Here is a 57,671-nt window from a genome sequence, read left to right on the forward strand (position 1 = left end):
GTTTTATCACCTGGACTCAGGAAACCATGGAATATGAGATCAATACATTATTAGCTGGTTATGGTGACCAATTTGCAATTAATTTCTCTTGAGGACTTATGATCAAAATTTGCAACAATTAATAGAGGGGACAAATGATTTGTTACTGGCTCTTAATATTTAGGATAAGTAAATATATTAAAACAAAATCAATGCGATCATGTTTATCTGTTAGGCGTTATGCTAAATAGTTTATGACGGAATGGCAGGCATAAATCTAATAGATCACACGATGGCCATAGCCACTTAAAATTTCTTTTACTTTCTCCATTGTCTCTTTTGATGGGGGCTTAATACCTTCCAGTTTATATTCCTCCCCCATAGTAATCCATTTATGTTTACCGAGTTCGTGATAAGGTAATAGCTCTATTTTTTCAATATTTTTCATGTCCTTGGTAAATTCACCAAGTAAATGAACTGATTGATCGTCATCCGACCAACCGGGAACAACAACATAACGAACCCAGGTTTTTTGATTGCGTTTTGCCAGATAACGGGCAAATTCGAGAGTCCGATGATTGGACACGCCAATTAATTTTTGGTGAATATCATCATTAAGCTGTTTTAAATCCAGCATAACCAAATCAGTTGCATCCAATAGTTCATCGATCACCGGATCATAACGGCGAACAAAACCATTCGTATCGAGACAGGTATGAATGCCTTCTTCATGGCAAGCCCTGAACCAGTCACGAACAAATTCGGCCTGAAGAATTGCTTCACCACCGGAAGCCGTGACTCCACCACCGGAAGCATTCATAAAGTGGCGATAGGTTGTTGCTTCTTTTATTAATTCTTCGACTGTTACCGTTTTTCCGCCGTGGGTATCCCAGGTATCGCGGTTATGGCAATAGAGGCAGCGCATAAGGCAACCTTGGAAAAACGCGATAAAGCGGATACCAGGACCATCTACGGTTCCGCAAGATTCAAAAGAGTGGATACGGCCAAGTACGGACATGAAAGGATTTCTCCAAAACTAGCAAGTTAATAAAGGCTCCAAGGATTAAGGAGCCTTTATTGTATGTTTTTTCAATAGAAATAATGACATTTTACGTTGATACGATTCTTATTGACTCTATTTCAAGTAATGACACTCTATTTTAATAATTACATGGTTTGAGTAAATGTACGGGTGATAACGTCCCGTTGCTGTTCTTTAGTCAAAGAATTAAACCGCACAGCATAACCAGATACGCGAATAGTCAATTGTGGGTATTTCTCAGGATTTTCCATGGCATCCAACAGCATTTCGCGGTTCATCACGTTAATGTTCAGATGCTGACCTCCCTCAATATCTGCTTCGTGATGGAAATAACCGTCCATCAGGCCGGCCAGATTTGCTTTACGCACTTCATCATCTTTACCCAGTGCATTAGGTACAATAGAAAATGTGTATGAAATACCATCTTTGGCATAGGCAAACGGCAGTTTAGCGACCGAAGTCAATGAAGCAACTGCACCTTTTTGATCACGTCCGTGCATTGGGTTAGCACCTGGTCCGAATGGTGCGCCAGCACGACGTCCATCAGGTGTATTACCGGTTTTCTTACCATAAACCACGTTTGAAGTAATGGTCAGTACCGATTGGGTTGGAACTGCATTGCGATATGTTTGCAGTTTCTGGATTTTCTTCATGAAGCGTTCAACCAGATCACAAGCGATATCATCGACACGTGGATCGTTGTTACCGAATTGGGGGTATTCACCTTCAATGTTGAAATCAATTGCCAAGCCATCTTCATCACGGATTGGGGAAACTTTCGCGTATTTAATGGCAGACAATGAGTCAGCGGCAACGGATAGACCTGCAATACCACATGCCATAGTACGGTACACATCACGATCGTGCAGTGCCATTAATGAAGCTTCATAGCTGTATTTGTCATGCATATAGTGGATGATATTCAGGGCCGTGACATACTGTTTTGCCAGCCAATCCATGAAGTGATCCATTCGCTCCATAACTTTATCATAATCCAGCACAGCGTCCTTCATTGGCTCTTCTTTCGGGCCAACCTGCATTTTCATTTTTTCATCCACACCACCGTTGATGGCATACAACATGGTTTTTGCAAGGTTTGCACGGGCACCGAAGAACTGCATTTGTTTACCAACAATCATTGGGCTGACGCAGCATGCGATAGCGTAATCATCGCTGTTGAAGTCGGGGCGCATCAGGTCATCATTTTCATATTGCAGGGATGAGGTATCGATAGAGACTTTTGCGGCAAACTTTTTAAAGTTAATAGGCAGTTTTTCAGACCATAGGATGGTCATGTTAGGTTCTGGAGATGGTCCCATGGTATATAGCGTATGCAGGAAACGGAAACTGTTTTTGGTTACAAGGGTGCGTCCATCTAAACCCATACCAGCCAGTGATTCGGTTGCCCAAATTGGGTCGCCAGAAAACAGCTCATCATACTCTGGAGTACGCAGGAAACGCACCATGCGCAGTTTCATGACCAAATGGTCGATCAGCTCTTGAGCTTGTTGTTCAGTTAATTTACCTACCTGAATATCACGTTCGATGTAGATATCCAGAAAGGTTGAAACACGGCCAAAGGACATTGCAGCCCCGTTTTGCGATTTAACGGCTGCCAGATAGGCAAAATAAGTCCATTGTACGGCTTCTTTGGCATTGGTAGCAGGATTGGAAATATCATAGCCATGTTTAGCGGCCATCTCTTTGATTTGACCAAGAGCACGATGCTGTTCGACGAGCTCTTCGCGCAGACGAATGGTCGCTTCTAAATCTTCACCATTTTCCAATTTTTCCTGTAGGGAAGTGAATTGGGCAAATTTTTCATCACGCAGGAAGTCGATACCGTACAACGCAACGCGACGGTAATCACCGATAATGCGACCACGGCCATAGGCGTCAGGCAAGCCAGTCAGTACACCAGATTTACGGCATTTCAGGATATCGGGGGTGTAAACATCAAATACACCCTGATTATGTGTCTTACGATATTCAGTGAAAATTTGTTTCAGTTTTGGATCCAGATCGCGATGGTAAGCTTTACAGGAACCTTCAACCATTTTAATGCCACCAAATGGAATAATGGCACGTTTCAGAGGTGCTTCGGTTTGCAGGCCAACGATTTGTTCCAGATCTTTTTCAATATAACCCGCATCATGAGAGGTAATTGTAGACGCAATGTCAGTATCAAAATCTATCGGTGCATGGGTACGGTTTTCGATTTTGATACCTTCCATGACTTTTTCCCACAAAATATTTGTTGCTTCTGTGGCGCCCGCGAGGAATGATTCATCACCTTCATACGGGGTATAGTTTTTCTGGATGAAATCACGGACGTTGACTTCATTTTGCCAGCTACCCTCGTTAAAGCCTTGCCATGCTATGGAGAATTTTTCGTTTAACTCGGACATGATACTTCTACCTTTTAACAGTGGAACTTTTAAGAAATCTGATGCAGAGGCGAATTAATGATTTTTGCCGCCACGTAAATAAATCAACCAATAAGCCAACCCAACTAATACCGCACCACCAATGATGTTACCTATCGTGACAGGGATCAGGTTATCGGTAATAAAGCTTGAAACATTAAGCTGAGGAAATTGTTCAGGGGTTGTTCCTACTTTTAGCCAAAATTCATCGGGTGCAAAGTTTTTGATAATGATCCCAAACGGAATTAAAAACATGTTAGCGATACTGTGTTCAAAACCGCTGGCGACAAACATGCCAATTGGCAGGATCAGTGCGAATAATTTATCGATCAGACTGCGTCCGGCATAGCTCATCCAGACAGCAAGACATACCATCAGATTAGCTAAAATACCCAGGCATACCGCTTCGATAAAAGAATGGTGCATTTTATGATCTGCTGTCTGTAATACATTCAGTCCCCAAATCCCATTGGCGACGGCATATTGGCCGGAGTACCAAACCAAGGCCACGAAAAACAGGGCACCCATCAGATTACCGATATACACGTTAATCCAGTTTTTGATCATTTGAGACCAGGTAATACGCCCCGTCGCTTTTGAAATGATTGTCAACACCGTGGAAGTGAAGAGATCGACGCCACATATAACCACCAGCATCAAGCCAAGGGAAAAACAGATCCCGCCAGTTAATTTAGCCAATCCATAAGGAATGGAAGAGGTTCCTGTTGTTGCCGTAATATAAAAAACAAAAGCAATGGAAATAAATACACCTGCCATGATTGCCGATAAATAAGTCACTGTAGGATGTTTATTGACTTTATATACACCAATGTCATCAGCGAGTTGTGCCATTACAGCAGGTGAAAATAAATTGAAAGGGCTGTCAGTTTTCATCCTAACACTCTCTTTATCCTTAATTAATCATAGCACGCATTGATAGTAACAAACGGGGATTGACCTGAATTTGATATGGATCATATTAGACCGAAAGTTTAATGAGGTATGGCAGTCTAAATGTGGTGATGTGAGATTAATGATATGATTTATAAAGAAAAATATTTTTTAAAAATTATAAAAAATTTTTATATAAGCAATTTTGGCCTTTTAATTCTTAAAAGTAAAACAACAGGTTAAATTGTCATTTATTTGTTATTGAAAAATAAATTTAATTTAACCTGTGATTTGCTTTTTACGATGAATAAACGTTAATGCAACAGTTTATTTATTGATCCAAAACTCACGCTTAGCTTTTTGCAGTTTCTCATAAGCATTTAATAATGCTTGATGGGCAGGCAGTGCTTTTAATTCTGAATCAATAGGCCATAGACCACAGAAGCAGTTTTCTCCGGCAATGGCTGAGGAAGCAGCATCAACCGTGTCTTGGCCGTACATTTTTACAAATGCCGGATAATATTGCTCTGGTTGGCGATCTTCTTCTTGGGTTAACAATAGCAGCGTGTGCAGGCAACGATAATAGTTAGCTCGTTCAGCGGTGAAAACAGAAGCATTAAAATCCTGTGTCCATTCAACCCAAATCAGTGCTTGTTCCAAATCCTTGCCGGCTAGTGCCAGCATGGATTTCAATTCACCGATACGCAGGTTACTCCAGCCGTTATCTTTACCTGCCGCAATTCCTAACAACTCACGGACACGAGTGAAGTCATCCAAACCTTCATCATCCAATTGTTCAAGGAAAGCCAGGTATTCTTCTGGCTGCCATTGACTCTCCGGCAATGCCAGAATGGTGTCACGCAGATGCGTTCCCATGGTGTTATTGGCAATGTGCAAATCTTCGACCGGATAAATATCTGACATGCCGGGAACCAGAATGCGGCAAGCGTAAACGCCAAGATGCTCATAATCAGCAACATAAACTTCAGCATCCAGTTTATTGAAAATCCCCATTAGGGTGGTGAACTCTTCTTCTGTGGTCCCGCTGAAATTCCAGTCAACAAACTCATAATCAGCATCCTGCTTGAATAGATCCCAACTGATTGCACCACTTGAATCAATGAAATGTGTTTCCAGGTTGGTATGCTCAGAAACTTCTTCATCATCAAAACTTGGTGGAGTAAAAACGTCCAGATCTTTCAGACTACGGCCTTGCAGCAGCTCTGTGACTGTACGCTCCAGTGCAACACCAAAATCAGGATGAGCACCAAAAGAAGCAAAGCAAGTACCATTATTAGGATTGAACAGGACGACACAAATGACCGGAAATTGCCCACCCAGTGAAGCGTCGTAACAATAGATCGGGAAGCCTTCTTCCTGCAATTTATTGACTGACTCAACGACGCTTGGATAGCGGTTCATAATATCTTGTGGAATTTCCGGCAAGCTAATGCATTCTGCGATAATGCGATTTTTCACATAGCGCTCGAATACTTCAGATAATCCCTGAACACGCGCTTCGTTCATGGTGTTGCCGGCTGACATGCCGTTTGAAACATACAGATTTCCGATAATATTCATCGGAATATAAATCGTTTGATTATCTGACTGACGAGTAAATGGCAGGGCGCAGATCCCCCGCTCTTCATGACCAGATTGCAGATCCACTAACTGGCTGGCACAGAGCGCGTTATCTGGATTGTAAAAACGATGCAGACGTTCGTCTAAGATCCCTTCTGGCAGAGAGTCATCTTCTGGTAACGGGAACCATTTTTCATTTGGGTAATGAACAAACTCACTATTAGCAACGGTATCACCCAGATAAAAATCAGCAAAGAAATAGTTTGTCGATAGACGCTCAAAATATTCCCCCAACGCAGAGGCCAATGCCGCTTTCTTACTGGCCCCCTTGCCATTGGTAAAGCACAGTGGGCAGTCGCGATCGCGGATATGTACTGACCAAACATTCGGAACAGGATTCAGCCATGAGGCTTCTTCAATATTAAAACCAAGGGACTTCAGTTTGTGCTGAAAGCGGTTAATGGAGTCCTCTAACGCGGCGTCTTTGCCTGGGATATAGGTTTGCGTCATCGTGATTCACTTCAATTTATGTTAAAGGCACATATCATACGGCGTTTTTTTTGTCCGCTCTATCAGTTCGCAAAAATTATTGTTAATTAGAGTTTATTTATTCTTGGTTTACATAATAAAATAGCTTTTTTACAAGAGGTTGAATAATGAAAAAGACTAAAATAACAGCAATAGCCGGTTTTCTGGCTTTAGTTAGCGGTTCTGCTTTCGCTTTGCCAAATATTACTGTTTTGGCAACAGGGGGCACAATTGCTGGGGGTGGTGAATCGGCAACTCAATCTAGCTATACCGCAGGTAAAGTAGGTATTGATTCGCTACTGAATGCTGTACCCGCAATTAAAAACCTGGCTGATTTGAAAGGCGAGCAGGTTGTTAGCATTGGTTCTCAGGATATGAATGACCAGGTATGGCTGACTCTGGCGAAAAAAATCAATGCAGATTGTGACAAAACCGATGGTTTCGTCATCACTCATGGCACTGATACTATGGAAGAAACGGCTTATTTCCTGGATCTGACTACGCAATGCCAGAAGCCTATCGTGATGGTTGGTGCGATGCGTCCATCTACTGCGTTGGGTGCTGATGGCCCATTGAATCTGTACAATGCGGTTGTGGTTGCTGCTGATAAAAACTCAGCAAACCGTGGTGTGCTGCTGGCGATGAATGACTCCGTGATTCATGGTCGCGATATCAGTAAACTGAGCACAACTGAAGTTCAGGCGTTTCAGGCTGTGAATGCGGGTGCACAGGGCTTCGTTCACGATGGTAAAGTGCACTACTATTCTGCGGCACCAGTAAAAGCGAACAAAGCCGCTTTTGATGTGAGCAAGCTGGATAAATTACCAAAAGTAGGTATCGTTTATAACTACTCCAACGCTTCTGATCTGCCAGCAAAAGCATTCGTTGAAAACGGTTATCAGGGCATTGTCAGTGCAGGTGTCGGTAACGGTAACATCTATAAATCCATTTTTGACACACTGACTAAAGCAGCTAAAGATGGCGTTGTTGTGGTTCGCTCCAGCCGTATTCCTTTTGGTTATACAACTCAGAATGCGGAAGTTAACGACAGCAAATATGGCTTTGTGGCTTCAGAGCGTTTGAACCCACAGAAAGCGCGTGTGCTTCTGCAATTGGCTTTGACGCAATCTTCTGATGCAGAAAAAATTCAGGGAATGTTTAATAAATATTAATTTCCGATTGAAGTATAAAAAGGCGCGTTTGATGCGCCTTTTTATATTTAATTTCTCCGAAAAAAGGGGAATTATAGACCAACATCTACGGATTGAATACGTGACCGGTTTTTTTATTGTTTCGAGAAAAGGGTATATTTGAAAATCTTGGTTGATTTTGTCAAGGATTGATTTAAATAAGTAGTGTGGTTTTGATGCAATAAGTTGTTTTTTTTAATTTTATGATTTAAATATTTTCGCTAAGGGGGTGTTTTATTATTCATGTTCTAAGTTTGTTTTATTTTTAGTATTAAGTAAGGACGATATTATCCAGGTTTTATTTTTTGGTTTTTTGTTATTTGGATTATAGTTTATTGCGTTATTTGTAATAAGGTGATCTATCAGGTGGTTATGCTGTAGTTGACAATTGTAGTTTACGATAAATGTTTAATAATTATTGCAGCGGCAAGGCGGGAGTGATAAAACCAAAGCGTCCGATTTTATTGTATCCATTAATAGGGTGAAGTTAATGAGTCAGGTATATAATTTCAGCGCTGGCCCTGCTATGTTGCCAGCAGAGGTATTACGACGTGCAGAGCAGGAACTTTGCAACTGGCACGGTTTGGGAACATCAGTGATGGAAATCAGCCACCGCAGCAAAGAATTTATGGCTGTGGCGGCCGAAGCAGAAAAAGATCTCCGAGATTTATTAACAATACCTGGGAATTACAAGGTGCTGTTTTGTCACGGCGGAGCGCGTGGGCAATTTTCGGCGTTACCACAGAATTTATTAGGTGGCAAAACGACCGCAGATTATATCGTGAGTGGCTATTGGTCTGAATGTGCCGCGAAAGAAGCAGCAAAATATTGCACGCCAAATGTTATTGATATCAGGGCAGAAAAAGACGGCATTAAAAGTGTGAAGCCAATGAGTGAATGGAACTTGAGCAGTGATGCGGCCTATGTCCATTATTGTCCTAATGAAACCATTGAAGGCATTGCCATTTTTGAAGAGCCTGATTTCGGTGATGATAAAATTGTCATTGCCGATTATTCCTCAACCATTCTTTCTGCCTCCATTGATGTTAGTCGTTATGGTGTCATTTATGCAGGGGCACAAAAAAATATTGGGCCTGCTGGGATTACCGTCATTATCATCCGTGAAGATCTTTTGGGTAAAGCACATCAACATACACCATCTATTCTGGATTATACTGTGCAGGTGCAATACGACTCCATGTATAACACCCCACCGACATTTGCATGGTATCTGTCTGGCATGGTATTCAAATGGTTGAAAGGGCAGGGAGGACTACAAGAAATCAGTAAACGTAATCATGCTAAAGCTGAACTTCTCTATCATGCCGTTGATAGCAGTCAGTTGTATATCAACCGTGTTGCCCCTCAAAACCGCTCTATCATGAATGTCCCCTTCCAACTGGCAAACCCAGCATTAGATAGTCAGTTTTTGGAAGAAGCTTATGCACACGGGTTACATGCATTGAAAGGGCATAAAGTTGCGGGTGGCGCTCGTGCTTCTATCTATAACGCCATGCCTTATGAAGGAGTAAAAGCCTTGGTTGAGTTTATGGCTGATTTTGAACGCCGCAACGCATAACTTTTTACATAGGGAGGGGTAAAATCCTCCCTATCTCAAAATCCTCGATTTATCCTGACAACTAAAATCATATCTGGAGATCCTTCTCTATTATGCAATCCCTGATGTTACAACCTATTTCCCATATTAATGGAACAATTAATTTGCCTGGCTCTAAAAGCGTTTCTAACCGTGCTTTGTTACTTGCTGCTTGTGCTAAGGGGACAACACGGTTAACCAATTTATTGGATAGCGATGATATCCGTTACATGCTGAATGCGCTGACTTCACTGGGTATTTCCTGTCGTTTATCTGCCGATCGTACTGTTTGTGAAGTTGATGGCATCGGAGGATGCATTACGGGTAAAAATGGATTTGAATTGTTCCTGGGGAATGCAGGTACAGCGATGAGACCATTAGCTGCAGTGCTGTGCTTAGGTGACAACAGCTTGGTATTGACCGGTGAACCTCGTATGAAAGAGCGTCCGATTGGTCACTTGGTTGATGCATTGCGTCAAGGAGGAGCAGAAATTGATTATCTTGAACAGGAAAATTATCCACCTTTACATATCAAAGGGGGATTTTTAGGCGGAAAAGTTACCGTTGATGGTAGTGTTTCCAGCCAGTTCCTGACCGCTTTGTTGATGGCTGCTCCATTGGCAAAAAACGACACGGAAATTCGTATACAAGGTGATTTGGTTTCTAAACCTTATATTGATATTACATTGGCACTGATGAAAAGTTTTGGTGTCACGGTAGACAATGAACAATACCAGGTTTTTCACATTCAAGGCCAACAGCAATATTTGTCTCCGGGGCAGTATCTGGTCGAAGGCGATGCTTCATCGGCATCTTATTTTTTGGCAGCGGCGGCAATTAAAGGTGGCACCGTTCGTGTCACGGGCATTGGCAGAAATAGTCTGCAAGGAGATACCAAATTTGCCAATGTGTTGGAACAGATGGGGGCAACTATTCGTTGGGGGGATGATTTTGTTGAATGTGAACGCGGTACATTGACAGGCATTGATATGGATATGAATGCCATACCTGATGCGGCAATGACAATTGCAACCACTGCATTGTTTGCACAGGGAGAAACTGTTATTCGCAATATCTACAATTGGCGAGTAAAAGAAACTGATCGGCTAAATGCAATGGCAACTGAATTAAGGAAAATAGGTGCCGAAGTGGAAGAGGGTGATGATTATATTCGAATTTCTCCGCCAGAAAAGCTCAATCATGCTGAAATTGAAACCTATAATGATCACCGAATTGCGATGTGTTTCTCATTGGTGGCTCTGTCGGAGACTCCTGTCACCATCCTTGATCCAGGCTGTACCGCAAAGACATTCCCAGATTATTTCAACCAGCTTGAAAAGCTCAGTCAGTACGCTAAATAGATGGAGAAGCAAAAGTAGGTAGGGATAGAAATAAATGGGCCTTGCCTGTTTCTCTCATTTGCTGAGCGCGTATAATAAGACAGGTTTTTATTGCTTGCTAATTAAGCAATTTTTTGCATTCGGTAAATGACCTGTCTGTTATACGAATGTTATGCGAAAAGGAGGATAATGATGGCGGCGATAGCTCCAGTAATAACCGTTGATGGGCCAAGTGGTGCTGGCAAGGGAACACTATGTCAGGCATTGGCGGAAGCGTTAGATTGGCAATTGCTTGATTCAGGTGCCATTTATCGTGTATTGGCACTGGCTGCCATCCATCATCAGGTGGATATCCAGTCTGAAGACGCACTGGTTCCTCTGGCAGCAAACCTGGATGTTCGTTTTGTGCCTGCAAGTGGCAAACTCCGGGTTATTCTGGAAGGCGAAGATGTCAGCAACGAAATTCGTACTGAAACCGTTGGAAATACAGCTTCACAGGCGGCGACGTTCCCACGTGTCCGTGAAGCACTCTTACGTCGGCAGAGAGCTTTCCGCATTGCCCCTGGGCTGATAGCCGATGGCCGTGATATGGGAACAGTCGTATTTCCCGACGCGCCAGTGAAAATATTTCTTGATGCAAGTGCGGAAGAACGCGCCCGCAGACGTATGTTGCAGTTGCAGGAGAGGGGTTTTAGTGTTAACTTTGAAAATCTTTTGTCCGAGATACAAGAGCGGGACTTCCGTGATCGCAATCGGGCCGTTGCGCCTTTAGTGCCTGCACAAGATGCATTGATCTTGGATTCGACCAGCATGTCTATCGAAGAAGTGATTGATAAAGCACTGGCTTATGTGAGAAATGCGCTGGAAATACCCGCATAATCGTTCATTTTCTCAAATACACTCTTGCAGTAGTGTATCGAGAAGATGTATATAGAATTCTGGTGTATTGGTAGTGAAATATTCTGGTACACTAAAACACCTTGTAACAGGGAAAAGTTGCGAGGTATGTAAAACAACCCCATTCGGCTGGAAGCTAAATGGACGTTAATTAAAAATCTTGAAGATCATAAACATGACAGAATCTTTTGCTCAACTCTTTGAAGAATCCCTACAGGCTATCGAAACTCGTCCAGGCGCCATCGTTCGTGGTGTTGTCGTTGCTATCGATAAAGACATTGTATTGGTTGACGCAGGCCTGAAATCAGAATCTGCAATTCCTGTAGAACAATTCAAAAATGCTCAAGGTGAGCTGGAAATCCAAGTTGGCGATGAAATCGACGTAGCTTTGGATGCGGTAGAAGATGGTTTCGGTGAAACTATCCTGTCTCGTGAGAAAGCTAAACGTCACGAAGCATGGCTGATGCTGGAAAAAGCATACGAAGAAGCTGAAACTGTCACTGGTATTATCAATGGCAAAGTAAAAGGTGGCTTCACTGTAGAACTGAACGGTATCCGTGCGTTCCTGCCAGGTTCACTGGTTGACGTTCGCCCAGTTCGTGACACTGCTCACCTTGAAGGCAAAGAGCTTGAGTTCAAAGTCATCAAGCTGGATCAGAAACGTAACAACGTAGTTGTTTCTCGTCGTGCAGTTATCGAATCTGAAAACAGCGCAGAACGCGATCAACTGTTGGAAAACCTGCAAGAAGGCATGGAAGTTAAAGGTATCGTTAAGAACCTGACTGACTACGGTGCATTCGTTGATCTGGGCGGCGTTGATGGCCTGCTGCACATTACTGATATGGCTTGGAAACGTGTTAAACACCCAAGCGAAATCGTCAATGTGGGCGATGAAATCACAGTTAAAGTACTGAAATTCGACCGTGAGCGTACTCGCGTATCTCTGGGTCTGAAACAACTGGGTGAAGATCCATGGGTAGCAATCGCTAAACGTTATCCAGAAAGTACTAAACTGACTGGTCGCGTAACTAACCTGACTGATTACGGCTGCTTCGTTGAAATCGAAGAAGGCGTTGAAGGTCTGGTACACGTTTCAGAAATGGATTGGACCAACAAGAACATCCACCCATCCAAAGTTGTTAACGTTGGTGACGTTGTGGAAGTTATGGTTCTGGATATCGATGAAGAACGTCGTCGTATCTCCCTGGGTCTGAAACAGTGCAAAGCTAACCCTTGGCAGCAATTTGCTGAAACGCACAACAAGAACGATCGTGTTGAAGGTAAAATTAAGTCTATCACTGACTTCGGTATCTTCATCGGTCTGGAAGGCGGCATTGATGGCTTGGTTCACCTGTCTGACATCTCCTGGAACGTTGCAGGTGAAGAAGCAGTTCGTGAATACAAGAAAGGCGACGAAATCGCTGCTGTCGTTCTGCAAGTAGATGCAGAGCGTGAGCGTATCTCTCTGGGCATCAAGCAACTGGCAGAAGATCCATTCAACAATTACCTGTCTGTAAACAAGAAAGGTGTAATTGTTACTGGTAAAGTCACTGCAGTTGACGCAAAAGGTGCTACAGTTGAATTAGCTGACGGTGTTGAAGGTTACCTGCGTGCATCAGAAGCTTCTCGTGACCGCGTTGAAGATGCAACTCAAGTTCTGAACGTTGGCGATGAAGTTGAAGCTAAATATGTTGGCGTTGATCGCAAAAACCGCGTAATCAACCTGTCTGTTCGTGCAAAAGACGAAGCTGATGAAAAAGACGCTATCGCTTCTGTGAACAAACAAGAAGATACAAACTTCGCTAACAACGCAATGGCTGAAGCTTTCAAAGCAGCTAAAGGCGAATAATCTAAGTCAATAACGGCGGGTAATATTCTCTATAAGGAGAATATTACCCGAATACGGTAGTTTAGGGAGGTACTATGACCAAGTCTGAATTAATCGAAAGACTTGCAGAGCAGCAATCTCACATGCCGGCCAAAGCCGTTGAAGATGCAGTGAAAGAAATGCTTGATCATATGGCAGAAACACTAGCCGCAGGTGAACGTATTGAAGTTCGCGGATTCGGCAGCTTTTCTCTTCACTACCGGGCTCCGCGTGTGGGCCGTAATCCAAAAACAGGTGATAAAGTGGAATTGGACGGTAAATACGTTCCTCACTTTAAACCCGGTAAAGAATTGCGTGACCGCGTGAATATCTATAGCGATAGCTAAGATATCAGTTATTACTTAATTAAACTAACGGCGCCCTAGGGTGCCGTTTTTTGTGTCTCCAATTTTTGTTTCTCTGGTTTTTGTGAGAATGGACATATTTTTTTGGATCGTTTCTTCTGTTTAAAAGTTAATTTGCGAAGCGACTCCACGGTAACATTTCTCTGACTGGCAGTAAGAGCTACTGTGTAATAATCTCTCTCGTGTGAATGGAATATCAGCACAGAGGCATAGTGGATGCAGCCTATCATATTTTCTTTTTTTACTTATTTTTTCACCATGTGGCGAAAACCGATGCCACTTATCAGTCTAAATTTGGCTGCATTAGTCATTGTATTGGGAATTTTTCCCTTATTATTCCTTGCAGAGCTGCCCCAACAAAAAATTATCCCCTATCTGGTTATCATTGCATTCTGCTTACTATTTTTTCCTTATAAAATCATACGACTAATATCATTAGGATTATGGGCGTTTATTTTAGGCTGTTGGCATGGTCATCAAATATTGGCGCAAGTCGCTTATTTCAGTGAAACTTCCCGCACCGCAATGGTTATGATCGATAGTGTATCGTTGGAAAATGACACGAAGGAGGATGACAAAAAGGCACGTTATCGTATTAAGCTGATTGAGAGTGACGGAAAATATATTATTCCTGCCTTATATGCGTCAGTGTTATGGAACTCTCAAGAGTTGCTATGTGCCGGTCAGAAATGGCAGGTGACAATGAAACTCAGGCCTGTTCATGCTCAATTAAATCATGGTAGTTTTGATAGCCAACGATATTCACTTTCTATTCGCCAACCATTGAGTGGAAAAATTATTGAAGCAAAACCACTCGATAAAAATTGTAACCTTCGACAAGATTTTATTAATAAATTATTACCAGAAATTCAGCCACTAAAACAGGCTGGTATTGCATTAGCACTCTCGTTTGGTGAAAGGGCGTGGTTGGATAAATCCACTCGCTTGCTATTACAGCAGACAGGAATTGCCCATCTGATGGCCATCTCAGGGCTGCATATTGCAATGGCCAGCTTATTTGGCTGGAGTTTTGCAAGAATGGCGCAATTTTTCTTTCCTGCAAAATGGATTGGGTTTCGCTTTCCATTGATCATGGGCTGGTTAACCGCAATGCTGTATGGATGGTTGTCTGGTTGGGGAATTCCAGCCGTTCGGGCAATATTGGGGCTAACCTTGTGGATTTATTTACGGTGTAAAAGCCGGCTTTGTTTTTCATGGCAATGGGCTTTATGGAGTGCCGCACTTATTTTATTTTTCGATCCTTTGGCAATACTTTCTGATAGTTTCTGGCTCTCATTTACTGCGGTGATGGCACTGTTATTTTGGTTTTATTGGATGCCGTTGCCAGAAAAAATGCGTCAGGGTTGGCAGTGGTTATGGTTGCGCGGACTGCATATGCAATTGGGCATGTTGTTAATGTTGTTGCCGTTGCAGCTTTTGTTATTTCAGAGCGTTAATATTGCATCATTGGTGGCTAATCTATGGGCTGTCCCGATTATCTCTTTTTTATCTGTTCCATTGGTTATGTTGGGGATAGTTTGTATCTTTCTTCCGGTTATCCAACCATTTTTATGGCAGCTTATTGATTACAGTATTTTATTAGCTTTAGCACCTCTACCTGTCTTGGCGCATTCATGGCTTGAAACAGGGCACTATCCTATTGTCACTACGCTAGCAGGCTGGTTTTTTGTTGTGATTTGGCGTTTAGGTTGGTGGAAATCTTATAAATGGCTATTGGGGATTTGCATTGGAATTATTGCGTGTTATTCCAAGCGTTCCAATAATAATGATTATCAATGGCGTTTTTCAATGCTGGATGTAGGGCATGGATTAGCTGTGGTGATTGATAAGGGAGGAAAAGCGATCGTTTTTGATACAGGCAATCGCTGGGAAACGGGCAGCATGGCGGAAAAAGTTATTGAACCTTATTTACGTTGGCATCGCTTAACACCAGAGCAAATAATCCTGAGTCATGATCATTTGGATCATACAGGAGGAGTGAAATATCTCATTGAAAAGTACCCTGATAGCCAAATTAGAAGCCCTTCCTTAACTCAGGCGCATTTACCTTGTGTCCGTGGTGAACAGTGGACATGGCAGGGATTAAATTTTGCCGTTCTCTGGCCACCAGAAAAGACAGTGATTGTTGGCAATAATCAATCTTGCGTGATCCGTATTGATGATGGTCAGCACAGTCTATTGTTAACGGGAGATTTGGAAAAGCAAGGTGAATACCGTTTATCGGAACTTGAGAAAAATCATATGAATACAACAATACTGCAAGTCCCTCATCATGGGAGTAATACCTCTTCTACCTCGGTATTTATACGCAAGGTGATGCCTCAATATGCGTTGACTTCAGTTGCGCGCTATAGCCCGTGGAGACTGCCTTCCGTGAAAGTGAAACAACGCTATAAAAATGCTGGGATCAAATGGCATAGTACAGCCGTTTCTGGTCAGATAACCGGCTATTTTTATCGTGATCACATTAAGTTAGAAGGTTATCGACAACAAATAATGTCACGGTGGTATCATCAGTGGTTTGGTATTCGTGGCGATCATGAGTAGAATGATTTGCTATTTCTTTTGGTTTTGGTAACTCAATAATGAATGATAAAGACCTTTCTACCTGGCAGACCTTTCGCCGATTGTGGCCGAACATCACTCCCTTTAAGGTCGGTTTGTTAGTTGCGGCGGTTGCGTTAGTTATTAATGCTGCCGGTGATACATTGATGCTTTCCTTGTTGAAGCCTTTGCTTGATGAGGGTTTTGGCAAGGCCGACATTAGCGTATTAAAGTGGATGCCACTGGTTGTTATCGGATTGATGTTGTTGCGTGGCATATCTGGTTTTGTATCAAGTTATTGTATCTCTTGGGTATCAGGCAAAGTGGTTATGCAGATGCGTCGTCGTCTGTTTAACCATATGATGGGAATGCCAGTCTCCTTCTTTGATCAGCAATCCACGGGAACTTTGCTTTCCCGTATTACATACGATTCAGAACAGGTTGCTTCCTCGTCCTCCGGCGCATTAGTGACGGTTGTCAGGGAAGGGGCATCGATTATTGGCCTGTTTATACTGATGTTCTATTACAGTTGGGAACTTTCCCTTATTTTGATTGTAATTGCACCGATAGTGGCGGGGGGTATTCGCCTTGTTTCTGTGCGCTTCCGTAATATCAGTAAAAATATGCAGAGCAGCATGGGGATGGTGACAACCAGTGCTGAACAGATGCTGAAAGGGCATAAAGAAGTTTTAATTTTTGGTGGTCAAAAAGTTGAAACTGAACGTTTCAACAAAGTCAGCAACCATATGCGCCAGCAGGGTATGAAGATGGTCTCTGCTGATTCCATTTCAGACCCGATTATCCAGCTTATTGCTTCTTTTGCACTGGCATTTATCCTGTATGCGGCCAGTTTCCCGGAAATTATGGGCGCCTTAACCGCAGGGAAAATCACGGTTGTGTTTTCATCTATGATTGCCCTGATGCGTCCGTTGAAGTCCCTGACTAACGTTAATGCCCAATTCCAACGGGGTATGGCTGCGTGCCAGACTTTATTTACTATCCTGGATATGGAGAAGGAAAAAGATGAGGGTAAACTGGAAATCAAAAAAGCAACAGGCAATATTGAGTTCCGTGAGATTACTTTCTGTTATCCAACTAAAGATCATCCGGCACTGAAAAATATTTCAATGACGATACCGGCGGGAAAAACGATTGCATTGGTTGGGCGTTCAGGATCAGGTAAATCGACAATTGCCAATCTCCTTACTCGTTTTTATGACGTAAATGAAGGAGAGATAGTCTTAGATGGTCATGATCTGCGTGAATATACGCTGGCTTCATTGCGTAACCAAATTGCGTTAGTGTCGCAAAATGTCCATCTATTCAATGATACAGTTGCCAATAACATTGCTTACGCCAGCGAAGGGCAATTTAGTCGTGAAGAGATAGAACGTGCGGCAGAAATGGCTTACGCAATGGATTTTATTAACAAGATGGATAATGGCCTTGATACCATGATTGGTGAAAATGGCGTTTTGCTCTCTGGGGGGCAGCGTCAGCGTATCGCGATTGCTCGTGCTTTATTGCGTGATTCTCCGATCTTAATTTTAGATGAAGCAACTTCTGCATTGGATACGGAATCTGAACGTGCAATTCAGGCTGCATTAGATGAATTGCAGAAAAACAGAACGTCATTGGTTATTGCTCACCGTCTTTCTACTATTGAAAATGCTGATGAAATTATCGTCATTGAAGATGGGAATATCATAGAAAGGGGTAACCATGCGACTCTGTTACAACATGATGGGGCATATGCACAATTACATAGGATGCAATTTGGCCAATGATTGAATGCATATGGTCAGGCCGTTCATGGCTTTACGTCATATTATTACCATTATCAGCCCTGTATGGGCTGGTAAGCAGCTTGCGTCGTTTAAGCTATAAACTGGGATTGCGTCGCTCCTGGAAAGCACCGGTGCCTGTTGTTGTTGTCGGTAATTTGACGGCAGGAGGAAATGGTAAAACTCCGGTTGTCATTTGGCTGGTTGAACAGTTGCAACAAAAAGGCTATCGGGTTGGCGTTGTTTCACGTGGTTATGGCGGCAAGTCGGAATATTACCCGCTACTCCTTACCGATGAAGTGACGACGGCACAAGCGGGAGATGAACCTGTTTTAATTCGTCGTCGTACTGGTGCGCCTGTTGCGGTGGCGCCAAAGCGAGCCGAAGCCATTCAGTCATTATTGGCATACGTTCCGGTGGATGTCATCATTACCGATGATGGCCTCCAGCATTATGCTTTGCAGCGAGATTATGAGATTGTAGTGATTGATGGCGTCCGTCGTTTTGGCAATGGTTGCTGGTTGCCTGCCGGCCCTATGCGAGAATTGGCAGGACGCTTAAATAGTGTCAATACCATCATTGTGAATGGTGGAATACCAGAAGCTGGTGAATTACTCATGACCCTCAAAGGCAATTTGGTAATTAATTTGCTGACTGGGGAAACACGAAAAGTCTCTGATATTCCCAATAGTATTGCGATGGCTGGAATTGGTCATCCTCCGCGTTTTTTTGCAACATTGCAGCAATTGGGGGCTAATTTACAGGAAACACACGCTTTTGCTGATCATCAGGCGTACGAAAAATCTCAATTATTGGCTCTGGCAAATAGTGATCAAAATTTATTGATGACAGAGAAAGATGCGGTTAAATGTTTCCAATTTGCGCAACCTAACTGGTGGTATTTACCTGTATACGCTGAATTTCCAGAGGAAAAAGGGCAGAAGGTATTGGATGATATCTGTACCTTACTTCCAGAATTAAATATCCGTCAATAACATTGGGCTATTCTCGCCATACTAAACAAAATAAGGGAAATTAAACAAAGTAACAAAGTTAACGGTGATACATGGCTTGTGGTATTCTGAGCCACATCAAATTTAAGACCCGTTACTTGGGGGGATATATGGATCACCGTTTACTCGAAATCATTGCTTGTCCGCTATGTCATGGCAAACTCAGTTATGATAAAGAAAACTTTGAACTGATTTGCAAGTTTGATCGTCTCGCTTTTCCCTTCCGTGATGGCATCCCTGTGTTGTTAGAAAATGAAGCACGTATCTTGCCTACAGAGGAAAATCAATAACCCATGTTTACCGTTATCATTCCGGCACGTTTTTCCTCAACCCGTTTACCTGGAAAACCATTGGCCGATATTCATGGTAAGCCAATGGTTGTGCGTGTGATGGAACGGGCTGTCCGTTCTGGTGCTAATCGGGTTATTGTAGCGACAGATAATCAAGCCGTTTTTGATGCAGTGACTGCCGCAGGCGGTGAGGCTTGCATGACACGCGAAAGTCACCATTCAGGCACAGAGCGTTTGGCTGAGGTTATTGATAAATACCAATTTGCTGATGATGAAATTATTGTGAATGTTCAGGGTGATGAACCTCTTATCCCAGAACAGATCATCAAGCAGGTGGCCGATAATTTGGCTGGCAGTGATGCCGGGATGGCAACGCTTGCTGTGCAGATCCAAGATGCGCAAGAGGCATTTAATCCTAATGCGGTCAAAGTTGTCATGGATTCGCAAGGTTATGCCCTCTATTTTTCTCGCGCGACTATCCCGTGGGAGCGTGATCGTTTTATGCAATCAACAGGGACTATTGGAGACCATTTTCTGCGCCATATTGGAATTTATGCGTATCGGGCAGGGTTTATTCGGCGCTATATTCAGTGGGAACCAAGTCCATTGGAAAGTATCGAAATGCTCGAACAATTAAGGGTGCTTTGGTACGGTGAAAAAATTCATGTTGCAAAAGCACTGCAAGCGCCTGGCGCAGGTGTTGATACACCGGAAGATCTGGAAGCCGTCAGAAAAGCTTTTACTACGTTTTGATTTTCTTACTCTGATATGACTATCAATCGGGTATGATTTAACAGAGAATGCGGTAACGTTAATACCACATTCTCTTTTTTTCTTCTCGTTACGTTTCACTTCCAATGCTGGTGTTATTTCTCATTAGCTTTTCTCTGAATATCCCCGCTGAGTTTTCAATGCTCATATCCTGACTGACAGGTTTAATAGCCTGCCAGATGCGCCCTAATGTCTCATACCAGGCACGCTCAGTGTGTGATAGATAATAGGAAGAAGGAAGATATTTTTCCCATGAATATAAAGGCGTTGTGACAGCCAACTGATTGGCAGGGCCTGCAATTGGATGCAGCTCTCGTTGTGCAAAAAACTTGAGAGATCTTTCCATATGATTGGCAGAAGTGACAAGTATGAAAGGTTGTTGCCCGACGATTTTTTCAACTTCAGCAGCTTCTTCTTCTGTATCCAAGGGGTTTTTTAGTGCGATGGTGTCTTCTACAGGGATTCCCAAAGATTGTGCTACCATAGCAGCAATTTCGGCACTACTAATGGCATTAACGCCTTTACCGCCAGTAAAAATCATTTTAGCGCCAGGATTGAGATGATATAACCGAATCCCCTCTGTCACTCTGGGCAAGCTATTATTGATAAGGTTGGCGCTGGGAGCCCATTGGGGGTTATAAGTAAAACCGCCTCCAAGAACCACAATATATTTTATGGGAGCTATAGGCGTTGTGTCTGGTTCATAGCGCTGAACATATTTTCCCTCGACAGGGAGTAAGAGTTTATCCGCGATAGGTTGTAAACTAAATAAAAGTAATGCCAACCAACTGAGTGATAAAATAGTTTTCCCTGTTTTTTGCCAGCGAGTGAACCAGAGTAATAGCAGGGCTGCAAAAGAGACGATAATAATTAACGGCAAAGGCATTAATAGTGAGCCGATATATTTTTTTAGCAGAAATAACATTGATTGGCCTTGGGTTGGTTAAATTACAATCGCGCAATGGCGAATTTAAGGCTAAAAGTAGTTAATTAAATGATTATTGTGCCAAAATAACAGTAGTAAAAATAGCAGTAGATAGCATAACTGCTCAATAGATAAATTAAACTTAGCTTATAAGTGGGGCGTCTTTTCATGCGGGATCGCAATTTCGATGATATTGCAGACAAATTTTCGCGTAATATTTACGGCACAACCAAGGGTCAAATCAGGCAGGCCGTCGTCTGGCAGGATATTAACGAATTGCTGAATCATTTGCCTCGACGTCCTTTACGCATTTTGGATGCGGGGGGAGGTGAAGGTAATATGGCCTGCCAATTAGCTGAATTGGGACATCAGGTCATACTTTGTGATCTCTCAAAAGAGATGATCCAGAGAGCAGAATATAACGCTGAAGAGCGGGGTGTTCTCAATCAAATGCAATTTATCCAAAGCTCAGTACAGGAAATTCACCAGCATATTGAACAGCCCGTCGATTTGATTTTATTTCATGCTGTATTGGAGTGGATCACCGACCAAAAAGAAGCAATAGAAACATTGGAAGAGATAATAACGCCTGGTGGTGCACTTTCATTAATGTTTTATAATGCTAATGGGCTGGTCATGCGTAACGCCATCTTGGGTAATTTTCATTTGGCGACACCTAATATCCAGCGTCGTCGAAAACGTTCTCTATCGCCACAAAATCCATTAATGCCGGAACAGGTATATCAATGGCTAACTGAACTTAAAATGGAAATCACAGGTAAAACAGGCGTGAGAGTTTTTCACGATTACCTGCAAAGTCGTCAATTGCAAAACACCGATTTTCCGGCGTTGCTTGAACTTGAACAGCGTTATTGCAGACAGGAGCCCTATATCAGCCTGGGGCGTTATATTCATGTGATGGCACGCAAGCCTACCTTAAAGAGCGAATTATGAGCGAATATTCCCAGACGGTTCCTGAACTTGTGTCCTGGGCCAGAAAAAATGATTTTTCAATTTCGTTGCCACCAGAACGGCTAGCTTTTTTGCTGGCTATCGCCGTATTGAACAGTGAACGACTCGACGGTGAAATGAGTGAAGGAGAGCTGGTGGATGCCTTTCGTGAAGTATGTAAAGGTTTTGAGCAGACTTCGGAAGCGGTATCTGTCAGGGCGAATAATGCCATTAACGATATGGTTCGCCAGAAATTACTTAACCGTTTTACCAGTGAATTGGCGGATGGTAATGCCATTTATCGTCTGACGCCACTGGGAATTGGCATCAGTGATTATTACATTCGCCAGCGTGAATTCTCCACATTGCGCCTTTCCATGCAGTTATCCATCGTTGCCAACGAATTGCATCGAGCGGCAGAGGCAGCCGAAGAAGGGGGTGATGAATTACATTGGCATCGCAATGTTTTTGCCCCTCTCAAATATTCTGTTGCTGAAATTTTCGACAGCATTGATATGTCCCAGCGTTTAATGGATGAACAGCAAAACAGCGTAAAAACCGATATTGCCGCACTACTTAATCAGGATTGGCAGGCTGCTATCGCTAATTGCGAACAACTGCTGTCTGAAACTTCCGGCACACTGCGGGAACTTCAGGATACGTTGGAAGCTGCGGGCGATAAATTGCAGGCTAATCTATTACGCATCCAGGCCGCGAATATGGACAGCGGCGGCTCTGACCTGGTGGATAAACTGATTTTTGACTTACAAAGCAAACTGGATCGCATTATTAGTTGGGGGCAACAAACCATCGATCTGTGGATAGGTTATGACCGTCATGTTCACAAATTTATCCGAACCGCCATTGATATGGATAAAAACCGCATTTTTGCCCAGCGCCTTCGTCAATCCATTCAACACTATTTTGACAATCCGTGGGCACTGACTGTCGCTAATGCAGAACGTTTTCTGGATATGCGTGACGAAGCGCTGACTCTGCGCAATGAAGAGGTAATGGGAGAATTACCATCAGAAATGGAATACGAAGAGTTTAGTGAAATCAATGAACAATTAGCTGAAATGATAGAGCAGGCGCTGGCTGTTTACCAACAGGCAAAACTTCCTCTGGATCTGGGGGCTGTACTGCGCGATTACCTTGCCCAGTATCCACGTAAACGCCATTTTGATGTAGCACGTATTTTGGTGGATCAAGCAGTAAGATTGGGCGTTGCAGAAGCAGATTTCTCTGGTTTACCAGCGGAATGGTTAGCGATTAATGATTACGGAGCCAAGGTGCAGGCACATGTCATCGACACATATTGAACAATTTATGCCAGTGAAACTGGCTCAGGCATTATCCAATACCCTTTTCCCTGAATTAGACAGCCAACTACGAGCCGGGCGTCATATCAGTCTGGATGATCTTGATAATCATGCTTTTTTGATGGATTTTCAGGAAGAGTTGGAGACGTTTTATGCGCGTTATAACGTCGAGTTAATCCGTGCACCAGAAGGTTTTTTCTACCTGCGTCCCCGTTCGACGACGCTGATCCCGCGATCTGTGCTGTCTGAATTGGATATGATGGTGGGTAAGATCCTGTGCTACCTCTACCTCAGCCCAGAGCGCCTGTCCAATCAGGGAATATTTACCTTTCAGGAATTGTACGAAGAATTACTGTCATTGGCAGATGAAAATAAGCTCGTGAAATTAGTGAACCAGCGTTCGACGGGTTCAGATCTGGACAAACAGAAATTGCAGGAGAAAGCGCGCACTGCCTTAAACCGTTTACGCCGTCTGGGTATGGTTTATTTCCTGCAAAACGACAGCAATAAATTTACGATTACCGAAGCGGTATTTCGCTTTGGTGCAGATGTACGCAGCGGTGATGACCCACGCGAGGCACAATTACGGATGATCCGTGATGGTGAAGCCATGCCAGTGGAAGGGGAAACATCGCAGGAAGATAATGAACATGAAGAAGCATCGGGGCATTCAGCAGAAGGTGCGGAGGATGAACAGTCATGATTGAACGCGGTAAATTTCGCTCACTGACGTTAATTAATTGGAACGGTTTTTTTGCCAGAACGTTTGATCTTGACGAACTTGTGACGACCTTATCCGGCGGTAATGGTGCAGGTAAATCAACGACAATGGCGGCGTTTGTGACTGCACTGATCCCTGATTTAACATTGCTCCATTTCCGCAATACGACAGAAGCGGGAGCAACTTCGGGTTCACGCGATAAAGGGTTGCACGGTAAGTTGCGGGCAGGTGTTTGTTACTCCACGCTGGATGTTGTTAATTCTCGTCATCAACGCATCATCACCGGAGTCCGTTTACAACAAGTGGCAGGACGTGATCGAAAAGTTGATATTAAACCATTTATGATCCAAGGGGTTCCGGCATCGATTCAGCCAACACAGTTATTGACTGAAAATATCAACGAACGTCAGGCGCGGGTGCTGCCCTTAAATGAATTAAAGGAACGCCTTGATGAGATGGACGGTGTTCAGTTCAAACAATTTAACTCGATTACAGATTACCACTCCCTGATGTTTGATTTGGGTGTGATCCCAAAACGTTTGCGTTCCGCGAGTGACCGCAGCAAGTTTTATCGCCTGATAGAAGCATCGTTATATGGCGGAATTTCCAGTGCGATTACCCGCTCATTGCGTGATTATTTACTGCCGGAAAACAGTGGCGTCAGAAAAGCATTTCAGGATATGGAAGCCGCATTGCGTGAGAACCGTATTACGCTGGAAGCTATCCGTGTTACCCAATCTGACCGTGATCTTTTCAAGCACCTTATCACAGAAGCCACGGCTTATGTGTCTGCTGACTATATGCGTCATGCTAATGAACGCCGCGTTCATCTGGATGAAGCATTGGCTTTGCGCAATGAATTATTTGGCAGTCGCCGCCAATTGGTCACTGAACAATATCGCCATGTTGAAATGGCGAGGGAACTGGCAGAACAAAATGGTGCCTCTTCTGATTTAGAAATGGATTATCAGGCAGCCAGTGATCACCTTAATCTGGTGCAAACGGCGATGCGTCAGCAGGAAAAAATCGATCGCTATCAATCGGATATTGAAGAGCTGACCTACCGACTGGAAGAACAGGGTGAAGTTGTCGAAGAAGCGAAAGAGCTTCAGGCGGAATATGAGGCTACATGTGAAGCAGCAGAACAAGAAGTTGATGAGCTAAAAAGCCAGCTTGCTGACTACCAACAAGCTTTAGATGTTCAGCAAACGCGCGCTATTCAATATCAGCAAGCATTGAAAGCGTTGGAGCGTGCCCGTGAATTTTGCCAGCTTCCCGATCTGTCAATAGAAAATGCTGACGAGTGGCAGGAAACTTACCTGGCCAAAGCACAGCAAGCGACAGAAACTTTGTTGGCCTTGGAACAGAAATTGAGCGTCGCCGACGCAGCGCATAGTCAGTTTGAGCAGGCTTACCAACTGGTAAAAAGCATCGTTGGTGACGTGAGCCGCAGTGAAGCGTGGCAAGCCGCTCGTGAAGCATTGCGTGAATGGTCATCCCAGCGCCATCTGGCTGAACGAGTCCAACCTTTGCGTATCCAGTTGTCCGAGTTAGAGCAACGTCTGAATAGTCAGCAAAATGCAGAACGTTTGCTGGAAGAGTTCTGTAAGCGTCATAACCAGCAATATCAGGCAGAAGACTTAGAGGCGTTACAAGGTGAACTGGAAGCTCAGTTAGAAGAATTGAGCCTGGGCGCCAATGAAAGCGGTGAACGTCGTATTCAAATACGTCAGGAATTTGAACAGCTCAAGCAAAAAATTCAGGGATTGACGGCACGGGCTCCAGTGTGGTTGGCGGCACAGGAAGCCTTGAACCAGCTTAGTGAACAATGCAATGAAACATTCGAAAATAGTCACGATGTGACTGAATATATGCAGCAATTGCTTGAACAAGAGCGCGAAATCACGGTCGAGCGTGATGATATTGCTGCACAGAAACGTGAACTGGAAAAACAGATTGAGCGTCTGAATCAACCGAGTGGTGCCGAAGATAGCCGATTGCTGGCATTGGCAGAACGTTTTGGTGGTGTTTTGCTGTCTGAAATTTATGACGACATTACCATTGATGACGCACCTTATTTCTCCGCACTGTATGGTCCTGCGCGTCACGCAATTGTTGTGCCTGATCTCTCACTGGTTCGTTCCCATCTGGAAAAATTGGAAGATTGCCCGGAAGATCTCTATTTGATCGAAGGCGACCCACAGTCTTTTGACGATAGCGTATTCCATTTTGAGGAGCAGGAAAACGCAGTTCTGGTGAAATCATCCGATCGCCAATGGCGTTATTCCCGTTACCCTGAAGTGCCGTTATTTGGACGGGCAGCGAGAGAAAGTCGTCTGGAAGCACTCGGTCTTGAGCGTGATACGCTGGCAGAGCGCTACGCGACACGTTCATTTGATGTGCAGAAAGTTCAGCGTGCACATCAGGCTTTCAGCCGTTTTGTGGGTAAACATCTCTCTGTTGCATTTGATGATGATCCAGAAGCGGAAATTCGTCGCCTGAGTCAGCGTCGTACTGAACTGGAGCGTGAGTTATCTCAATTTGAAACCCAGGCTCAGCAACATCAGCAGAAACTGGTTCAGGTGAAAGAGAGCCTGGCAGTATTGAATCGCCTGATCCCACAAGCAACGATTTTGTTGGATGAAACCCTGCTTGATCGAGTGGAAACAGTGCGTGAAGAAATGACGGAGGCTCAAGAGGCTGCGCGTTTCCTGCAACAACACGGTAAAGCCTTAGCTAAACTTGAACCATTGGTTTCGGTCTTGCAAAGTGATCCACAGCAACATGAACAGTTGCAGCAGGATTATGAACTCGCGAAACACAGCCAGAATCAGGCTAAACAACAAGCCTTTGCCTTGACAGAAGTTGTGCAACGCCGTGCGCATTTCAGTTATAGCGACTCTGCCGGTATGCTCAGTGAAAATACCGACCTGAACGACAAACTACGTCAACGCCTTCAACACGCAGAATCTGATCGTAGTCGTGCGCGTGAAAGGTTGCGCCAGCAACAAGCCCAATATGCGCAGTTCAACCAAGTATTGGCATCATTGAAGAGTTCTTATGACACTAAGCAAGATATGTTGAAAGAACTTGAGCAGGAGATGAAAGATATTGGTGTGCAGGCAGATGCTAACGCTGAAAGCCGAGCGCGTGAACGTCGTGATCAGCTTCATGCTGCTGTGAATGCTAACCGTTCCCGCATTAACCAACTGGAGAAACAGATCGCGTTCTGTGAGGCAGAAATGGAAAACCTCCAGAAGAAACTACGTAAATCTGAACGTGATTATTACCAGAAACGTGAACAAGTCGTCTCTTCTAAGGCGGGTTGGTGTGCAGTCATGCGTATGGTGAAAGACAATGGCGTTGAACGTCGCTTACATCGACGCGAACTGGCCTATATGGATGGTGATGAGCTGCGCTCAATGTCGGATAAAGCACTGGGAGCATTGCGTCTGGCTGTTGCTGATAATGAACACCTGCGTGATGCGTTACGTTTGTCCGAAGATCCAAAACGCCCTGAACGTAAGATCCAATTTTTCGTGGCGGTTTATCAACATCTGCGCGAACGTATCCGGCAGGATATTATTCGTACGGATGATCCGGTCGATGCTATTGAACAGATGGAAATTGAGCTGGCGCGTTTAACCGAAGAATTAACCGCCCGTGAGCAGAAACTGGCGATTAGTTCCAAAAGCGTGGCAAATATTATTCGCAAGACCATTCAACGTGAACAGAACCGTATCCGTATGCTGAACCAGGGATTGCAGACGGTTTCTTTTGGACAGGTTGGCGGTGTGCGCCTGAATGTGAATGTGCGTGAAAGTCACTCCTGCTTGCTGGATGTGCTTTCTGAGCAGCAGGAACAGCATCAGGATCTGTTCAGCAGCCAGCGCTTGACCTTCTCCGAAGCGATGGCGAAGCTTTATCAGCGTTTGAATCCACAAATCGATATGGGGCAGCGTCTACCGCAAACCATTGGTGAAGAATTACTGGATTACCGCAATTACCTTGCGTTAGAAGTTGAAGTCAACCGAGGTTCGGATGGTTGGCTGAAAGCGGAAAGCGGAGCACTTTCTACCGGAGAAGCGATTGGTACGGGGATGTCTATTCTGGTGATGGTCGTACAGAGTTGGGAGGAGGAATCCCGTCGTCTGCGTGGTAAAGATATTTCACCATGCCGGCTGCTGTTCCTTGATGAAGCTGCCCGATTAGATGCGAAATCAATTGCAACGCTATTTGAGTTATGCGAACGCTTACATATGCAGTTAATTATTGCTGCGCCGGAAAATATCAGCCCAGAAAAAGGGACAACCTATAAACTGGTACGTAAGATTTTCAATAACCAAGAACATGTACATGTTGTTGGACTGCGTGGTTTTGGGCAGGATATTCCGGTGACTGAGCAGTCACAAACACAGGCTCTGCCTATATTGCAAGAATAACTTCATCATTGAATGATATTTCTGCTAAGAAAGGGGCATATTATGTCCCTTTCTTAATTGAGGGAAAATCCATTTGGATATTTATCGCCTTGTGCGGGATGTCTCGTTTTGATGTGATGATAAGGTTTACTATTTCGCACCGTTACTACTAATATAAGAAAGGAATAGCGATGCGTAAAGTTACCCTGGCATTCAGTGCAATTGTGCTTGTTTTTGGTTTGAACAGCATGGCACAAGCAAAAATGTTTATGCCTGAGCAAGTTAATTCAGGCGTTTCTGTGGCAGATTTAGCCCAACGCCATGCCGTGCATTGGGTATCCGTAGGGCAGATTAAGCGCAGTCTGCAAAATCAACCCGCAATGGCGGTAGGTTTTGATATTGATGATACCGTACTGTTTTCAAGTCCAGGTTTTTATCGTGGCAAATTGGAATACTCGCCTAATGATAATAGTTATCTGAAAAACCCAGTATTTTGGGAAAAAATGAATAATGAGTGGGATAAATTCAGTATGCCAAAAAAGATCGGCATTGAATTGGTTCAGATGCATTTGAAGCGAGGCGATGATATTTATTTCATTACCGGCCGTACAAAGACTAAAACAGAAGCCGTGACCAAATACTTACAGGAAAACTTGCATATTCCAGCCGATAAAATGAATGCTGTTATTTTTGCGGGTGATGAACCGGGTAAAAATAATAAAATCAGTTGGATGAGAGAGCATAAATTGAAGATTTATTATGGAGATGCAGATGCTGATATTGCCGCTGCTCGTGCATTAAATATCCGTGGTATTCGTATCCTGAGAGCATCAAACTCTTCTTATCAGCCTTTACCTAAAGCTGGCCGGTTTGGAGAGGAAATAGTCATTAATTCTGAGTATTAATCTTAAAATTCGCTACAGAATTTAGCACAATATACTTTGACTAAAGGCACCAAAAGTGCCTTTTCCTTTTTTTAAACTATTATAATTTAAATTATTATGATTAAAATTTTATTTTTCTTAGCTTTTATTTTGCCTGGTGGGATAAAATATGCCTAGGCAAGCATCCTATCTAAAACCGTAATTATGTATATAATTACCAGTATTCTTTCTGATAAAATAGGCCTGCGGATACTTATAATAAGTCATTGGATAGCTACACACATAATAAAGTGAGGTGAGCTCTTATGGTGAAGAACACAGTCAGGTTACTGAAAGTTTCTTTTATCTGTAGCACATTAGCGGTATCAGAGGGCATCTTTGCAAATCAACAAAATGAACTGTCATCGAATGATATACAACAATTACCAGCAGAACAAAAAAAAGTAGGTTCTATTATTTTATCTGATAAGGCAGTTTCTGTTTCTCCAGTAATTTCTATTGATGAGAGTCGAAAACAGTTACAGATTTGGTTACCACAACAAATAAAACCGATATTCTTTGAACAATTAGCAAATTTATATGTTAACAATAAAATGCAACCATTATGGTCAGATAAAAAAGCCATTAAGCAGTTTGAAGATCAATTAGTTGAAATTTCGCTGGCTGGTTTTCAACCTCAATTTGAAAAATGGCTGATACAACTTCATCATCCTGAATTAAGTGAAATGGGGCGTGATGTTATCTTATCTGATGCTATGTTAGGTTATCTCCATTTTATTAATAATATTGATAAAAAAGGGAGTTCATGGTTATACAATAAATCTTCTTATAAGATTGAATTACCTTCATCCCATTTAATTCATATATGGCAACAACATATCAATAATAATAGTACTTTTTCTTATATTACGAGCTTATCACCGAATCATCCTATGTATCAAAATATGCGTAAGGAGATGCTGGTTCAATTGGCCAATCAAGGGTCGTGGAGTGAGTTTTCATTTCAAGGAACTCTAAGGCCTGGACAAAGTAGTGAGAGTGTTATTGTATTAAGGAAAATATTAGCTCGTTCAGGGGTATTGGATTTATCTGCTACCAAATCCGATAATAAAATTTATGGTAAAGAATTAACAGAAGCTGTAAAACGTTTTCAAGCCTTACATGGATTATCAGCCGATGGCGTTATCGGCAAATCGACTAAAGTATGGTTAAATACAACACCACAAACCCGTGCTCGTATTATGGCATTGAATATTCAACGACTACGGATTATCCCTGGAGGTATTCCGACAGGTATTTTAGTTAATATTCCTAATTACTCACTTTTCTATTACTTAGATGGCAAAGAGGTATTGAGTTCTAAAGTGGTCGTTGGACGCCCCAGCCGAAAAACACCGATCATGAGTAGTGAATTAAATAATGTGGTGATCAATCCTCCGTGGAATGTACCAACCAGCATGACTCGAAAAGATATTGCTCCAAGGGCGATGCGTGACCCTGGTTATTTTCGCACGCGTGGTTATACGGTTTTTTCCAATTGGAGTCATGACGCTAAAGTTATCGATCCTTCATCGATTAACTGGCAAGTAATAACACCGGGTAATTTCCCCTATCGTATTAGGCAAGCACCAGGCCCAACTAATTCATTGGGGCGTTTTAAATTCAATATGCCAAATTCAGAAGCTATTTATTTACATGATACACCTAATCAGGCTTCTTTCGGTCGAGAAATGCGGGCTGTTAGTTCTGGTTGCGTACGTGTCAATAAGGCTCCTGAATTGGCTAATATGCTGTTGGGAGATGCAGGTTGGGATAGAACTAAAGTCAATAGTTCATTGAAAACATGGTCAACAAAATATGTTAATATTCCCCAAAAAATCCCTGTTTTCCTCTACTACCAAACAGCGTGGGTTGATGAAGGAGGAAAACCGCAATATCGAGATGATATCTATAGTTATGATATGAATGCAAGACAGCATTCAGAGTCCCTTGCCAAGATCTTGGTAGCCAGAAATGATTTATAGTTTCTGGCGTTACTAATAAGACTTAAAGAAATAAATGTTACGTTGATATCTACATTATAAACGGAGATGGAAATGATATTTTCGTCTCCGTTATTTTTATTACTCATTATTTTAAAAGTATTTTTTACTATGATCTTTTTTATGCGCTGTTTCGCTTTTGATCTGCGATTTTAATATTATTTAAATTATGTTAGATAGATCACAATAATAAGACGATGAATTTACAGTAACATACAAAATGATTGAAACTATCTTTTATTTTTTGATGTCTTATTACTCGGTTAGAGCAAATTATTAATGTGTTTAGATAATTAACATATTAAAGAATAGCAGGGCATATTATCCATGAATAACATTGATCATAATCGCCGAAAGTGGCTCGGTATAAGTTTGGCTGCATTGGGTTTTAGTTTATTACCTCAATCAGCTTTGGCGGCGTTGACAACGCCACGTCCGCGAATTTTACGTTTTGATAACCTGCATACCGGAGAAAAACTCAAAGCAGAATTTTTTGATGGTCATCGATATAATAAGTCTGAATTATCTCGACTGAATTATTTATTCCGCGATTTTCGTCAAAATAAGGTTAAAACCATTGACCCGAAATTATTCGATCAAATTTATTTATTACAAATGATGATGGGAATAAATAAGCCTGTCCAATTAATTTCAGGCTATCGTTCTCAGGCGACAAATAATATGTTGCGCCATGCCAGTGGTGGAGTGGCAAAACATAGTTACCATACCCGTGGGAAAGCAATGGATTTCCACATTGATGGTGTCCAGCTCGCACATATTCGTAAGGCGGCACTAAAAATGCGGGCAGGGGGAGTAGGATTTTATCCAAAGAGTAATTTTATTCATATTGATACAGGTCCGGTCAGGACGTGGTAATCTTATTACCAACAATAAGTCTTGATTGTGGAGTGAAATAGTGTAATGAAATACCACATTATCCCCGTTACGATGGCGATGCAAAATTGCACATTGATTTGGTGTGAAGAAACTCAGGAAGCGGCGATTGTTGATCCTGGTGGTAATGCTGAACAACTTATCGCTGAGATAGAGCGTCGTGGGTTGAAACTCACCCAAATTTTGCTGACGCATGGTCACTATGATCATGTAGGGGCTACTGTCGAAGTCGCGAAGCATTTTGATGTGCCTGTTTACGGGCCACATAAGGGAGATGCATTTTGGATAGAAGGTTTGGAGATCCAATGCCAAATGTTTGGTGTTGAGCCATGTCCCTCTTTTACGCCAGATCGTTGGTTGGATGAAGGCGATACACTGAAAATTGGCAGTATCGAGCTATCCGTTTTACATTGTCCGGGGCATACACCAGGGCATATTATCCTGACTAACCACACCGATAAAATCGTTTCAATGGGAGATGTGTTGTTTAAGGGGAGTATTGGTCGCACTGATTTTCCGGGCGGAAATTATGATGTATTGATTCAATCTATTAAGGAAAAGGTATTGCCATTGGGGGACGAGTATCAATTCATACCTGGTCATGGTCCAATGTCAACATTAGGACATGAACGGAAAACCAATCCGTTCTTACAGGATTAATCGCAAACATTTTTCTTGCCTTAAATAGATGTTCGGGTAAAGAAGATAAAAGCCGCTTTGTCAGCGGCTTTTGGGAAATTCAGATGAGACTAGAGTACTGCAACGATAGCTTCACACAGAGGAACCATATTCTCCAGTGTCAGACCCGCTACGTTGATACGGCCAGAGCTGACCGCGTAAATACCATACTCTTCACGCAGGCGATCGACTTGTTCTTTAGATAATCCACTGAATGAGAACATACCATTCTGGGCGCTAATAAAGCTAAAGTCTTGCTGCGCCCCTTTTTCTTGCAAGGTGTTTACAAATAGTTGGCGCATACGCTGAATGCGTTCGCGCATGGTTGCCAATTCCTGAACCCATTCGGCTTTCAAGTCATCATTGGACAAAATGGTGGTAACAACGGAAGCACCGTGTGCTGGTGGGTTGGAGTAGTTGGTACGCACAATAGATTTTGCCTGGCTGAATGCTTTTTCTGCGGTATCGCTGTCCGTTGCAACGATAGTGCAAGCGCCAACACGTTCATTGTACAAACCAAAGTTTTTGGAATAAGAGCTGGCAACGATTAACTCATTGTGGTTTCTGGTAAAAATACGCAGACCTTCGGCATCTTCATCCAATCCCTTAGCAAAACCCTGGTAAGCAAAGTCGAATACTGGCAACCAGCCATTTGCAGCAGATAAGTCTGCCAGCTTCTGCCACTGTTCAGCAGTTGGATCGATACCTGTTGGGTTATGGCAGCAGCCATGCAGCAGAACAACATCACCGGCTTGCGCTTCAGACAAACTTGCCAGCATCCCATCGAAATTCAGGGCGTGATTTTCTGCATCGTAATAATTGTATTCGCGGATCTCTAAACCCGCGCTGGAGAAAACGCCTTTATGGTTTGGCCAGGTTGGGTTGCTGATCCAGACACGCTTTGCATCAGTCTGTTTAGCGATAAAGTCAGCGGCAATGCGCAGTGCGCCGGTTCCGCCTGGGCTTTGTACCGTACGGGCACGTTTGTCAGTGACGATAGGGCTGGTTTTGCCGAAAAGCAGTTCCTGAGTAACACGGCCAAATTCAGGTAATCCACTAATTGCCAGATAGTTTTTGGTAGTTTCGTTTTCCAGCAGGAACTTCTCTGCTTTTTTAACGGTAGTCAGAACAGGGGTTTTACCTGTTTCGTCTTTGTAGACTCCGATACCCAGGTTAATTTTATTTTCACGGGGATCTGCTTTAAAGCTATCCGCTAAACCAAGAATCGGGTCGGCAGGCGCTGCTGTGATTTTTTCAAACATTTTTTTGATTCCAAGACTCGGAGAGTTAAGCCCAAAATAAGTGATACGTCGCTCAGGGTAACCTTAAGGAATCCATTTGCCAACCACTTGTAGCAAAAAGAATAAAATCTTGTGAAGTAGTTTACGGAGTGAAAAAAAGAACCTGAAAAAACAAAGAAATAAAACGTAAAAAGCAGCGCCGAAGCGCTGCTTTTTCTGAGATAAATGTGTTTAACTTTTCGTTAAACAGTTTATCAGCAGTAATTAGAACTGATAAGTCAGGCCAACACCGAATACGTTGCGAGCGTTTGCATCGCCCCCTTCGTTTTTGTCCAACAGGTTGATTTTGTAATCAACATAGGTAGACAGGTTTTTGTTAAAGTAGTAGTAAGTACCTACAGAAACATATTTAACCAGATCAGCGCTGTAGCGTTTTTCACCTTCACCCAGTTCTTTACCTTTAGATTGAACGTAAGCCAGAGATGGTTTCAGGCCAAAATCAGAGAACAGGTATTGTGCAACCACTTCAAAGTTCTGAGTTTTGTTAGCGATACCTTCCACTTTCTTACCATCAAACAATGCTGAACCTGGGGTCATATTACGGGTTTCGCCGTACATTGCTGCCAGGTATACGTTGTAAGCATCGTATTTAGCACCGATGTTCCATGCTTCAGCACGTTCGCCTTTAGCATATCCATCATTCCACTGACCATTTGCACGAGTAGAATTAGCGTAAGAAGCACCAACAGTGATACCGTAACCTACTTTATAAGTAGTTGCCAGACCGTAGCCATCGCCATTTGCTGTAGCGCCACTACGTTTATTTTTAGTACGCTCGCTGTTTTGACCTTGGTATTGCAGGGCAAAGTTCAGACCGTCAACCAGACCGAAGAAATCAGTGTTGCGGTAAGTCAACAGGCCAGTAGCACGGCCAGTCATGTAGTTATCAGTGTGAGCCATGGAATCGCCACCGAAGATTGGCAGTACGTCAGTCCATGCGTTGATGTCATAGTTTACGCCGTAGTTACGGCCGTAATCCAGTGAACCGTAGTTAGCAAATTTCAAACCAGCGAAAGCCAGACGAGTAGCAGTATCTGCACCATCAGCTTCTGTACCCTTAGCCTTCAGGTTGTATTCCCAACGACCAAAGCCAGTCAGTTGGTCAGAGATCTGGGTTTCGCCTTTGATGCCGATACGCGCATAAGAATTGTCGCCATCTTCGCCGCTTCTTTCGTCAGCGATCTGGTGACGAACGTCTACTTTACCGTACAGATCCAGTTTATTGCCATCTTTGTTAAAAATTTCAGCCGCGTTTGCTGTACCAGCAGCCAGCAGAGCTGGAATTACCACTGCAAGAATATTGCGTTTCATTATTATTACCCTCATTGGTGTTATCTAGACACCTGCCACTGCCAGAAATAGAACACTAAAAAATTTTGGAACTATTTGTGGGTCTCGAGTGTCTTATTAGTCGGCGACCAGTTTTCCATTGGAAATGAATTTTATCTACCCTCAAAATGCTACAAAAGCACAGAATCAGTAACAAAGTGAAAATAGATGTTTCAAAATGTAAATATCAGGGAACTTTTTTAGTGTGCTTTTCGCTATAAAATAAAAAAAGCCAACTTTTGTTGGCTTTTCATTGGATTGATTTTTGGCTCGTTTATTGAGCTAATTCATTAGAAACTTGCATTTCTTGGTGTCCGTGGGAATGGAATAACGTCACGAACGTTGGATACGCCAGTAACATAAGCGACCAAACGCTCAAAGCCTAAACCGAAACCGGCATGAGGGACGGTGCCGTAACGACGCAGATCACGATACCACCAGTAATCTTCTTTATTCAGTCCCATTTCTTCCATACGCTGATCCAGCATATCCAGACGCTCCTCACGCTGGGAACCACCGATAATTTCACCGATGCCTGGAGCCAATACATCCATTGCCGCAACGGTTTTGCCATCTTCGTTCATGCGCATATAGAAAGCTTTGATGTCTTTTGGATAGTTTTTCATGATCACTGGCGCCATAAAATGTTGCTCTGCCAGATAACGCTCATGCTCCGATGCCAAATCCACACCCCAGAAAACAGGGTTTTCAAATTGCTGGCCACAATTTTCCAGAATTTCTATTGCATCGGTGTAATCCAACTGAACGAAATCTGAATCAACGAATTTTTCCAGACGAGTGATAACTTCACTATCAACGCGTTCTGCAAAGAAAGCCAGATCATCAGCACGCTCTTCTAATGCAGCTTTGAAAACATATTTCAGCATTTCTTCTGAGAGTTTGGCGATATCATTCAGATCGGCAAATGCCACTTCTGGCTCAACCATCCAAAACTCTGCCAAGTGGCGGCTGGTATTGGAATTTTCTGCGCGGAAAGTGGGCCCGAAGGTATAGATTTTGCTCAATGCACAAGCATAGGCTTCACCGTTCAACTGGCCGGAGACAGTAAGGAAAGCTTCACGGCCGAAAAAGTCCTGACTGAAATCCACTTCGCCCTTATCTGTGCGTGGCAAGTTTTGCAGATCCAAAGTGGAAACGCGGAACATTTCACCAGCACCTTCTGTATCTGATGCGGTAATCAGTGGAGAGGATACCCAGAAGAAGCCTTTTTCATGGAAAAAACGATGCAGGGCTTGGGCCAGTGTATGACGAACACGGGCAACTGCGCCGATCAAATTGGTGCGTGGGCGAAGATGGGCCACTTCACGCAGGTATTCAATACTGTGGCGTTTGGCCGCCATTGGGTAAGTATCCGGATCATCAACCATGCCAACAACAACGACTTTAGTGGCCTGCAATTCAAAATCCTGTCCTTTACCTTGCGATTCCACCACTGTACCGGTGATTTCGACAGAACAGCCCGTGGTTAAATGTAATATTTCATCCTGATAATTAGGTAAATTATTATTAACGACGGCCTGTAATGGATTAAAGCAGGAACCGTCATAGACGGCGAGGAACGAGATACCAGCTTTAGAATCTCTCCTTGTACGTATCCAACCGCGAACGGTGACTTCGTTGCCAACCGGAACCCGGCCTTGCAGTACATCGACTACAGGCGCTACGCTCATAAATTTCTCTCTTTTTTATATAGTGGATTAATAACTAGATAGATTTACCAAATACTCCTGAATTCAGGAGCAGATCGCCTATCTTACTTGTCATCTCTCAGGAAACAAGAGGAAATTGCGGGTCTTAATGAGGAAACAGGGGGAAAAGTTGTGTTTTTATTTGCGTAACCAACATGAAGCCGGTTACGCAAAAGATAATTAGCCTGTTATGCCGTTTTTTCTATACCACTTTCTCTATATCAGGAATGTCGAATGCCCGACGTAACCTATTGACAAACTCATCATCTTCACAAATGGTTTTCCCGGGGCTATCCGACAGTTTTGCCACGGGTTTACCATTGCATTCGACAAGTTTGATAACAATATTCAGGGGTTTTATGCCCGGAATATTACAGGTCAGTCGTGTACCAATGCCGAAAACAACATTAATTCTCTTGTGGAAATGGTGATACAGTGCCAGTGCTTTTTGCAGATCCAAACTGTCAGAGAACACCAATGTTTTCGTCATTGGAACGATACCCAGTGATTGGTAATGGGCTATCGCTTTTTCACCCCATTCAATAGGATCACCTGAGTCATGGCGCAAGCCCCGGTAGGCAGTTGCTAATGGTTTGTCAAAATCTCGCAGAAAAGCATCCATTGTGATGCAGTCAGTCAGGGCGATGCCTAACTGGTTTGGATACTCATTCAGCCAGGTTTGCAGCGCTGCTCTCTGGCTATTGGCAAGTTCCGGGCTAATTTGTTGGTGAGCCTGAAACCATTCATGGGCTTGTGTGCCGAGGGGAGGGAGATCAAGCTGTTCCGCCAGTTGATAATTACTGGTTCCAATAAAATAAGGGAAGCTATTTTTTAACTCATTGATAATGGCATATTGCACGGCGTGTGAAAAACGACGGCGCGTACCAAAATCCATTAATTTAAAACCGGATAGATCGATATTTTTTTCCGCGGCGTCTTTGTAAAACAGCTCAATCAGTTTTCTCAACTGAATAACGGCGCTTTCAGGTGTTATTTCAGGTGAGCGATGACGATGAACCAATTCACTGATTAGGGCAAGTAAGGGCACTTCCCACAAGATAACTTCGTGCCATAAACCGGAAATGCGAATGGCTAATTGCCCTTCATGGGTAACAGAAATTTCGACTTGTTTAGGATTAAAACGAAACGTTTTACACCAGTTCAGGTAATCCTCTTTAAAGAACGGGAGGCGAGAAAGATAATCAACTTCGCGTTCTGTCAATGCTAAGTCTGCCATCATGTCAATTTGATGACGTAATGGCTCGGCGTATTCTCCGAGCCGTTCATCACCACGGCAACGAAATTCGGCAACAACAGGAATATTGTTGTAATGGTGGTACACTGCTTGTTGCATGTGAAACTTATAGGCATCAGTATCAAGCAGTGATTTGATAATCGGGGTAGCGTCTAAAGTCATGGCGCGTCAGGCATCCTCGCGGAGCATATTCGTGTCAGCTAAATCGATAAAGTCGGGAAAGTATACCGTGACTATTGGGTTATTGAAGCTATATAGCGACATATATTTTCCCGAATCTAAAGATTAAGGTTAATCCGTTTATAGATAATATCATGTTAAATGAGATATGAGATGACAATTAGCACGAAAGTACTAATATGCTGACCACATCATTTATACTTTTATTTAATAAGTTATTAACATCCAAAAAAAGAGACTTATTGATTGAAAGGAAGATTTCTCTATGGCAGCGTTTAGGTTTTTAAAAATAATGGAAAAGGTTCCCTATGATACAACAGCGACTCGTTAAACACCGTCTGGACTATAAAGCACCAGATTACACAATTACCAATATTGATCTCGATTTTGAGTTGAATGCTGAAAAAACAACGGTGACGGCAATCAGTCAGGTAAAACGTCAGGCTAATGACATTACCCCATTGGTTTTGGATGGAGAAAATCTCACGTTAAAAGGCATCTATATAGATGATAAAGCGTGGGAGCATTATCAGGAACAGGATGGAAAGTTGCTGATTGAACAAATTCCAGCCCAGTTTACCCTGAAAATTGTGAATGAAATCAACCCAGCAACCAATACAGCCCTTGAGGGACTGTATGTGTCTGGCGATGCCTTGTGTACCCAGTGTGAGGCAGAGGGATTCCGTCACATCACTTATTATTTGGATCGTCCAGATGTTCTGGCTTGCTTTACTACTCGTATTACTGCGGATAAATCCAAATATCCGTTTCTGCTTTCCAATGGTAACCGTATTGAACAAGGAGAGCTGGAAGATGGGCGTCATTGGGTAAAATGGCAGGATCCGTTCCCAAAACCGGCTTACTTGTTCGCATTGGTTGCGGGGGATTTTGATGTCCTGCGTGACACGTTTGTGACCCGCAGTGGCCGTGAGGTTGCACTGGAATTATTTGTTGATCGGGGCAACTTGGATCGGGCTGACTGGGCCATGACATCGTTGAAAAACTCAATGAAATGGGATGAAACTCGCTTTGGTTTGGAGTATGACCTTGATATTTATATGATCGTCGCCGTTGATTTCTTCAATATGGGGGCGATGGAAAACAAAGGATTGAATGTCTTTAATTCCAAATATGTTCTGGCAAAAACAGAAACAGCGACTGACGAAGACTATCTTGCTATTGAAGCTGTGATCGGACATGAATATTTCCATAACTGGACCGGAAACCGCATTACCTGTCGTGACTGGTTCCAGTTAAGCCTGAAAGAGGGGCTGACAGTATTCCGTGATCAGGAATTCAGTTCTGATCTAGGTTCCCGTTCGGTTAACCGTATCAAGAACGTACGTGTTATGCGTTCTGCACAATTTGCCGAAGATGCTGGCCCTATGGCTCATCCTATCCGTCCTGATCAAGTGATGGAAATGAATAACTTCTATACGTTGACCGTCTATGAAAAAGGCGCGGAAGTGATTCGGATGATCCACACTTTATTAGGTGAAGAACAATTTCAGGCGGGTATGCAGCTTTATATCCACCGTCATGATGGTAGCGCGGCGACCTGTGATGATTTTGTTCAGGCGATGGAAGATGCTTCCAACGTCGATTTGACCCTTTTCCGCCGCTGGTATAGTCAATCAGGGACACCAGTGCTGACAGTTCGTGACGAATATGATGCCGAAAAACAACAATATATTTTGCATGTCAGTCAAATGACACCGTCAACGGCAGATCAGAAAGAGAAACAACCGTTGCACATTCCTTTGGATATTGAACTGTATGATACACAAGGAAGAGTGATTCCGCTGCGTCGTAATGGTCAGCCTGTGCATCATGTTTTAAATGTTATTAATGCAGAGCAATCATTTGTCTTTGATGAAGTTCCATCACAGCCTGTTCCTTCTTTACTGCGTGAGTTTTCTGCACCAGTGAAATTGGATTATCCTTACAGTGACGAGCAACTTTCATTCTTAATGAAACATGCGCGTAATGAGTTCTCCCGTTGGGATGCGGCGCAGACATTGTTAACCAACTATGTGAAACTGAATGTTGTCCGTCACCAAAAATCTTTGCCACTGGAATTGCCAATGCATGTCATTGATGCTTTCCGTGCTGTATTGTTGGATAAAGATATCGATCCGGCTCTGGCGGCATTGATCTTGACCCTGCCGTCTGAAAATGAAATGGCAGAACTGTTTACGGTGGTAGATCCGAAAGCTATCCATGATGTTATTCGTGCCATGACAAAGGCACTGGCTAGTGAAATGGTGGACGAGTTTTCCGCGGTTTATCACAGTCTCCAGACGGGGGCATACCGTATAGAGCATAAGGATATTGCAAAACGTGACCTGCGTAATACCTGCCTCTACTATTTGGCCTTTATTGATAGCACCGAATTGGCAGATAAGTTAGTGGCGGCACAATATTATCACGCTGATAACATGACTGACAGTATCGCGGCTTTATCTGCGGCTGTATCTGCTGAATTGCCTTGCAGTTATCAATTAATGGATGAATTTGATCAGCGCTGGCATCAGGATGGTTTGGTTATGGATAAATGGTTCAGGCTGCAAGCAACCAATCCCGCCTTCGATGTGCTTGATAAAGTTCGTGGCTTGATGAAACATCGTTCTTTCAGTTTGAGCAATCCAAACCGTGTTTACTCACTGTTGAGAATATTCTTTGGCAAAAATGCCGTGGCTTTCCACGCTGAAAATGGTAGTGGTTATCAATTTTTGGTGGAAGTGCTGACTGAACTGAATAGCCTAAATCCGCAAGTAGCATCACATTTGATTGATCCATTGATTCGTCTGAAACGTTATGATGAGAAACGGCAGATTTTGATGCGTGCGGCACTGGAACAGTTAAAAGGATTAGAGAACTTATCTGGTGATCTGTTTGAAAAGATCACCAAAGCACTTGAAAGTTAATAAATAAGTTCGTTAACAAACCCCGTTGTTATTTTAAACGGGGTTTGTTTTTGCCGGCTTGTTTTGGCCTGCCTATTAGAGAGGGCTTTTTTGTTTACTCATATAATGGTAAATTAGCGTTCTCTTCCTGCTACAACAGCGCAGCAATTATATATGTATGAGATTGCGTATAATTCAAAATGTATAACTGACCATTCTCACGTAAAGACAATCATAAAGAACAGTAGGTTAATTTAAATGTATTACTCTCTAGTCCGGAAGGCGTTGTTTCAGCTTGATCCTGAACAGGCACATGAACTGACTTTCCGCCAGCTTAAACGCGTCACTGGTACTCCTTTCGAATTTCTCGTCCGTCAATCAGTTGCCACTAAACCCGTTACTTGCATGGGGTTGTCCTTTAAAAATCCACTTGGTTTAGCCGCTGGTCTCGATAAAAATGGTGATTGCATTGATGCGTTTGGCGCGATGGGCTTTGGGTTTGTTGAAATTGGTACAGTGACGCCGCGTCCGCAAGCTGGAAATGATAAGCCAAGATTATTCCGTGTGGTTGAAGCGGAAGGGATCATCAACCGGATGGGATTTAATAACCTTGGAGTGGATAATCTGGTTGAGAATGTTAAGCGCGCAAAATATGACGGGATTATCGGGATCAATATTGGCAAAAATAAAGATACTCCGGTCGAAAATGGAAAAGATGATTATTTAATTTGCATGGATAAAATTTATCCTTATGCAGGTTATATCACTATCAATATTTCTTCTCCTAATACTCCTGGTTTGAGGACATTACAGTACGGTGATGCACTGGATGATCTTTTGTCTGCAATTAAAAAGAAGCAAAGTGAACTACAGCAAAAGTTCCAAAAGTATGTTCCTGTTGCTGTTAAAATCTCTCCCGATCTTTCAGAAGAAGAATTAATAAAAATTGCTGATAGTTTAATGCGTCATCATATTGATGGGGTTATTGCAACAAATACCACATTGGATAGAAAGATTATCGAAGGTTTGAATCACTGTCAGCAGGCAGGAGGATTGAGTGGGCGCCCTGTGCAATTGCGCAGTACGGAGATTATCCGTCGCCTTTCGCAAGAATTAAAAGGCGAAATACCGATTATTGGTGTAGGGGGAATTGATTCACTTGTTGCAGCCAGGGAAAAAATAGAAGCAGGTGCTTCATTAATTCAGATATATTCCGGTTTTATCTATAAAGGACCAAAACTCATCAAAGATATTGTTAATCATATCTGAATATTTGCTGCAATTTGGGGGTAGGGGTTTATTTCTGCCCTCAACTCGTCTATATTTTGTCCTATAGATTAAATTTTATCATTTATTTTTTAATTTTTTATTTCGCAGGCCAATGCTTATTTTAACAAAAAAGCTATTTTGAGCATAAAAGGGTAATCAATGAAAATTAGACCTGATGATCAGTGGCGCTGGTATTTTGATCCTGAGCACAGCCGTGTCATGCTCGATCTCGCTAATGGCATGGTTTTTCGTTCCCGCTTTCCTGCCAAGATGTTGACTGATTACGCCGTTACAATGAAAGAAGTGTCATTCTCAGTTGATGATGCTGCGTTTTTTTATACCTTTGAAGAACATTCTCGTCGTATCAACATGGCGTCTGCACTTAGGGCTGAATTAGCTTTGAATGGCGTGGTTGCGTTACGTTTTATGAAACCACAAATGCCCAAAAGCTGGTATTTCTCCCGTTTTTCTTTAGTAGAAAAACCAGGACATGGTGAAATTATTCAGCTTAAAGTACAGAATAGCGGTACTGAAGCGCTGTTTATGGTCGCAGAAGTCGGTGATAATGCCAGCTTGTGTCTATTGGTACAGCAAAAGCTAGAACTGCACGATCGTGTAATGAGTTTTTGTGATCCCATTAAAGTCATGAATGATCGCATCATGCCTTATATTGAGCCAACCCAATCATCGATATATGATAGGGCGATTTAAGGCTATTGATAGTGTCAATTAATGGCATGTTTTTTCCATAATATGTTGTCTGCTTAAAAACTCAGTAATAAAAATCAGACAGCTAGCTGACTTATACTGCCTGATTTAAATGCAAATGCTATCGTTATATATTATTAATGTTTATCTTAATTCAATGATTAAATTATTTTGAGGTATACAGCTACATGCCAGAATTTTTCCATTATTCTTGATGGACGTTGATTTTAATGGCAATACATCCCCTTTAATCAGAGATATCTTACAGGAGCCACAAATTCCAGCACGACATGAATAAGGAATTTGAATACCCTGATCTTCGAGTTGTTCTAAAATAATTTGCTGATTATTACCGATAAAGCGTTGGCCATTGAATTCAATCGCAACGGGTTGTTGAGCACCTTCCTTTACCGGTAAATCGGCTGCTTGTTCACCGCTACCATATTCGCGTGGTGTTCTCTTTGCCAAAATGGTAACACGATCCCCAACCCGAATAATGCCACTATTACGGGCAATGGCATTCTGCCCAAAATCAACCGCCCCATTTTCTTTAGCTGTTCTGAAAGACTGTAGTGTAGCCAGTGGCTCACTTTGCGGATTTTTGCGGCCTTTTTCCGGACTGACTGTTGTCAAAATACAGCGACTGCACGGTTTTGGCAGATCGAAAACAATATCGCCGATTTGGATGGTTTGCCAGCTATCTTCTGCAAACGGGGCGGCACCTGTGATAATGATATTGGCACGGAATTGCTCTATTTTAATGCTGGCAGGACAACGTTGTTGCAAGGCGTGAAAAGAGGCTTCATTGATAATTAAATAGGGAAAACCGTCAGCAAATGATAAAGAAATATCGGGGAATTTCTTGACCCGTCGTGTGAGTTCTTCACTGAGCCAACGTAGTTGTACCGGTTTATCAAAAAAACCACTGAGCCAGCTATTCACCCCCTCAGGAGCGACTAGCGCGGTAAAGTGATTTCCCCAAACTTCGGTAGGGAAACGCTCCTCTTTAAAATCATCGTAAAGTACAGTGGCGCTTTCTCCGTTTGGTGCCTGTAAATACAGACCGTTTTGGAGCATCGTTGGCGTAAATAGCAGCATCTGCGGATATTGGCGTGCAGTAATAAAAGTACCGTCGGTTGTGGTGATCATAAAATTGCGGTCAAACGTCAGGCCGCTTTCATTGACGAGAGCATGAGAGAGTTGTAATCCACGCATGGATTTGACGGGGTAGGTATAGAGGCGCGACAGAGTTAGCATCCATTATCTCCAGAATATTTTTATCTTTGCCAAAGCGTTTTTATCTTTAATTGTGTCAGCAACTTTAGGACATGTCGAAGGTATTGGCTATAATGTGCCACAATTTTTTTGGTGGTGAACTTTTGTAATGATTAATAAGATGAACTCTCTCTTTGCCAGCACGGCACGTGGACTGGAAGAACTGTTAAAGAATGAACTGGAAATTCTGGGAGCGCAATCCTGTAAGATCGCCCAGGGTGGGGTTCATTTTCAGGGCGATGATCGGGTGATGTATAAGAGTTTGCTATGGAGCAGACTGGCATCCCGTATCATGATGCCGCTTAACGAATTTAAAGTTTACAGTGATTTGGATCTGTATCTTGGTGTCCAATCCATTGACTGGAGCGAGATCTTCTCAGTTGATAGCACGTTCTCGGTGCATTTCAGCGGCATGAATGAAGAGATTAGAAATACACAATATGGCGCATTGAAAGTAAAAGACGCTATTGTCGATAGTTTCATGCGCAAAATAAAACAACGTCCTGATGTTGCTAAACAACAACCTGATGTCCGTATCCATGTTTTCCTGAATAAAGAGAAAGCAACCGTATCACTCGATTTGAGTGGAGATAGCCTGCATATCCGTGGCTATCGTGATCTGGCTGGACAAGCACCACTGAAAGAGAACCTGGCTGCCGCGATTATTTTACGTTCTGGTTGGAATGCAGGAACGCCAATGGTTGATCCCATGTGTGGTTCAGGAACGTTGCTAATAGAAGCGGCTATGATGGCGGCAGATTGTGCACCTGGCTTGTATCGTCAGCATTGGGGATTCACATCATGGTTGCAATTCAATGAGACAATCTGGCGTGAAGTGACTACAGAAGCACAGGTTCGTTTCCGTAAGGGGTTACAGGAAACAACTTCTCGCTTTTTGGGCATAGATATTGATCGCCGTGTAATGGATATGGCACGTTCAAATGCGCGCAGGGCTGGGGTATCCCAATTGATCCAGTTCCAGCAGGGAGATGCCAGTAAACTGGAAAATCCCCTGCCAGAAGGGCCAGAGGGAACGATATTAAGCAATCCGCCTTATGGAGAACGCCTTGAAAGTGAACCTGCGTTAATTGCGTTGCACAGTGTATTTGGCCGCGTAATCAAAGCTCGTTTCCCTGGCTGGCGTTTATCACTGTTCAGTGCTTCACCAGAGTTGTTGAGTTGTTTGCAATTACGCGCAGAGCGTGAGTTTAAGGCCAAAAATGGCCCTCTGGATTGTATCCAAAAGAATTATTGCATCCAGAAAAATGCACAGCCAGCGGATAAACTTAAGTCATTGGATATCGGTATTGCCGCGGATTATGCTAACCGTCTGCGTAAAAATGAGAAAAAAATCAGCAAGTGGGCCAAACAGCAAGGTATTGATTGCTACCGTTTATATGATGCAGATTTACCTGAATACAATGTTGCTGTTGATCGCTACGCCGATAAAATCGTTGTGCAGGAATACTCCCCACCGAAATCTGTCGATGCCAACAAAGCCCGTCAACGCCTATTTGATGTGATCAGTGCGACAATGAATGTACTTGGCTTATCATCCAATCAACTGATCTTGAAGACTCGTCAACGTCAGAAAGGCAAAAGCCAGTATGAAAAGATGGCCGAGAAGAAAGAATTCTTTTTGGTCAACGAATATGGTGCGAAATTCTGGGTTAACCTGACCGATTATCTGGATACGGGGCTATTCCTTGATCACCGTATTGCCCGCAAAAAATTGGCTGAAATGAGCAGAGGTAAGGACTTCCTTAACTTATTTGCCTATACCGGTTCGGCAACAATTCACGCAGGATTGGGGGGCGCGCGTTCGACAACCACGGTCGATATGTCTCGCACTTATCTTGAATGGGCAGAGAAAAATTTACAGGCGAATGGCTTAATCGGGCGTCAGCACCGTTTGATTCAGGCTGATTGCTTGGGATGGTTAGCTCAGACCCGTGAGCAATTCGATGTCATCTTTATCGATCCGCCAACATTCTCTAACTCCAAGCGAATGGAAAACACGTTTGACGTTCAGCGTGATCATATCGAATTGATGAAACAACTAAAATGTCTGTTACGTCCGGGAGGCGTCTTAATGTTCTCCAATAATAAACGGGGTTTTAAAATGGATTTTGCTGAATTGAATAAGCTAGGTTTGGTTGCAAACGAGATAACGGAGAAGACCCTATCTCAGGATTTCACCCGTAATCGTCAGATCCATAACTGCTGGTTGCTGCATCACGCTGGCGAGGAAAAATAATATTATGTCATTGATTAGTTTATCCGGTGCCTGGTTATCATTCAGTGACGCACCATTGTTGGATTATGCTGAACTGCATATCGAAGAAAACGAAAGAGTCTGTCTGGTTGGACGCAATGGTGCAGGAAAATCCACACTGTTGCGCGTATTGGCAAAAGAGCAGCCCTTAGATGATGGTTCGGTTATCTATGAACAAGATTTGATTGTTGCGCGCTTACAACAAGATCCTCCCCGTGATGTCGAAGGCACAGTATTTGATTTTATCGCCGAAGGGGTAAAAGAGCAGGCTGAATACATTAAAGCATTCCACCAAACTTCGCGTTTGGTAGAAACCGATCCTAGCGAGAAGAATCTCAATCGTCTGGCGGAGTTGCAGGAAGTGCTGGATATCCGTGGCCTTTGGTTATTGGATAGCCGGATTAACGACGTGTTGAAACAACTTTCTTTGCCAGCAGAAGCGAAACTCTCTTCACTGTCTGGTGGTTGGTTGCGTAAGGCAGCATTGGGTAGAGCGCTGGTTTGCTCGCCAAAGGTACTGTTCCTTGATGAGCCAACCAACCATCTTGATATTGATACCATTGAATGGTTGGAGAATTTCCTGAAAGATTTCAATGGCAGCCTTGTGTTCATTTCCCATGACCGCTCATTTATTCGCACTATGGCGACGCGTATTGTGGATCTGGATCGCGGAAAGCTGGTCTCATGGCCGGGAAATTACGATAAATATCTTGAAGGAAAAGAAGAAGCGCTGCGGGTTGAAGAGTTGCAGAATGCCGAATTTGACAAAAAACTGGCGCAGGAAGAGGTTTGGATCCGTCAGGGCATCAAAGCACGGCGTACTCGTAATGAAGGTCGGGTCAGGGCACTGAAAGCATTACGTATGGAACGTTCTGAACGCCGCAATGTTATGGGAACAGCGAAAATGCAAATCGAGGAAGCGACACGTTCCGGTAAGATTGTCTTTGAAATGGAAAAGGTGAATTACCAGATTGGTGATAAAACATTGGTCAAAAATTTCTCGGCGCAAGTTCAACGTGGTGACAAAATTGCGTTAGTGGGACCAAACGGCTGTGGTAAAACGACATTATTAAAGTTAATGTTGGGCGATTTGTCAGCAGACAGTGGACGCATTCATTGTGGTACAAAACTTGAAGTGGCTTACTTTGATCAGCATCGTGCAGCATTAGATCCTGATAAGACGGTTATGGATAACCTCGCTGAAGGTAAACAGGAAGTCATGGTCAATGGGCGTTCCCGCCATGTACTGGGTTATTTGCAGGATTTCCTTTTCCATCCCAAACGTGCGATGACGCCTGTACGAGCGTTATCTGGTGGTGAGCGTAATCGCCTGTTGCTGGCGCGTCTATTCTTGAAACCAAGCAACTTATTGATTCTTGATGAACCCACCAATGATCTTGATGTTGAAACATTGGAATTACTTGAAGAATTGGTTGATGGTTATAGCGGAACCGTGATTTTGGTGAGCCATGATCGGCAATTTGTTGATAATTCGGTCACTGAATGCTGGATTTTTGAAGGCAACGGTGAAATCAACAATTATGTCGGGGGATATTACGATGCTCAGCAGCAACGGGCGCAAACTGTTTCTCTGCGCCAAACCTCGGAGAAAAAGGCCAGCGCTGAAAACAAGACGATAAAATCTAAAGAATCACCTAAACGGGCGAATAAGATAAGTTACCATTTACGGCGAGAATTAGAACAACTACCTTTATTATTAGAGAAATTAGAAGAAGAGATCGATAAATTACAATCTCAGGTCAGTGACCCAGAATTCTTTAATCAATCACATGAAATTACGCAAAATGTTTTGCAGGAATTGGCAAATAAAGAACAAGAATTAGAAAAAGCATTTGATCGCTGGCAAGAATTGGAAATGATGCAAAATGGATGATTGTTGCCACATAAAAGAAACTTGAGGGTTTTGCTAAAGGAGAAACACTTTGTGTTCCAATAACCACCAGCATGACAGGCTGGCTCTTTGTCCCCAGTGTGACATGCTGGTGGCTGTGCCTGATTTGGAACAAGGGAAAAAGGCGGCTTGTCCACGGTGTAATGCGTTACTGACAGCAAAGTGGAGAGAGCCGCGTAATCAACCAACCGGCTATGCATTAAGCGCATTAATCATGCTTTTTCTCGCTTGCTTGTTTCCTTTTGTTAGCATGAGTGTGGCGGGGATGGTGAGTGAAATAAAGTTGACTCAGATCCCCAAGGTGATGTTCAACGAAGATTATTCCAGTATGGCTGCACTTTTCTTGATCTTCGTTCAGCTTGTGCCAACATTTTGTATGGTTGCCATCATCCTTTTATGTCAGAACGTCAAAATGGCGCGCCGCTTGAAAATAGAGTTGGCGCGCATTTTGTTTAAAATGAAAACATGGTGCATGGCAGAAATCTTCCTTGCGGGTGTGTTGGTCAGCTTTGTTAAATTGATGGCACATGGCGAAATCAGCATTGGCCTGAGTTTTTTCCCTTATTGCTTGTTTTGTCTGTTTCAGGTCAGGGCGTTTCAGTGTCTTGACAGGCACTGGTTTTGGAATGAAATTGCTCCGGCGCCTGAAGTTTGCCATCCCTTGCAGGCTGGAAAACCGGGTTTGGTGCAAGGTGTCAGACTTTGCCAAAGTTGTACTGCCATCTTGCCCGTCCAACAATCTCGGTGCCCCCGTTGCCATACAAAGGGGGACGCCCGTCGCCGCAATAGCCTTCAGTGCACAATGGCACTACTGGTAACATCAGCCATACTTTATATTCCAGCGAATGTTTTGCCTATCATGGTGACTCAGGCACTAGGACAGCAAATTCATTCCACTATTCTGGAAGGGATTATTTTGCTTTGGGGTTCTGGCTCGTATCCTGTTGCCATGGTTATTTTTATTGCCAGTATCATGATACCTTTATTGAAAATGCTGGCGATTGGTTGGTTATGCTGGGATGCCAAAAAACAAACGGGACATGATTCCGAAAAAATGAATTTTATTTATGAAATGGTGGAGTTTGTTGGGCGTTGGTCAATGATTGATGTATTCGTTATTGCTGTCTTATCCGCGTTAGTTCGCATGGGTCAACTGATGAGTATTTATCCTGCCCTGGGGGCAGTCCTGTTTGCCCTGGTTGTTATTTTGACGATGTTTGCATCAATCATGTTCGATCCCCGTTTAACCTGGGACAAAGCTAATCGTAAATTTGAGCTACATAAGAATGAGGAGTAGTAAGGTGACGGATAAAGAAGAAGATCTGACTCAAGCCAGAATTCGTAAACTTAAGAGTTGGTCACCTGTATGGATCGTACCTATTATCACTGTGCTAATTGGCGCCTGGATACTGTTCTACCATTTTAGTCACCAGGGGCCAGCAGTCACACTGATAACCTCTAATGCGGAAGGTATTGAGGCAGGTAAAACTAAAATTAAAAGCCGCAGTGTTGACGTTGGGGTTGTCGAAAGCGTGTCTTTGAGCGAAAACTTGGGTCAAGTTATCATTAAAGCCCGCCTAAATGATGGGATGCGTCGCTTGCTACGTACAGATACTGCTTTCTGGGTTGTGAAACCCCAGATTGGCCGTGAAGGTGTTTCCGGTCTGAGTACATTACTGTCTGGTGTTTTTATTGAATTACAACCCGGCACACAAGGTGACGAAGAAAATCGTTTTTCATTGCTTGATGCCCCACCGCTTGCTTCCCCTGATGCAAAAGGGGTTCGCCTGATCCTGACTAGTGAAAAAGCAGGACAATTAACACCAGGAGATCCAGTGCTCTTTCGGGGATATCGAGTGGGTTCAGTTGAGGCCGGCACTTTTGATCCAACATCCCGATTGGTTCGTTACCAAATTTTCGTTAAATCACCTTATGACGCGTTACTGACTACAAATGTCAAATTCTGGAAAGACAGCGGTGTCACATTTGATATGTCATCACAAGGTATACGGGTTGAAGTTGCTTCATTATCGACCTTGTTTGGCGGGGGGGTGAGTTTTGATGTACCAAAAGGTTGGGAGCAAGGTAATCCAGTGAAGGAAAAAGAGGTCTTTAAACTCTACGAAAGCGAGAAAAATATCCAAAACGCATTGTATACAGAGCATACAGAATTTTTATTATTTTTCTCTGATTCTGTGCGTGGCTTACAGCCGGGAGCGCCTGTCGAATTCCGTGGTATCCGAGTAGGAACGGTGGCAAGAGTTCCCTTTTATAGTGAAGATATTAAGCAGCGTATCGACAATGACTTCCGTATTCCTGTATTGATTCATGTAGAGCCTGGGCGATTTGTGAAAGAGTTAGGTAATGGATTCAACACAGACAAAGAATTGAAGGAAACGATTACCAGGGGATTGAGAGCGACTTTGAAACCAGGCAATTTACTCACAGGTGCGTTGTTTATTGATCTGGACTTTTTTACTAATGAAAAACCCTGGAAAGGGCCATACGAAATCGCGGGTTATAAGACTCTGCCTACAGTAAGCAGTGGTTTGGCGCAAATTCAACAAAAAGTCACTACAGTGTTGGATAAGATCAACAACATGCCGATTGAGTCGGTGTTTATTCAGGCTACACAGACACTGAAAGAAAGCCAGAAAGCAATCAAAACAGCGCAGAAAACGATGGATGAATTAAATCGCATTCTTGTGAGTAAAGCAGCACAGGAACTGCCTAAAGATATACAAAATACATTGCATGAGTTAAACCGCAGTATGCAGGGTATCCAACCAGGCTCACCGGCTTACAGTAAGTTGATGGATAATATGCAACAACTAGAGCAGGTATTACGTGAATTACAGCCTGTTTTGAAAACACTCAACAATAAAAGCAATGCATTGGTATTTGAAGCAGAAGCGATAAAAGATCCTGAACCTAAAAAGGCGCCTAACTGATGAAAAAATTGATTTCAAAATTGGCATTTTTTATGTCTGTCAGTGTGCTCATTTCGGGATGCAGTAGTAGTCAGCCCCAAAAAACATATTATCAGTTACCCGCTTTGGCTAACTTGGCATCACAGGAAGGCAAATGGGGAGCTAAACGTGAACGACAACTGTGGATAAAAAGGGTTGCTCTTTCTGACTACCTTACTGCTCCTGGCATTGTGTATCAAACAGGGGAGGTGAGCTATATCAATGCATCGAACCATTTATGGGCTAGCCCCTTGCAGCAACAGTTACAACAAACATTGATTTCTGAACTAAGCGCCGCATTTCCACATCGTTTGGTTTCTCAGCAGAAATTAGAAAAAGGTACCGATGCGCTGGATATCACAATAACGGCTTTTCACGGGCGCTATGATGGCCAGGTAGTGATTGAAGGCTATTGGCTATTGTCTAACCTGAACCGGGTGATTAGGCGGCCATTCAGCCTTAAGTTGAAACAGGAAAAAGATGGCTACGCGGAATTAGTGCTTACTTTAGCTAAGGGTTACAGCCAGTTAGCCAAATCCATTGCCAGCCAACTCTCTTTGCAAGGTTAGCTGGATTATGCATAGCTTTGTTTGATATTGATTGCATATGGTTCATTTCATGGGGGAGATCACTAGAGCCAATCGGATAAAAATGATCATTGTTTTATTTTTATAGTAACAAATGAGGAAGTCAGGCATGAAAAGACAGAAAAGAGACCGTTTAACCAGAGCGCTTTCCAGAGGTTATCATGCAGGCATTTTGGGACGGCCACGGGAGCACTGTCCTTATCATTCATTGGATGCTCGTTCGTATTGGTTAGGGGGCTGGCGTCAGGCGCAGGAAGATCGTGTGTGAGTTAATCAAAAGGGAGAAACACCTCCGCGCGGTAGCGGAGGTGTTCAAAAATCGTTAGTTGCCAATAAAAATCGATTAAAAGGCACTGGTATCTTTAAACAAGCCTACTTTCAAATCAGTCGCAGTATAAATCAGTTTACCATCTACCAGCACTTCACCATCAGCCAGACCCATAATTAATTTGCGATTAATGACGCGCTTGAGATTAATGCGATAGGTCACTTTTTTAGCTGTTGGTAATATCTGACCGGTAAATTTAACTTCCCCCACACCGAGCGCACGGCCTTTACCTTCTCCACCGATCCAGCCCAGGAAGAAACCGACAAGCTGCCACATGGCATCAAGGCCAAGGCAGCCTGGCATGACAGGATCATTGGTAAAATGACAATCGAAAAACCACAACTCAGGGTTGATATCGAGTTCAGCCTCGATATACCCCTTATCGTAAGTACCACCGGTTTCTGTCATTTTTATGATGCGATCCATCATCAACATATTGCCAGAAGGCAGCGGTGGTCCATTCTCACCAAACAATTTACCTTGCCCAGAGGCTTGAAGTTCTTCTTTCGTGTAGGACTCTTGTTTTTTAAACATATTTTCAGATAGCCTTATAATCGTGTAAGGCTAGAGAATAGCGTACACTTGTACACCCAACAACTCCGATCAGATATGAGGGAGTTAACCTAGCCAGCGGAGGAACCAAGGAAGCTGAGGTCTTTCTTGAATATGAGCTTGTGCAATACGTTCACATATCATAGCTAACAAGTGTTCTTTTTGTGGATCATAGTAAGGAATACCTGTTAACAATGATATCGTCTCAGAAACATGCTCAACTGCCCAAATATGAAATTGTCCATTCTTTACCGCATCAATAACATCTTGATTTAAGCACAAATGTTGAACATTTGCGGTTGGGATAATGACGCCCTGATGACCGGTTAACTTTCGGTAGTGACATATACGGAAGAAACTCTCAATTTTTTCATTAACGCCACCAATAGGTTGCACATAACCAAATTGATCTACTGCGCCCGTAACGGCAATTTGCTGGTCGATCGGTTGTTGTGACAACGCACTGATAAAAGCGCACAATTCGGCGAGTGAAGCACTGTCCCCATCCACTTCACCATAGGATTGTTCAAATACAATCGAAGCTGAGAACGGTTGTGGTTGCTCTAATTTCAATTCAGAAATTAAATAAGCCTGCATGATCATCATGCCTTTTGCATGAATATTGCCACCTAATTCAACCTTGCGTTCCACATCGATAAATTCCCCATCCCCTAAATGCGCAACACAACTGATACGAGAAGGTTCTCCTATTGGATCAGGGTGTCCAGGATATTCGAGTACAGATAACCCATTAATTTGACCAATAACTGAACCTTGCGTGTGAATCAATATCTGGCCTTTCAGCATTTCATCTATGCTGCGTTCAGCCAAATAACCATGACGCCAGGTACGATTATCTTCCGCTTGTTGCAGGGAGTGTTTGGTGATCTGTTTTTCCTGTTGATAATTGGCAGCGGCTGCCAATTTTTGCTGTATCCATTGAATGTCCAGAGGTAACCGGAATTGATCTTCTGTGTAACGGGTAGCAAGCTTAATTAACTCAGGCCAGGCATCGGCACTTAATGGAGGCAAGTTTTGTTGCTGAGTGATTCCATTAACGTACTGGCACCATATTGTTAGATCATTTTCTGCATGAAAGGGCATATCCAGCTCAAATTCGCCATACAAAGCGCTGTTTGCCAGTTCAGGTTCAATGGCCTGTAACTCTTCAAGACTGAGCCTGTCACCGACTAAAATCAGGCGCAGATCCAATTCCATTGAAGGTATTGGCAATGGCAGGGAACGATTTTCATCGTGTGACAGCCAGTCAAAACGGCGCTGAATAATCATCTGCTTGAGACGAACCCACATCAATGGCTGAGAGAGCAGGGTGCGCAAAGGCAAAATCAAGATACCACCATTTACTTGATGGATGAGGCCTGGTTGCAGTTGAAGTACCCCTTGGTACGTATAGACATTGCCAAATAATTGCTCAGGTTCAATCCACTCACGGTAAGCAACTCGTTCAGTTGGTGCAAAAATACCTTCCCCTGAAGAGTGCCAGGTAATGGTTTGGTGCTCAATTTGGTAATAACCACCGACAGTTGGATGGCTCTGCGGTAACAAAGAGGAAATAGTATGGGATAGAAGAGACAGATAAACATCACTCTCTTCTGCTTTCAGTAGCATAAAAGGTTGACGCAGGGAGGTCTGACAAAAAAGGGATAACCCACTATGTAGCCTGGGTTGAACCATATTCATTGTGATGGGGGGCAATTCAGCGACAGAATGGAAGAGTGCCTGATAAGGTGCATTGTTTGGCTGTAATGCCTGCCAGTCTAGTTTTATATTCGTCAAGGTGATAGCTACATCATATAGTGAAAAGGGAAACATTTATTATACAAGATTAGTCAATGAATCGACATGCCAGAATTTTGAAAGAAACGACATTTGAGCCAGAGCTTTCATTGATTGTAAGATATGCCAATATTCTGTGTTGTTATAGGAAATTTAAAGAAATAGTTGCTATGCTTAATTTTAGTTACGCTGTCACTGAGAGATGAAATGAAATATCAACAATTGGAAAATCTGGAATGTGGCTGGAAGTGGGCTTATTTGGCAAAAAAACACCGTGAAGGTGAGCCGATTACTAAATACATTGAAAAAAGTGCTGCGCAAGATGCGGTCAATGAATTAATGAATTTAGAAAGTGAGCCAGTCAAGGTACTGAAATGGATTGCTCTGCATATGAATCCGGATTTGTCCAACCGAATGAAACAAACGATTCGGGCACGGCGTAAACGTCATTTTAATGCTGAACACCAACACTCGCGTAAGAAATCCATCGATTTGGATTTTCATGTCTGGCAGCGGCTTTCTGCGCTTTCCCAACGTCGTGGCAATACCCTGTCAGAAACAATCATACTGTTATTGGAAGATGCTGAATATCGGGAAAAGTATGCTCACCAAATGTCGAGTTTGAAGCAGGATCTGGAAGCAATACTCGGAGAATAATCCTGTTGCTAAATAAGAGGAAGGGATAAAACCCCATTAATAATGGGGTTTTAATAAGTTGATTAGAATAGCATTATTGAGCAGATTTTGGATGAGTTACCACTTCAGTCGTGCCCTGAATGTTGATATCTACACGACGATCTGGAGCCAGGCAGTCGATAAGTTTAGAACGAACTTTAATCTTGTCACAGGTAGAGCCAGTGACAGGGTTTTCTTTACCACGACCTTCTGCCTGAATGCTATCTGCTGGGATACCTTTAGCAACCAGATAATCTACGACGGACTGAGCACGTTTTTGAGACAGTGGCAGGTTGTAATTTTGGCTGCCGATGCGGTCAGTGTGGCCGACTACCAGAACCTTACCCTGGGTTGGGTCGATTTTAGCCAGTTGGTTATAAAGGTTGTCCAGTTCCTGTTGACCTTCTGCTTTCAGTGTTGATTTGTTGAAATTGAACAGAACATCAGAGCGCAGGGTAAAGCTCTTGCTTTCAACCACAGGCGCTGGTGCAACTGGAGGTGCGACTGGTGTAACGACCGGCGCAGCTTCATCTTGTCCGAAACGGTAAGAAACACCAACACTCAACAGGCTGTTATCTGGACGGGCACCAACAGTAGTGGCATCACCGATGTTGTTAACCCATTGATAATCCACACGGGTTGCCAGATTTTTTGTCAATGCATATTCGACACCAATCGCGGCCAGAGGAGAAAGACCTGTATAGTCGTTTTTCTTCCTGACTTGTGTAGGAGAAGCGGCATCAGCGTGATAAGTCGCAGAGGAATCGGCACGCACTACCATACCCCCAAGACGAGTATACACATCCAGATTGTCTAGTACTGGGTAGCTCAGTTTAGTAGTCAATTGAATGCCTTGGGCACGGAAAGCACCATTATTAATGCTGCCTTTATAAGCGATGCGGCCTAACCAATCGTAACCCAGCTCAAAGCCTAAGTATGGGGTTGCCTGATAACCAACATAAGCCCCCGCACCTAACTGGCTTTTTTCGGGAGAGCCGTTACCAATCCGGTTATCATAACCATTACCGTAGAAATTTACGTCATGGTATTGAGACCAACCCAGTTTAGCACCGGTATACCAGGTGTTGTCTTTTGGAGCTGCTTGAACAGCAGTTGCGAAAGTTGCCACTGCCACTGCTACTGCGATAGCTGTCTTTTTCATTTTACGCCTCGTTATCATCCAAATAGGCAATTGGCTTTAAAAGCCTTATTGTTAGCCACTGGTTAAAATGTTCTGTTAGGTAACCATGCTTTAATCATAATCAGAAGATGTGTTCTGAAATATAAGAGCGGTCAGCACAACTCCCTAAACTGTGTAAAGTCTACAACGAAGTTAAAAAGTTACAAGTGCACTGTGATTCATGGTACAAAAAATTTAATTATCGAATGACAAAACATAAATATTTTTGACGAACATTTACAATATTTACAGTATTAATATATTGATTTTCATTGCAAACAATAATGATTACTCAATGAGTAGCTTATTTTTTATAAAAAATGTTGGGATTAATCCTAATTTAAGTCAATGATAGTAATTAGAGTAAACTTGTAGCCTATTTTTTTGTGCAATGAGGGGATGTGATAAATTTTGTGGCCGCATAATAAAACCGAGAGTAATACCCTTTTGCGCCGCTATTTGTAATGTATTTAATTGATATTCTGATAATTCCGGTAACC

Annotated in this window: 43 protein-coding genes (1 of these 43 only partly in view); 29 read left to right on the forward strand and 14 right to left on the reverse strand. The window is 43.1% G+C overall.

Annotated features, from left to right (window positions below):
* Nucleotides 1-256: 256 nt before the first annotated feature.
* The 4 genes from pflA to ycaO form a co-directional block, all read right to left on the reverse strand.
* The gene (pflA, locus tag Xedl_RS02670) at nt 257-997 is read right to left on the reverse strand and encodes a pyruvate formate lyase 1-activating protein (RefSeq protein ID WP_074022508.1); all 741 of its coding nucleotides are present in this window, start codon (nt 995-997) and stop codon (nt 257-259) included.
* A gap of 149 nt (nt 998-1,146) precedes the next feature.
* Nucleotides 1,147-3,429 carry a formate C-acetyltransferase gene (gene pflB / locus Xedl_RS02675; protein WP_074022509.1) on the reverse strand — a complete coding sequence of 761 codons (2,283 nt, stop codon included), beginning with the start codon at nt 3,427-3,429 and terminating at the stop codon, nt 1,147-1,149.
* 54 nt (nt 3,430-3,483) lie between these two features.
* A complete protein-coding gene (gene focA / locus Xedl_RS02680) occupies nt 3,484-4,341 on the reverse strand; it encodes a formate transporter FocA (protein WP_074022510.1) in 858 nt (285 codons plus the stop codon).
* Nucleotides 4,342-4,665: 324 nt separating this feature from the next.
* Complete coding sequence (gene ycaO / locus Xedl_RS02685; RefSeq protein ID WP_074022511.1) at nt 4,666-6,429, reverse strand: 30S ribosomal protein S12 methylthiotransferase accessory factor YcaO; 1,764 nt, start codon at nt 6,427-6,429, stop codon at nt 4,666-4,668.
* Between the two features lie 146 nt (nt 6,430-6,575).
* Between ycaO and ansB the strand changes: the two genes are divergently transcribed.
* From ansB to kdsB, 11 genes are all read left to right on the forward strand, one after another.
* Nucleotides 6,576-7,619, forward strand: a complete 1,044-nt coding sequence (gene ansB / locus Xedl_RS02690; RefSeq protein ID WP_074022512.1) for an L-asparaginase 2 — start codon at nt 6,576-6,578, stop codon at nt 7,617-7,619.
* 508 nt (nt 7,620-8,127) lie between these two features.
* Nucleotides 8,128-9,216, forward strand: coding sequence for a 3-phosphoserine/phosphohydroxythreonine transaminase (serC, locus tag Xedl_RS02695; protein ID WP_074022513.1), 1,089 nt, complete (start codon nt 8,128-8,130; stop codon nt 9,214-9,216).
* A 92-nt stretch (nt 9,217-9,308) separates the two neighbouring features.
* Nucleotides 9,309-10,595: a 3-phosphoshikimate 1-carboxyvinyltransferase gene (gene aroA, locus Xedl_RS02700; RefSeq protein WP_074022514.1), complete on the forward strand. Its 1,287-nt coding sequence runs from the start codon at nt 9,309-9,311 to the stop codon at nt 10,593-10,595.
* A 171-nt stretch (nt 10,596-10,766) separates the two neighbouring features.
* The gene (gene cmk, locus Xedl_RS02705) at nt 10,767-11,453 is read left to right on the forward strand and encodes a (d)CMP kinase (RefSeq protein ID WP_074022515.1); all 687 of its coding nucleotides are present in this window, start codon (nt 10,767-10,769) and stop codon (nt 11,451-11,453) included.
* 193 nt (nt 11,454-11,646) lie between these two features.
* Nucleotides 11,647-13,320, forward strand: a complete 1,674-nt coding sequence (rpsA, locus tag Xedl_RS02710; RefSeq protein ID WP_074022516.1) for a 30S ribosomal protein S1 — start codon at nt 11,647-11,649, stop codon at nt 13,318-13,320.
* Nucleotides 13,321-13,394: 74 nt separating this feature from the next.
* Complete coding sequence (gene ihfB, locus Xedl_RS02715) at nt 13,395-13,685, forward strand: integration host factor subunit beta (protein WP_045969974.1); 291 nt, start codon at nt 13,395-13,397, stop codon at nt 13,683-13,685.
* Between the two features lie 291 nt (nt 13,686-13,976).
* Nucleotides 13,977-16,271 carry a ComEC family protein gene (locus Xedl_RS02720; protein WP_244149656.1) on the forward strand — a complete coding sequence of 765 codons (2,295 nt, stop codon included), beginning with the start codon at nt 13,977-13,979 and terminating at the stop codon, nt 16,269-16,271.
* 35 nt (nt 16,272-16,306) lie between these two features.
* Nucleotides 16,307-18,055, forward strand: a complete 1,749-nt coding sequence (gene msbA / locus Xedl_RS02725) for a lipid A ABC transporter ATP-binding protein/permease MsbA (RefSeq protein WP_074022518.1) — start codon at nt 16,307-16,309, stop codon at nt 18,053-18,055.
* A complete protein-coding gene (gene lpxK / locus Xedl_RS02730; protein ID WP_074022519.1) occupies nt 18,052-19,047 on the forward strand; it encodes a tetraacyldisaccharide 4'-kinase in 996 nt (331 codons plus the stop codon). The genes msbA and lpxK overlap by 4 nt, the downstream gene beginning before the upstream one ends.
* A gap of 128 nt (nt 19,048-19,175) precedes the next feature.
* Nucleotides 19,176-19,355, forward strand: a complete 180-nt coding sequence (locus tag Xedl_RS02735; protein WP_074022587.1) for a Trm112 family protein — start codon at nt 19,176-19,178, stop codon at nt 19,353-19,355.
* Nucleotides 19,356-19,358: 3 nt separating this feature from the next.
* Complete coding sequence (kdsB, locus tag Xedl_RS02740; RefSeq protein ID WP_074022520.1) at nt 19,359-20,108, forward strand: 3-deoxy-manno-octulosonate cytidylyltransferase; 750 nt, start codon at nt 19,359-19,361, stop codon at nt 20,106-20,108.
* An 88-nt stretch (nt 20,109-20,196) separates the two neighbouring features.
* On the opposite strand, the gene elyC is transcribed toward kdsB, so the two are convergent.
* Nucleotides 20,197-21,051, reverse strand: a complete 855-nt coding sequence (elyC, locus tag Xedl_RS02745; RefSeq protein ID WP_074022521.1) for an envelope biogenesis factor ElyC — start codon at nt 21,049-21,051, stop codon at nt 20,197-20,199.
* Between the two features lie 168 nt (nt 21,052-21,219).
* On the opposite strand from elyC, the gene cmoM reads away from it, so the two are divergent.
* From cmoM to Xedl_RS02785, 8 genes are all read left to right on the forward strand, one after another.
* Nucleotides 21,220-22,005 carry a tRNA uridine 5-oxyacetic acid(34) methyltransferase CmoM gene (cmoM, locus tag Xedl_RS02750; RefSeq protein ID WP_074022522.1) on the forward strand — a complete coding sequence of 262 codons (786 nt, stop codon included), beginning with the start codon at nt 21,220-21,222 and terminating at the stop codon, nt 22,003-22,005.
* Complete coding sequence (mukF, locus tag Xedl_RS02755) at nt 22,002-23,324, forward strand: chromosome partition protein MukF (RefSeq protein WP_074022523.1); 1,323 nt, start codon at nt 22,002-22,004, stop codon at nt 23,322-23,324. The genes cmoM and mukF overlap by 4 nt, the downstream gene beginning before the upstream one ends.
* Nucleotides 23,305-24,027, forward strand: coding sequence for a chromosome partition protein MukE (gene mukE / locus Xedl_RS02760; RefSeq protein WP_074022524.1), 723 nt, complete (start codon nt 23,305-23,307; stop codon nt 24,025-24,027). Before mukF ends, mukE begins: the two co-directional genes overlap by 20 nt.
* Nucleotides 24,024-28,487: a chromosome partition protein MukB gene (mukB, locus tag Xedl_RS02765; RefSeq protein ID WP_074022525.1), complete on the forward strand. Its 4,464-nt coding sequence runs from the start codon at nt 24,024-24,026 to the stop codon at nt 28,485-28,487. Before mukE ends, mukB begins: the two co-directional genes overlap by 4 nt.
* 170 nt (nt 28,488-28,657) lie before the next feature.
* Nucleotides 28,658-29,371 (forward strand): acid phosphatase AphA, encoded by a 714-nt coding sequence (gene aphA, locus Xedl_RS02770; RefSeq protein ID WP_074022526.1) that lies wholly within the window; start codon nt 28,658-28,660, stop codon nt 29,369-29,371.
* 284 nt (nt 29,372-29,655) lie between these two features.
* Nucleotides 29,656-31,374 (forward strand): L,D-transpeptidase, encoded by a 1,719-nt coding sequence (gene ldtD, locus Xedl_RS02775; protein ID WP_074022527.1) that lies wholly within the window; start codon nt 29,656-29,658, stop codon nt 31,372-31,374.
* Between the two features lie 345 nt (nt 31,375-31,719).
* Nucleotides 31,720-32,268: a peptidoglycan L,D-endopeptidase MepK gene (gene mepK / locus Xedl_RS02780; protein WP_074022528.1), complete on the forward strand. Its 549-nt coding sequence runs from the start codon at nt 31,720-31,722 to the stop codon at nt 32,266-32,268.
* 45 nt (nt 32,269-32,313) lie between these two features.
* On the forward strand, nt 32,314-32,946 hold the full coding sequence (locus tag Xedl_RS02785) for an MBL fold metallo-hydrolase (protein ID WP_074022529.1): 633 nt from the start codon (nt 32,314-32,316) through the stop codon (nt 32,944-32,946).
* An 89-nt stretch (nt 32,947-33,035) separates the two neighbouring features.
* Here the strand turns inward: Xedl_RS02785 and Xedl_RS02790 are convergent, their stop codons facing one another.
* From Xedl_RS02790 to pncB, 4 genes are all read right to left on the reverse strand, one after another.
* Nucleotides 33,036-34,226: an amino acid aminotransferase gene (locus Xedl_RS02790; protein ID WP_074022530.1), complete on the reverse strand. Its 1,191-nt coding sequence runs from the start codon at nt 34,224-34,226 to the stop codon at nt 33,036-33,038.
* 243 nt (nt 34,227-34,469) lie between these two features.
* Nucleotides 34,470-35,576, reverse strand: a complete 1,107-nt coding sequence (locus Xedl_RS02795; RefSeq protein WP_083600259.1) for a porin — start codon at nt 35,574-35,576, stop codon at nt 34,470-34,472.
* 308 nt (nt 35,577-35,884) lie between these two features.
* The gene (gene asnS, locus Xedl_RS02800; RefSeq protein WP_074022531.1) at nt 35,885-37,285 is read right to left on the reverse strand and encodes an asparagine--tRNA ligase; all 1,401 of its coding nucleotides are present in this window, start codon (nt 37,283-37,285) and stop codon (nt 35,885-35,887) included.
* Between the two features lie 220 nt (nt 37,286-37,505).
* Nucleotides 37,506-38,720: a nicotinate phosphoribosyltransferase gene (gene pncB, locus Xedl_RS02805; RefSeq protein WP_074022532.1), complete on the reverse strand. Its 1,215-nt coding sequence runs from the start codon at nt 38,718-38,720 to the stop codon at nt 37,506-37,508.
* Nucleotides 38,721-39,046: 326 nt separating this feature from the next.
* On the opposite strand from pncB, the gene pepN reads away from it, so the two are divergent.
* The 3 genes from pepN to Xedl_RS02820 all read left to right on the forward strand — a co-directional run bounded on the left by pepN (nt 39,047) and on the right by Xedl_RS02820 (nt 43,624).
* Complete coding sequence (gene pepN / locus Xedl_RS02810; RefSeq protein ID WP_074022533.1) at nt 39,047-41,665, forward strand: aminopeptidase N; 2,619 nt, start codon at nt 39,047-39,049, stop codon at nt 41,663-41,665.
* Between the two features lie 237 nt (nt 41,666-41,902).
* Complete coding sequence (gene pyrD / locus Xedl_RS02815; RefSeq protein WP_074022534.1) at nt 41,903-42,913, forward strand: quinone-dependent dihydroorotate dehydrogenase; 1,011 nt, start codon at nt 41,903-41,905, stop codon at nt 42,911-42,913.
* 159 nt (nt 42,914-43,072) lie between these two features.
* Nucleotides 43,073-43,624: a cell division protein ZapC gene (locus tag Xedl_RS02820; protein WP_074022535.1), complete on the forward strand. Its 552-nt coding sequence runs from the start codon at nt 43,073-43,075 to the stop codon at nt 43,622-43,624.
* A 141-nt stretch (nt 43,625-43,765) separates the two neighbouring features.
* On the opposite strand, the gene Xedl_RS02825 is transcribed toward Xedl_RS02820, so the two are convergent.
* Nucleotides 43,766-44,878: a YcbX family protein gene (locus tag Xedl_RS02825; protein WP_074022536.1), complete on the reverse strand. Its 1,113-nt coding sequence runs from the start codon at nt 44,876-44,878 to the stop codon at nt 43,766-43,768.
* Nucleotides 44,879-45,017: 139 nt separating this feature from the next.
* On the opposite strand from Xedl_RS02825, the gene rlmKL reads away from it, so the two are divergent.
* The 6 genes from rlmKL (at nt 45,018) to rmf (ending at nt 52,907) form a co-directional block, all read left to right on the forward strand.
* Entirely contained in the window at nt 45,018-47,153 is a 2,136-nt protein-coding gene (gene rlmKL, locus Xedl_RS02830) for a bifunctional 23S rRNA (guanine(2069)-N(7))-methyltransferase RlmK/23S rRNA (guanine(2445)-N(2))-methyltransferase RlmL (protein WP_074022589.1), read from the forward strand.
* Between the two features lie 4 nt (nt 47,154-47,157).
* Entirely contained in the window at nt 47,158-49,065 is a 1,908-nt protein-coding gene (locus Xedl_RS02835; protein ID WP_074022537.1) for an ABC transporter ATP-binding protein, read from the forward strand.
* 49 nt (nt 49,066-49,114) lie between these two features.
* The gene (gene pqiA / locus Xedl_RS02840; protein WP_074022538.1) at nt 49,115-50,380 is read left to right on the forward strand and encodes a membrane integrity-associated transporter subunit PqiA; all 1,266 of its coding nucleotides are present in this window, start codon (nt 49,115-49,117) and stop codon (nt 50,378-50,380) included.
* Nucleotides 50,381-50,384: 4 nt separating this feature from the next.
* Nucleotides 50,385-52,034, forward strand: coding sequence for an intermembrane transport protein PqiB (gene pqiB, locus Xedl_RS02845; protein WP_074022539.1), 1,650 nt, complete (start codon nt 50,385-50,387; stop codon nt 52,032-52,034).
* Nucleotides 52,034-52,621, forward strand: coding sequence for a membrane integrity-associated transporter subunit PqiC (pqiC, locus tag Xedl_RS02850; protein ID WP_074022540.1), 588 nt, complete (start codon nt 52,034-52,036; stop codon nt 52,619-52,621). The genes pqiB and pqiC overlap by 1 nt, the downstream gene beginning before the upstream one ends.
* A 127-nt stretch (nt 52,622-52,748) precedes the next feature.
* Entirely contained in the window at nt 52,749-52,907 is a 159-nt protein-coding gene (gene rmf / locus Xedl_RS02855; protein WP_074022541.1) for a ribosome modulation factor, read from the forward strand.
* Nucleotides 52,908-52,982: 75 nt separating this feature from the next.
* On the opposite strand, the gene fabA is transcribed toward rmf, so the two are convergent.
* Both fabA and Xedl_RS02865 read right to left on the reverse strand, forming a co-directional pair.
* Complete coding sequence (fabA, locus tag Xedl_RS02860) at nt 52,983-53,501, reverse strand: bifunctional 3-hydroxydecanoyl-ACP dehydratase/trans-2-decenoyl-ACP isomerase (protein WP_074022542.1); 519 nt, start codon at nt 53,499-53,501, stop codon at nt 52,983-52,985.
* An 84-nt stretch (nt 53,502-53,585) separates the two neighbouring features.
* Nucleotides 53,586-55,316 carry an AAA family ATPase gene (locus Xedl_RS02865; RefSeq protein ID WP_074022590.1) on the reverse strand — a complete coding sequence of 577 codons (1,731 nt, stop codon included), beginning with the start codon at nt 55,314-55,316 and terminating at the stop codon, nt 53,586-53,588.
* 207 nt (nt 55,317-55,523) lie between these two features.
* Here Xedl_RS02865 and matP point away from each other — a divergent pair, with 207 nt between their 5' ends.
* Nucleotides 55,524-55,973 (forward strand): macrodomain Ter protein MatP, encoded by a 450-nt coding sequence (gene matP, locus Xedl_RS02870; RefSeq protein WP_074022543.1) that lies wholly within the window; start codon nt 55,524-55,526, stop codon nt 55,971-55,973.
* A gap of 73 nt (nt 55,974-56,046) precedes the next feature.
* On the opposite strand, the gene ompA is transcribed toward matP, so the two are convergent.
* Nucleotides 56,047-57,153: a porin OmpA gene (ompA, locus tag Xedl_RS02875; protein WP_074022544.1), complete on the reverse strand. Its 1,107-nt coding sequence runs from the start codon at nt 57,151-57,153 to the stop codon at nt 56,047-56,049.
* Nucleotides 57,154-57,516: 363 nt separating this feature from the next.
* Nucleotides 57,517-57,671 carry the final stretch of an SOS-induced cell division inhibitor SulA gene (gene sulA, locus Xedl_RS02880; RefSeq protein WP_074022545.1) on the reverse strand. 418 nt of this gene lie beyond the right edge of the window, so the window shows 155 of its 573 coding nt (coding positions 419-573); the start codon falls outside the window, past its right edge; its stop codon occupies nt 57,517-57,519.

This window comes from Xenorhabdus eapokensis, assembly GCF_001908105.1.

Coding starts and splice junctions, on each gene's coding strand:
- elyC (WP_074022521.1), bottom strand. CDS start 21,051: ATGTTATTTCTGCTAAAAAAATATATCGGCTCACTATTAATGCCTTTG.
- Xedl_RS02820 (WP_074022535.1), top strand. CDS start 43,073: ATGAAAATTAGACCTGATGATCAGTGGCGCTGGTATTTTGATCCTGAG.
- Xedl_RS02790 (WP_074022530.1), bottom strand. CDS start 34,226: ATGTTTGAAAAAATCACAGCAGCGCCTGCCGACCCGATTCTTGGTTTA.
- Xedl_RS02735 (WP_074022587.1), top strand. CDS start 19,176: ATGGATCACCGTTTACTCGAAATCATTGCTTGTCCGCTATGTCATGGC.
- Xedl_RS02825 (WP_074022536.1), bottom strand. CDS start 44,878: ATGCTAACTCTGTCGCGCCTCTATACCTACCCCGTCAAATCCATGCGT.
- rmf (WP_074022541.1), top strand. CDS start 52,749: ATGAAAAGACAGAAAAGAGACCGTTTAACCAGAGCGCTTTCCAGAGGT.
- lpxK (WP_074022519.1), top strand. CDS start 18,052: ATGATTGAATGCATATGGTCAGGCCGTTCATGGCTTTACGTCATATTA.
- focA (WP_074022510.1), bottom strand. CDS start 4,341: ATGAAAACTGACAGCCCTTTCAATTTATTTTCACCTGCTGTAATGGCA.
- mepK (WP_074022528.1), top strand. CDS start 31,720: ATGAATAACATTGATCATAATCGCCGAAAGTGGCTCGGTATAAGTTTG.
- matP (WP_074022543.1), top strand. CDS start 55,524: ATGAAATATCAACAATTGGAAAATCTGGAATGTGGCTGGAAGTGGGCT.
- Xedl_RS02785 (WP_074022529.1), top strand. CDS start 32,314: ATGAAATACCACATTATCCCCGTTACGATGGCGATGCAAAATTGCACA.
- ihfB (WP_045969974.1), top strand. CDS start 13,395: ATGACCAAGTCTGAATTAATCGAAAGACTTGCAGAGCAGCAATCTCAC.
- mukE (WP_074022524.1), top strand. CDS start 23,305: ATGTCATCGACACATATTGAACAATTTATGCCAGTGAAACTGGCTCAG.
- Xedl_RS02835 (WP_074022537.1), top strand. CDS start 47,158: ATGTCATTGATTAGTTTATCCGGTGCCTGGTTATCATTCAGTGACGCA.
- Xedl_RS02795 (WP_083600259.1), bottom strand. CDS start 35,576: ATGAAACGCAATATTCTTGCAGTGGTAATTCCAGCTCTGCTGGCTGCT.
- mukB (WP_074022525.1), top strand. CDS start 24,024: ATGATTGAACGCGGTAAATTTCGCTCACTGACGTTAATTAATTGGAAC.
- aroA (WP_074022514.1), top strand. CDS start 9,309: ATGCAATCCCTGATGTTACAACCTATTTCCCATATTAATGGAACAATT.
- pflA (WP_074022508.1), bottom strand. CDS start 997: ATGTCCGTACTTGGCCGTATCCACTCTTTTGAATCTTGCGGAACCGTA.
- mukF (WP_074022523.1), top strand. CDS start 22,002: ATGAGCGAATATTCCCAGACGGTTCCTGAACTTGTGTCCTGGGCCAGA.
- ansB (WP_074022512.1), top strand. CDS start 6,576: ATGAAAAAGACTAAAATAACAGCAATAGCCGGTTTTCTGGCTTTAGTT.
- pncB (WP_074022532.1), bottom strand. CDS start 38,720: ATGACTTTAGACGCTACCCCGATTATCAAATCACTGCTTGATACTGAT.
- asnS (WP_074022531.1), bottom strand. CDS start 37,285: ATGAGCGTAGCGCCTGTAGTCGATGTACTGCAAGGCCGGGTTCCGGTT.
- ompA (WP_074022544.1), bottom strand. CDS start 57,153: ATGAAAAAGACAGCTATCGCAGTAGCAGTGGCAGTGGCAACTTTCGCA.
- aphA (WP_074022526.1), top strand. CDS start 28,658: ATGCGTAAAGTTACCCTGGCATTCAGTGCAATTGTGCTTGTTTTTGGT.
- serC (WP_074022513.1), top strand. CDS start 8,128: ATGAGTCAGGTATATAATTTCAGCGCTGGCCCTGCTATGTTGCCAGCA.
- rlmKL (WP_074022589.1), top strand. CDS start 45,018: ATGAACTCTCTCTTTGCCAGCACGGCACGTGGACTGGAAGAACTGTTA.
- cmk (WP_074022515.1), top strand. CDS start 10,767: ATGGCGGCGATAGCTCCAGTAATAACCGTTGATGGGCCAAGTGGTGCT.
- ldtD (WP_074022527.1), top strand. CDS start 29,656: ATGGTGAAGAACACAGTCAGGTTACTGAAAGTTTCTTTTATCTGTAGC.
- kdsB (WP_074022520.1), top strand. CDS start 19,359: ATGTTTACCGTTATCATTCCGGCACGTTTTTCCTCAACCCGTTTACCT.
- cmoM (WP_074022522.1), top strand. CDS start 21,220: ATGCGGGATCGCAATTTCGATGATATTGCAGACAAATTTTCGCGTAAT.
- Xedl_RS02720 (WP_244149656.1), top strand. CDS start 13,977: ATGCCACTTATCAGTCTAAATTTGGCTGCATTAGTCATTGTATTGGGA.
- pflB (WP_074022509.1), bottom strand. CDS start 3,429: ATGTCCGAGTTAAACGAAAAATTCTCCATAGCATGGCAAGGCTTTAAC.
- fabA (WP_074022542.1), bottom strand. CDS start 53,501: ATGTTTAAAAAACAAGAGTCCTACACGAAAGAAGAACTTCAAGCCTCT.
- pepN (WP_074022533.1), top strand. CDS start 39,047: ATGATACAACAGCGACTCGTTAAACACCGTCTGGACTATAAAGCACCA.
- pqiC (WP_074022540.1), top strand. CDS start 52,034: ATGAAAAAATTGATTTCAAAATTGGCATTTTTTATGTCTGTCAGTGTG.
- ycaO (WP_074022511.1), bottom strand. CDS start 6,429: ATGACGCAAACCTATATCCCAGGCAAAGACGCCGCGTTAGAGGACTCC.
- pyrD (WP_074022534.1), top strand. CDS start 41,903: ATGTATTACTCTCTAGTCCGGAAGGCGTTGTTTCAGCTTGATCCTGAA.
- rpsA (WP_074022516.1), top strand. CDS start 11,647: ATGACAGAATCTTTTGCTCAACTCTTTGAAGAATCCCTACAGGCTATC.